General features: G+C 67.4%; 53 protein-coding genes. 25 read left to right on the forward strand and 28 right to left on the reverse strand.

Going from position 1 to position 55,190, the window contains the following annotated elements; genetic code table 11:
• Positions 1–520: 520 nt before the first annotated feature.
• The 4 genes from GBG68_RS12415 to GBG68_RS12430 are packed head-to-tail and all read right to left on the reverse strand — an operon-like array spanning position 521 to position 3,104.
• A complete protein-coding gene (locus GBG68_RS12415; protein WP_152147826.1) occupies positions 521–1,213 on the reverse strand; it encodes an HAD family hydrolase in 693 nt (230 codons plus the stop codon).
• Between the two features lies 1 nt (position 1,214).
• Positions 1,215–1,931, reverse strand: coding sequence for a DNA polymerase III subunit epsilon (gene dnaQ, locus GBG68_RS12420; RefSeq protein WP_152147828.1), 717 nt, complete (start codon positions 1,929–1,931; stop codon positions 1,215–1,217).
• A gap of 17 nt (positions 1,932–1,948) precedes the next feature.
• Positions 1,949–2,392, reverse strand: coding sequence for a ribonuclease HI (rnhA, locus tag GBG68_RS12425; RefSeq protein WP_152147830.1), 444 nt, complete (start codon positions 2,390–2,392; stop codon positions 1,949–1,951).
• A complete protein-coding gene (locus tag GBG68_RS12430) occupies positions 2,346–3,104 on the reverse strand; it encodes a class I SAM-dependent methyltransferase (protein ID WP_193222330.1) in 759 nt (252 codons plus the stop codon). The genes rnhA and GBG68_RS12430 overlap by 47 nt, the downstream gene beginning before the upstream one ends.
• 140 nt (positions 3,105–3,244) lie before the next feature.
• Between GBG68_RS12430 and gloB the strand changes: the two genes are divergently transcribed.
• Both gloB and GBG68_RS12440 read left to right on the forward strand, forming a co-directional pair.
• On the forward strand, positions 3,245–4,009 hold the full coding sequence (gloB, locus tag GBG68_RS12435; RefSeq protein ID WP_152147835.1) for a hydroxyacylglutathione hydrolase: 765 nt from the start codon (positions 3,245–3,247) through the stop codon (positions 4,007–4,009).
• Positions 4,010–4,056: 47 nt separating this feature from the next.
• A complete protein-coding gene (locus GBG68_RS12440) occupies positions 4,057–5,652 on the forward strand; it encodes a LysM peptidoglycan-binding domain-containing protein (protein WP_152147837.1) in 1,596 nt (531 codons plus the stop codon).
• Between the two features lie 76 nt (positions 5,653–5,728).
• Here the strand turns inward: GBG68_RS12440 and minE are convergent, their stop codons facing one another.
• The 6 genes from minE to ilvB form a co-directional block, all read right to left on the reverse strand.
• Positions 5,729–5,998 (reverse strand): cell division topological specificity factor MinE, encoded by a 270-nt coding sequence (gene minE / locus GBG68_RS12445; RefSeq protein WP_152147839.1) that lies wholly within the window; start codon positions 5,996–5,998, stop codon positions 5,729–5,731.
• 4 nt (positions 5,999–6,002) lie between these two features.
• On the reverse strand, positions 6,003–6,812 hold the full coding sequence (gene minD / locus GBG68_RS12450; RefSeq protein WP_152147841.1) for a septum site-determining protein MinD: 810 nt from the start codon (positions 6,810–6,812) through the stop codon (positions 6,003–6,005).
• 16 nt (positions 6,813–6,828) lie between these two features.
• Complete coding sequence (minC, locus tag GBG68_RS12455; protein ID WP_152147843.1) at positions 6,829–7,548, reverse strand: septum site-determining protein MinC; 720 nt, start codon at positions 7,546–7,548, stop codon at positions 6,829–6,831.
• Between the two features lie 147 nt (positions 7,549–7,695).
• Positions 7,696–9,561: a molecular chaperone HtpG gene (htpG, locus tag GBG68_RS12460; protein ID WP_152147845.1), complete on the reverse strand. Its 1,866-nt coding sequence runs from the start codon at positions 9,559–9,561 to the stop codon at positions 7,696–7,698.
• 12 nt (positions 9,562–9,573) lie between these two features.
• A complete protein-coding gene (locus GBG68_RS12465; RefSeq protein ID WP_152147847.1) occupies positions 9,574–10,044 on the reverse strand; it encodes a methylated-DNA--[protein]-cysteine S-methyltransferase in 471 nt (156 codons plus the stop codon).
• A gap of 472 nt (positions 10,045–10,516) precedes the next feature.
• Positions 10,517–12,361, reverse strand: a complete 1,845-nt coding sequence (gene ilvB / locus GBG68_RS12470) for a biosynthetic-type acetolactate synthase large subunit (protein WP_152147849.1) — start codon at positions 12,359–12,361, stop codon at positions 10,517–10,519.
• A 110-nt stretch (positions 12,362–12,471) separates the two neighbouring features.
• On the opposite strand from ilvB, the gene GBG68_RS14200 reads away from it, so the two are divergent.
• From GBG68_RS14200 to GBG68_RS12480, 3 genes are all read left to right on the forward strand, one after another.
• Positions 12,472–12,630: a hypothetical protein gene (locus GBG68_RS14200; protein WP_193222331.1), complete on the forward strand. Its 159-nt coding sequence runs from the start codon at positions 12,472–12,474 to the stop codon at positions 12,628–12,630.
• Between the two features lie 88 nt (positions 12,631–12,718).
• Complete coding sequence (gene serB / locus GBG68_RS12475) at positions 12,719–13,930, forward strand: phosphoserine phosphatase SerB (protein WP_152147851.1); 1,212 nt, start codon at positions 12,719–12,721, stop codon at positions 13,928–13,930.
• 72 nt (positions 13,931–14,002) lie between these two features.
• Positions 14,003–17,902 carry a BTAD domain-containing putative transcriptional regulator gene (locus tag GBG68_RS12480; RefSeq protein WP_152147853.1) on the forward strand — a complete coding sequence of 1,300 codons (3,900 nt, stop codon included), beginning with the start codon at positions 14,003–14,005 and terminating at the stop codon, positions 17,900–17,902.
• Between the two features lie 21 nt (positions 17,903–17,923).
• On the opposite strand, the gene GBG68_RS12485 is transcribed toward GBG68_RS12480, so the two are convergent.
• The 6 genes from GBG68_RS12485 to ffh form a co-directional block, all read right to left on the reverse strand.
• Positions 17,924–18,724, reverse strand: a complete 801-nt coding sequence (locus GBG68_RS12485; protein ID WP_193222332.1) for an alpha/beta fold hydrolase — start codon at positions 18,722–18,724, stop codon at positions 17,924–17,926.
• A 138-nt stretch (positions 18,725–18,862) separates the two neighbouring features.
• Complete coding sequence (rplS, locus tag GBG68_RS12490; RefSeq protein WP_152147857.1) at positions 18,863–19,216, reverse strand: 50S ribosomal protein L19; 354 nt, start codon at positions 19,214–19,216, stop codon at positions 18,863–18,865.
• A gap of 5 nt (positions 19,217–19,221) precedes the next feature.
• A complete protein-coding gene (gene trmD, locus GBG68_RS12495) occupies positions 19,222–19,989 on the reverse strand; it encodes a tRNA (guanosine(37)-N1)-methyltransferase TrmD (RefSeq protein WP_152147859.1) in 768 nt (255 codons plus the stop codon).
• Positions 19,989–20,495, reverse strand: coding sequence for a ribosome maturation factor RimM (rimM, locus tag GBG68_RS12500; RefSeq protein ID WP_152147861.1), 507 nt, complete (start codon positions 20,493–20,495; stop codon positions 19,989–19,991). Before rimM ends, trmD begins: the two co-directional genes overlap by 1 nt.
• 16 nt (positions 20,496–20,511) lie before the next feature.
• Positions 20,512–20,781 (reverse strand): 30S ribosomal protein S16, encoded by a 270-nt coding sequence (gene rpsP / locus GBG68_RS12505; protein WP_152147863.1) that lies wholly within the window; start codon positions 20,779–20,781, stop codon positions 20,512–20,514.
• A gap of 110 nt (positions 20,782–20,891) precedes the next feature.
• The gene (gene ffh, locus GBG68_RS12510) at positions 20,892–22,256 is read right to left on the reverse strand and encodes a signal recognition particle protein (protein ID WP_152147864.1); all 1,365 of its coding nucleotides are present in this window, start codon (positions 22,254–22,256) and stop codon (positions 20,892–20,894) included.
• Between the two features lie 144 nt (positions 22,257–22,400).
• Here ffh and GBG68_RS12515 point away from each other — a divergent pair, with 144 nt between their 5' ends.
• Both GBG68_RS12515 and GBG68_RS12520 read left to right on the forward strand, forming a co-directional pair.
• Positions 22,401–23,195, forward strand: a complete 795-nt coding sequence (locus tag GBG68_RS12515; RefSeq protein WP_152147866.1) for an inner membrane protein YpjD — start codon at positions 22,401–22,403, stop codon at positions 23,193–23,195.
• Between the two features lie 40 nt (positions 23,196–23,235).
• The gene (locus GBG68_RS12520; RefSeq protein WP_152147868.1) at positions 23,236–24,504 is read left to right on the forward strand and encodes an HlyC/CorC family transporter; all 1,269 of its coding nucleotides are present in this window, start codon (positions 23,236–23,238) and stop codon (positions 24,502–24,504) included.
• Between the two features lie 16 nt (positions 24,505–24,520).
• Here the strand turns inward: GBG68_RS12520 and cysS are convergent, their stop codons facing one another.
• Positions 24,521–25,912: a cysteine--tRNA ligase gene (gene cysS / locus GBG68_RS12525; protein ID WP_152147870.1), complete on the reverse strand. Its 1,392-nt coding sequence runs from the start codon at positions 25,910–25,912 to the stop codon at positions 24,521–24,523.
• A 139-nt stretch (positions 25,913–26,051) separates the two neighbouring features.
• Here cysS and GBG68_RS12530 point away from each other — a divergent pair, with 139 nt between their 5' ends.
• Positions 26,052–26,777 (forward strand): UDP-2,3-diacylglucosamine diphosphatase, encoded by a 726-nt coding sequence (locus GBG68_RS12530; RefSeq protein ID WP_319020501.1) that lies wholly within the window; start codon positions 26,052–26,054, stop codon positions 26,775–26,777.
• A 5-nt stretch (positions 26,778–26,782) separates the two neighbouring features.
• Here the strand turns inward: GBG68_RS12530 and GBG68_RS12535 are convergent, their stop codons facing one another.
• A complete protein-coding gene (locus tag GBG68_RS12535; RefSeq protein ID WP_152147872.1) occupies positions 26,783–27,058 on the reverse strand; it encodes an Lrp/AsnC family transcriptional regulator in 276 nt (91 codons plus the stop codon).
• Positions 27,059–27,310: 252 nt separating this feature from the next.
• Here GBG68_RS12535 and rlmKL point away from each other — a divergent pair, with 252 nt between their 5' ends.
• The 3 genes from rlmKL (at position 27,311) to GBG68_RS12550 (ending at position 30,980) form a co-directional block, all read left to right on the forward strand.
• Positions 27,311–29,434: a bifunctional 23S rRNA (guanine(2069)-N(7))-methyltransferase RlmK/23S rRNA (guanine(2445)-N(2))-methyltransferase RlmL gene (gene rlmKL / locus GBG68_RS12540; RefSeq protein WP_152147874.1), complete on the forward strand. Its 2,124-nt coding sequence runs from the start codon at positions 27,311–27,313 to the stop codon at positions 29,432–29,434.
• 263 nt (positions 29,435–29,697) lie between these two features.
• Positions 29,698–30,090: a DUF4398 domain-containing protein gene (locus tag GBG68_RS12545; protein WP_152147875.1), complete on the forward strand. Its 393-nt coding sequence runs from the start codon at positions 29,698–29,700 to the stop codon at positions 30,088–30,090.
• The gene (locus GBG68_RS12550) at positions 30,087–30,980 is read left to right on the forward strand and encodes an OmpA family protein (protein WP_152147877.1); all 894 of its coding nucleotides are present in this window, start codon (positions 30,087–30,089) and stop codon (positions 30,978–30,980) included. The genes GBG68_RS12545 and GBG68_RS12550 overlap by 4 nt, the downstream gene beginning before the upstream one ends.
• A 208-nt stretch (positions 30,981–31,188) precedes the next feature.
• Here GBG68_RS12550 and arfB read toward each other — a convergent pair whose 3' ends face one another.
• The 6 genes from arfB to pncC all read right to left on the reverse strand — a co-directional run bounded on the left by arfB (position 31,189) and on the right by pncC (position 34,799).
• Positions 31,189–31,605 carry an alternative ribosome rescue aminoacyl-tRNA hydrolase ArfB gene (gene arfB / locus GBG68_RS12555; protein WP_319020502.1) on the reverse strand — a complete coding sequence of 139 codons (417 nt, stop codon included), beginning with the start codon at positions 31,603–31,605 and terminating at the stop codon, positions 31,189–31,191.
• Positions 31,605–32,087: a YajQ family cyclic di-GMP-binding protein gene (locus GBG68_RS12560; protein WP_152147881.1), complete on the reverse strand. Its 483-nt coding sequence runs from the start codon at positions 32,085–32,087 to the stop codon at positions 31,605–31,607. Before GBG68_RS12560 ends, arfB begins: the two co-directional genes overlap by 1 nt.
• Positions 32,088–32,110: 23 nt before the next feature.
• Positions 32,111–32,572, reverse strand: a complete 462-nt coding sequence (locus GBG68_RS12565; RefSeq protein ID WP_152147883.1) for an RrF2 family transcriptional regulator — start codon at positions 32,570–32,572, stop codon at positions 32,111–32,113.
• A 20-nt stretch (positions 32,573–32,592) separates the two neighbouring features.
• Entirely contained in the window at positions 32,593–33,780 is a 1,188-nt protein-coding gene (locus GBG68_RS12570) for an NnrS family protein (protein WP_152147884.1), read from the reverse strand.
• On the reverse strand, positions 33,773–34,174 hold the full coding sequence (locus tag GBG68_RS12575) for a YbaN family protein (protein WP_152147886.1): 402 nt from the start codon (positions 34,172–34,174) through the stop codon (positions 33,773–33,775). The genes GBG68_RS12570 and GBG68_RS12575 overlap by 8 nt, the downstream gene beginning before the upstream one ends.
• Before the next feature lie 127 nt (positions 34,175–34,301).
• The gene (gene pncC / locus GBG68_RS12580) at positions 34,302–34,799 is read right to left on the reverse strand and encodes a nicotinamide-nucleotide amidase (protein WP_226801795.1); all 498 of its coding nucleotides are present in this window, start codon (positions 34,797–34,799) and stop codon (positions 34,302–34,304) included.
• 304 nt (positions 34,800–35,103) lie between these two features.
• Here pncC and GBG68_RS12585 point away from each other — a divergent pair, with 304 nt between their 5' ends.
• Positions 35,104–35,559, forward strand: coding sequence for a methyltransferase family protein (locus GBG68_RS12585; RefSeq protein WP_152147889.1), 456 nt, complete (start codon positions 35,104–35,106; stop codon positions 35,557–35,559).
• A gap of 65 nt (positions 35,560–35,624) precedes the next feature.
• Positions 35,625–38,174 (forward strand): DNA mismatch repair protein MutS, encoded by a 2,550-nt coding sequence (gene mutS / locus GBG68_RS12590; protein WP_226801796.1) that lies wholly within the window; start codon positions 35,625–35,627, stop codon positions 38,172–38,174.
• Positions 38,175–38,304: 130 nt separating this feature from the next.
• Here the strand turns inward: mutS and GBG68_RS12595 are convergent, their stop codons facing one another.
• Positions 38,305–38,481, reverse strand: a complete 177-nt coding sequence (locus tag GBG68_RS12595; protein ID WP_152147891.1) for an acetyltransferase — start codon at positions 38,479–38,481, stop codon at positions 38,305–38,307.
• Between the two features lie 116 nt (positions 38,482–38,597).
• Here GBG68_RS12595 and fdxA point away from each other — a divergent pair, with 116 nt between their 5' ends.
• Positions 38,598–38,921, forward strand: coding sequence for a ferredoxin FdxA (gene fdxA, locus GBG68_RS12600; protein WP_152147893.1), 324 nt, complete (start codon positions 38,598–38,600; stop codon positions 38,919–38,921).
• Between the two features lie 84 nt (positions 38,922–39,005).
• On the opposite strand, the gene GBG68_RS12605 is transcribed toward fdxA, so the two are convergent.
• The 3 genes from GBG68_RS12605 to GBG68_RS12615 are packed head-to-tail and all read right to left on the reverse strand — an operon-like array spanning position 39,006 to position 41,445.
• Positions 39,006–39,734, reverse strand: a complete 729-nt coding sequence (locus GBG68_RS12605) for a DsbC family protein (RefSeq protein WP_152147895.1) — start codon at positions 39,732–39,734, stop codon at positions 39,006–39,008.
• A 24-nt stretch (positions 39,735–39,758) separates the two neighbouring features.
• Positions 39,759–40,661, reverse strand: coding sequence for a site-specific tyrosine recombinase XerD (gene xerD / locus GBG68_RS12610; RefSeq protein ID WP_152147925.1), 903 nt, complete (start codon positions 40,659–40,661; stop codon positions 39,759–39,761).
• 25 nt (positions 40,662–40,686) lie between these two features.
• Positions 40,687–41,445 carry a slipin family protein gene (locus GBG68_RS12615; protein WP_152147897.1) on the reverse strand — a complete coding sequence of 253 codons (759 nt, stop codon included), beginning with the start codon at positions 41,443–41,445 and terminating at the stop codon, positions 40,687–40,689.
• A gap of 97 nt (positions 41,446–41,542) precedes the next feature.
• Here GBG68_RS12615 and rlmM point away from each other — a divergent pair, with 97 nt between their 5' ends.
• From rlmM to GBG68_RS12670, 11 genes are all read left to right on the forward strand, one after another.
• Positions 41,543–42,616, forward strand: a complete 1,074-nt coding sequence (gene rlmM / locus GBG68_RS12620) for a 23S rRNA (cytidine(2498)-2'-O)-methyltransferase RlmM (protein ID WP_152147899.1) — start codon at positions 41,543–41,545, stop codon at positions 42,614–42,616.
• 255 nt (positions 42,617–42,871) lie between these two features.
• On the forward strand, positions 42,872–43,996 hold the full coding sequence (tssA, locus tag GBG68_RS12625) for a type VI secretion system protein TssA (protein ID WP_152147901.1): 1,125 nt from the start codon (positions 42,872–42,874) through the stop codon (positions 43,994–43,996).
• 30 nt (positions 43,997–44,026) lie between these two features.
• Entirely contained in the window at positions 44,027–44,545 is a 519-nt protein-coding gene (gene tssB, locus GBG68_RS12630) for a type VI secretion system contractile sheath small subunit (protein WP_152147903.1), read from the forward strand.
• Positions 44,538–46,007: a type VI secretion system contractile sheath large subunit gene (tssC, locus tag GBG68_RS12635; RefSeq protein WP_152147905.1), complete on the forward strand. Its 1,470-nt coding sequence runs from the start codon at positions 44,538–44,540 to the stop codon at positions 46,005–46,007. Before tssB ends, tssC (GBG68_RS12635) begins: the two co-directional genes overlap by 8 nt.
• Positions 46,000–47,496 carry a type VI secretion system contractile sheath large subunit gene (tssC, locus tag GBG68_RS12640; protein ID WP_193222333.1) on the forward strand — a complete coding sequence of 499 codons (1,497 nt, stop codon included), beginning with the start codon at positions 46,000–46,002 and terminating at the stop codon, positions 47,494–47,496. The genes tssC (GBG68_RS12635) and tssC (GBG68_RS12640) overlap by 8 nt, the downstream gene beginning before the upstream one ends.
• Complete coding sequence (gene tssE, locus GBG68_RS12645) at positions 47,493–47,984, forward strand: type VI secretion system baseplate subunit TssE (RefSeq protein ID WP_152147909.1); 492 nt, start codon at positions 47,493–47,495, stop codon at positions 47,982–47,984. Before tssC (GBG68_RS12640) ends, tssE begins: the two co-directional genes overlap by 4 nt.
• Positions 47,977–49,803, forward strand: coding sequence for a type VI secretion system baseplate subunit TssF (gene tssF, locus GBG68_RS12650; RefSeq protein ID WP_152147911.1), 1,827 nt, complete (start codon positions 47,977–47,979; stop codon positions 49,801–49,803). The genes tssE and tssF overlap by 8 nt, the downstream gene beginning before the upstream one ends.
• A complete protein-coding gene (gene tssG / locus GBG68_RS12655) occupies positions 49,767–50,780 on the forward strand; it encodes a type VI secretion system baseplate subunit TssG (RefSeq protein WP_152147914.1) in 1,014 nt (337 codons plus the stop codon). Before tssF ends, tssG begins: the two co-directional genes overlap by 37 nt.
• Before the next feature lie 6 nt (positions 50,781–50,786).
• Entirely contained in the window at positions 50,787–53,426 is a 2,640-nt protein-coding gene (gene tssH / locus GBG68_RS12660) for a type VI secretion system ATPase TssH (RefSeq protein WP_152147916.1), read from the forward strand.
• 76 nt (positions 53,427–53,502) lie between these two features.
• Positions 53,503–53,991 (forward strand): Hcp family type VI secretion system effector, encoded by a 489-nt coding sequence (locus GBG68_RS12665; protein ID WP_152147918.1) that lies wholly within the window; start codon positions 53,503–53,505, stop codon positions 53,989–53,991.
• Between the two features lie 153 nt (positions 53,992–54,144).
• Positions 54,145–54,912, forward strand: a complete 768-nt coding sequence (locus GBG68_RS12670) for a GNAT family N-acetyltransferase (RefSeq protein WP_152147919.1) — start codon at positions 54,145–54,147, stop codon at positions 54,910–54,912.
• Positions 54,913–55,190: the final 278 nt, after the last annotated feature.

Here is a 55,190-nt window from a genome sequence, read left to right on the forward strand (position 1 = left end):
ATCAGCGAGCAGCTTGTCTGAGCGTAGCGAGTTTGCTGCTCGCCCCCTTCCGGCGAGAAGCGCAGGGGAGCGCCGGGCGCAGCCCGGTGCCAAATCGTGGGCCGCCGCCGGCCGTACCCGCCCCAGGGTCTGCGCCAAGATGGCCCGCGCCAAGAGGGGCCGCGCTTACGCTTTGCGACATGGCACCGATACGAGGGTATCTGTCCCGGCTTTCGGGATGGAGCTTGCGCCGACAGATTGGGTTGCGGGTCGGGTGCGGCCTGGGGCGGCCGTCGATGCAGCCGAGCATCGCAGCCGGAAAGGGAAAAAGCGGGTTGCCTGTTTGAGCGTAGCGAGTTTGCAACCCGCCCCTTTCCGGCGAGAAGCGCAGGGAAGCCCGGCGTAGCCGGGCCAAATCGTGGGCCGCCCCAGGCCGCACCCGACCCGGAACCCGCACCAGTGCTACAAGCCTCGTCATAGGGCCCGCTCTCTAAGACGCCACTTTCCCGCTAAAGCGCGACGGCAAACGGCTTCACAAAGCTCAGGGCTCCCCCGCAAGCCACTCGCCGAATTCCGCCAGGCTTCTCACCTCCACATGGGGCACCGGCTCCAGATCCCGGGGCCAGTCTCGCCCCTCCTGGTTCAACCACACCGCCCGCATGCCGTAGCCCGCCGCGCCGATGACATCGCTTTCCGGCTCGTCACCGATATGCACCATCTGGCTCGCCGGCACCCCCGCCCGGTGGCAGGCAGCCTCGAAGATCAGCCGATCAGGCTTGGCGGCGCCCACATCGATGGCGGCCACCACGAAATCGAAGTAATGCCCCAGGCCCAGGCGATGAACATTGGCATTGCCGTTGGTCATCACCCCCAGGCGGTAACGCCCGCGCAGGCTGTCCAGCAGGGGTTTGGCTTCGGGATAGAGCGTGATCTCGTGGCGCGCTTGCAGGAAGGCCTCGAAGGCGCCCTCCACCAGAGCCTCTCCGTAGCCGCAGGCCCGGGCCACCTCGCGATAGACCGCCTTGCGCAGCTCGCTCACATGATGGCGCAGCTCGGGCCGGCTCCGAAGTAGCTCCTGACGGATGGCGGTGAGCTGCTCGGGACTGTAGCGGGCGGCCGCATCCGGGTAATGAGTCCGCAGCCACTCGTGCCCGCGGGCCTCGGCGCGGGGCAACACCCCCTCCAGGCCCCACAGGGTGTGATCCAGATCGAAACTCACCGCGCGCAAATGCATCTCAGGCCTGCTCCGATTCCCTGCGCCACAGGCAAGATCCGCCCTGCTCCAGGCGATCCAGCCAGGCCTCGTGAGCCTGGCGTTCCTCATCCCCCGCCTGTAGTACTTTCAGCGCTGGGCGGTCGGCCGGCAGCCGCTGTATGCGCCCGGCCTGTCCGCCATCGGCGCCGGCGTCCTCACCGCCCAGCGACAGACTCACCTGGCCACCGGTCATGCCCAGGTAGACATCCGCCAGGATCTCGGCGTCCAACAGCGCGCCATGCAGGGTGCGGTGGGCGTTGTCGATGCCGTAGCGCTTGCACAGCGCATCCAGGGTATTGCGCTGACCGGGGTGCAGGCGCCGGGCCATGACCAGGGTATCGACGATGCCGCAAATGGCCTTGATCGGCTCGGCGTTCGGGCGCCACCGCCGCAGCTCGTGATCGAGGAAGCCCACATCGAAGGGGGCGTTGTGAATCACCAGCTCCGCCCCACGCACGAAGGTGAGGAATTCCTCCACCACATCGGCGAAACGGGGCTTGTCGGCGAGGAACTCGTTGGTGATGCCGTGCACCTCGATGGCGCCGGCATCGATCTCCCGGTCGGGCTGCAGGTAAACGTGGAAGTTGCGCCCGGTGAGGCGGCGACGCTCCAGTTCCACGCAACCGATCTCGATGATGCGATGCCCCTGGGAGGCCTCCAGGCCGGTGGTTTCGGTATCCAGTACGATCTGTCTCATGGCGCGCTCATACTCCGTCAGGCGGTGCTCAGCTCGTCTATGCCACGATTGGCCAACTGATCCGCCCGCTCGTTCTCGGCGTGACCGCTGTGGCCCTTCACCCACCGCCAATCGATCTCGTGGCGGGCACAGGCCTCATCCAGCCGACGCCACAGGTCCTCGTTCTTCACCGGTTTCTTGGCCGCCGTCTTCCAGCCCCGGCGTTTCCAGTTGACCAGCCACTCGGTGATACCCTTGCGCACGTACTGGGAGTCGGTGGTGAGTATCACCTGACAGGGCCGGCGCAGGGACTCCAGCGCCTGAATGGCCGCCATCAGCTCCATGCGGTTGTTGGTGGTCTGCGACTCGCCGCCGAACAGTTCCTTTTCCACGTCACCGTATCGCAACAGGGCGCCCCATCCGCCGGGGCCGGGGTTACCGCGGCAGGCGCCGTCGGTGTAGATTTCCACTCGCTGAGCCATGCAAGGCGCTCCGTGGGACCGGCTGCGCCAGTCCGGGTACCAGTTTGGGTTTTTTCCACTTGGGGCGGAGCACGGTAACACCCCGCAGCCGTTTTTGCGCGCTGCAAAGATACGCCCCCCCCGCCCAGGGCAGCAGCCGCGGGCCATACCGGTCCAGCACCCGCAGCCAGTGCTGCAGCCGCGGGTTCTGCCAGGGCGGACGGAACAACAGGCGCTCGGTGGCGAGCGGGGTGAGCCCCAGCAATGAGAACCAGTCCTGCAGGCGCCGCACGGACACGTGCTGAGCGGCCGCCGGCAGATCCTCCCCCTGTACCCAGTAACGGGACAGGCCCCAGAGGCTCCAGGGATTGAAGCCCAACACCAGCAGGCGCCCCTCCGGTGCCAGGATGCGGTTCACTTCACGCAGCAGTTGATGGGGCTGGGGGTTGTAATCCAGTTCGTGCACCAGGATCACCGCATCCAGACTGGATGTCTGGAACGGCAGTTCGTCCTGGTCCACCAACAGATCCCCCACGCCTCCCTGCGGGCCCACTCCACGGTAAAGCCGACGGAGCGCGTCATCGGCCAGCAGCGGGCGGCCGGCGCCCAGGTGCCCCAGTTGCAGCACCCGCTGCAGGTAGACCCCGCGCAGGGCTTCGCGCACCGCCGCCTGCTCCTGATCCAGAAGCAGCCGGCCCAGCGGTGTATGAAACCAATCATGCAGCGCTTGCATCGCTCGCGGTACCTGCGGTTTGGAGCTGCGGCCAGCATAGCCCGCACCCCGGCCCGATACTACCGGAGGCTTTGTCCGCCCCCATAAAGCCGTTAGCATTGGGTCATTCGTGCGCCACGCAGCCAGGAGCACCGCTTGCCATGTTACGCATAGAGCCCATACCCGCCTTCTCGGACAACTATATCTGGGCCCTGCATGACGGAGAAAAGGCCGCGGTGGTGGATCCCGGCGATGCCGCGCCGGTGATGCGCTGGCTGAACGAGCGGGGCGTAGAGCTCAGCGCGATACTCATCACCCATCATCATCCAGACCATGTGGGCGGCATCGCCGAGCTGCTCGCGCAGGGTGCGGTCCCCGTGTATGGCCCTGGCGCCGAGAACATCCCCGGGCGGAGCATCGCCCTGGCCGAGGGCGACAAGGTGGCCCTGCTAGCCCCCGAGATCAGCCTGCAGGTTCTGGAGGTGCCCGGCCACACCCTGGGGCATATCGCCTACTACGCCGAAGGCATGCTGTTCTGCGGCGATACCCTCTTCGCCGGTGGCTGTGGGCGCCTGTTCGAAGGCAGCCCGGAGCAGATGCACGCCTCTCTGCAAAAGCTGGCGGCCCTGCCCGCCTCCACTCGGGTCTACTGCGCCCATGAGTACACCCTGGCGAATCTGCGCTTCGCGCTGAAGGTGGAACCAGAGAACCCGGCACTGCAACAACGCCTGGCGCACGTGCAGGCCCAGCGGGAGCGCGACGAAATCACCCTGCCGAGCACCCTGGGCGTGGAATTGCAGACCAACCCCTTCCTGCGGGTGACGGAGGCGGCTGTGATCCGGCGCGCGGGAGAGCAGGCCGGTCATGGTTTATCATCGCCGGCGCAGGTTTTCGCCGCCGTGCGGGCCTGGAAGGACAGGGGCTGACGCGGCCCTGACACGATAAACATCATAAGGAATCAAGGAGAACGCCCATGGGCGCCACCCGCCTGTGCCTGCTCCTCGCGCTGGGCCTGAGCCTGAGCGCCTGCGGCCTGATACCGCAGCAGCCCACCACTGAACCGGGGCCCACCCCGAGCCCGCGGGCCGCCCACGACACGCCGCAGGAACCGCCCCTGGTACAGGCCAGCGCGGAGGACGCGCTCACCGTCGCCGCCACGCCTCCGCCGCCACCCGCACCGGTGGACCTTTGGGAGCGCATGCGCCGCGGTTTCGAGCTGCCGGAGCTGAGCCATCCGCGCATCGCGCAGGAACTGCGCGCCTTCAGCGGCAAACAGGGCTACTTCGACCGGGTGGCCGAGCGCGCCGAGCCCTATCTGTATTTCATCCTCGAGGAGCTGGAAGCGCGGGACATGCCCCTGGACCTGGCTCTGTTGCCGATCGTCGAAAGCGCCTTTCGGCCCTTTGCCTATTCCCCGGGTCGGGCGGCGGGGCTGTGGCAGTTCATACCCGCCACCGGGCGACACTACGGATTGAAGCAGACCTGGTGGTACGACGGACGCCGGGATGTGATCGCCTCCACCCGGGCGGCGTTGAATTATCTGGACCATCTGCACGGCCTGTTCGGCGACTGGGCCCTGGCCCTGGCCGCCTATAACGCCGGCCAGGGTACGGTGCGCGGCGCCATCCGGCGTAACGCCGCCGCCGGCAAGCCCACCGACTACTTCAGCCTGCCCCTGCCCCGGGAAACCCGTGCCTATGTGCCGCGGCTGCTGGCACTGCGTGAAATCGTCCGCAATCCCGCCGCCCACGACCTGAGCCTGCATTCCCTGCCGGACGAGCCCTATATCGAAGTGGTGGAGATCGATGGGCAGATCGATCTGGCGCTGGCCGCGGAGATGGCGCAGCTCAGCCTGGAGGAAATCTACCGGCTCAACCCGGGCTTCAACCGCTGGGCCACCGACCCGGAAGGCCCCCATTATCTGGTGCTGCCGGCGGAGCATGCCGATCGTTTCCGTCAGGCCTGGGCCGAACAGCCCGCCGAGGGGCGCGTGCAGTGGACCCGCCACCGGGTAAACCCGGGCGAGACGCTGAGCCACATTGCCCGGCAGTACCGGACCACCAGTACCGTGCTCCGGCAGGCGAACCAGCTCAATGGCCACATCATCCGTGCCGGCGCCTATCTGCTCGTGCCCACCGCCCGCCAGGGCGCCGATAGCTACGTGCTCAGCGCCAGCCAGCGCCGGGTACGCTTGCAGCAGGCGGATCGCGCCGGGCAGCGCATGGAAGTCCTGGTTCGTCGAGGGGACAGCTTCTGGAAAATCGCCCGTCAGCATGGCGTGAGCGTGGACCGGCTGGCCGCCTGGAACGGCCTCTCACCCCGGGACACCCTGCGCCCGGGCCAGCGGCTGGTACTTTGGAAGAAGGGCGGATCGAGCGCCGGCGGCCCGGCCTCCCGCACCCAGCGCATACATTACACGGTGCGCTCGGGGGATTCGCTGTATCTGATCGCGCGAAAGTTCAGTGTCAGCGTCAAGCAGCTGCGCAGCTGGAACGCGCTCAACGGGAAGTACCTGCAGCCCGGCCAGCGGCTGGTGCTGCACGTGGATGTGACCCGACAGGGGGGCTAGGCGAGGTAGGCGCCACCCTGGCACCGTATCCGATTAGGGGAGCGGACTTTGGCCGCTCCCGCAGCAGAAGGCGCTCTCAGCGCGCCTTCTTCAGTTCCTCTTCCGGAAGCATGATGTTCAGCTCCAGCACCTCGCAATCGCCGTCCTTGTCGATCTGCATCTTCACCGCATCGCGACCCACCTGCACATACTTGCGGATCACCTCCAGCAACTCCTCCTGGAGCATGGGCAGGTAATCCGGTCCGCCCCGGGTGGAGCGTTCGTGGGCGACGATGATCTGCAAGCGTTCCTTGGCGACACTGGCGCTGCGCTGCTTCTGGCTGCGGAAATAATTGAAGAAACTCATGGCTTCAGCCTCCGAAGATGCGCCCGAGCAGGCCTTTCCTGGCCGCGGTGAGAAAGCGATGGGGGCGATCCTCACCGAGGAAGCGGGCCACGGCGTCATCGTAGGCCTGGCCGGCATCGCTCTGCTGCTCCAGAATCACCGGCACACCAGCGTTGGACGCATTGAGCACGGCCTGGGATTCGGGAATCACGCCCAGCAGCGGGATGGCCAGGATCTCCTGTACATCGTCCACGCTCAGCATCTCGCCGCGATCCACCCGCTCGGGGGAGTAACGGGTCAACAGCAGGTGCTCCCGCACCGGCTCCTCGCCGTTCTCGGCCCGGCGTGTCTTGCTCTGCAGTATCCCCAGGATGCGGTCTGAATCTCGCACCGAGGAGACTTCCGGGTTGGTGACCACAATGGCCTCGTCGGCGAGATAGGCGGCATGCATGGCGCCCCGCTCGATGCCCGCCGGCGAGTCGCAGACGATGTAATCAAACTCCTTGGACAGTTCCTTGATCACTTGCTCAACCCCTTCCAGGGTGAGCGCGTCCTTGTCCCGGGTCTGGGAGGCGGGCAGGATGAACAGCCCGTCCACGCGCTTGTCCTTGATCAGGGCCTGATTGAGGTTGGCATCGCCGCTGATGACGTTGACGAAGTCATACACCACCCGGCGCTCGCACCCCATGATCAGGTCCAGATTGCGCAGGCCCACGTCGAAATCGATGACCACGGTGCGATGGCCGGCCTTGGCCAGCCCGGTGGCGATAGCCGCGCTGCTGGTGGTCTTGCCCACCCCGCCCTTGCCCGAGGTAATGACGATGATTCGTGCCACTGCTTGATCCCTCCTGTCAGCCCTGCAGGGCCTGTATGCGCAGTTCCTCGCCGTGCAGGGAAATCTGCACCGCGCGGCCACGTTCCTGTTCGCTGATGTGTTCGCTGATCTGATAACTGCCGGCCACCGAGACCAGCTCGGCCTCCAGGCTCTGGCAGAAGATGCGCGCCGTCGTATCGCCCCGCACGCCGGCGAGCGCCCGGCCGCGCAAGGGCCCGTAGACATGAATATGCCCATCGGCCAGCACTTCGGCGCCGGCCTGCACCGGGGCGAGCACGACCAGATCTCGCCCCTTGGCGTAGACCTGCTGGCCGGAACGCACCGGCTGGGCGACCACCATTGCCGCGCCCGGCTGCTCGGCGGGCGCCGGCGCAGCGGCGGGTTCGGGCGCACGGGGCGCTGCGGCCCCGTCCAGGCGTGGGAAAATACCCACGCCGGCTTCCCGAGCGGCGGCCTCCACCGCCGGGTTCCCGCCCCTGACCCCCATGGGTACCAATTCTCGCTGGCGCAGAGCCGTCAGCAGCTTGCCGAGGGCCTCGGCGGGCATGGCCGCCTCCAGGTCAAGGATCACCGGCAGGCCACGGAAGAACCCCGGGGCGGTGGCCAGCTTCTCATCGAGCTGGACGAGCAAGGGCTCCAACTCCGCCTGCAACACCCGCAGCACGGACACCGTCAGCATGCGCCCTTTCAGTTCGAAGGCGGGCTGGGCGGCGTTGGCGTGTGGACTGGCGGCCATAAATCTCTGTTCTTTTATTGCGGAGAGCACGGCACGGGGCCGTAAACACGCACCCCCTCCACAACGGGAGGGGGTGCCGGGCCCTTTATAGCCTGCGGGCCGGGGCCTGATCAAGGGTCCTATGCCGCATTGCGGCAAATCGGCTCGTCAACCGGCGCTGAGCAGGCTGTTCATACGCCGTACGAAGCCCGCGGGATCTTCCAGCGCGCCCCCTTCGGCGAGCTGCGCCTGCTCGAACAGCAGCAGCGCCCAGTCCTCGAAAGCCTCCACCTGCTCCGGTTCCCGCAGGCGCTGAATCAAGGCGTGCTGCGGGTTCAGCTCCAGGCTGGGCTTCGCCATGGGCATGTCGTGGCCGGCGGCCTTGAACAGCTTCTGCATCCCGAGGCCCATATCGTGCTCGCTGACCACCAGGCAGGCCGGCGATTCGGTGAGCCGGCGGCTCAGGCGCACGGCCTCTACCCGCTCGCCCAGCGCCTCGCCGAGCTTGTCCAGCAGAGGCTGGAATTCCCCGGCCTGCTGCTCGGCCTGCTTCTTCTCCTCCTCGCCCAGCTCGTCCAGATCCAGATCGCCCTTGGCCACCGACTGCAGGCTCTTGCCCTGGTACTCATGCAGGTGGGCCACCAGCCACTCGTCCACCGGCTCGCTGAGCAACAGCACCTCGATGCCCTGCTTGCGAAACACTTCCAGGTGCGGGCTGTGGGCGGCCGCCTTGAAGCCGTCCGCATTGACGTAATAGATGTGCTTCTGCCCTTCCTTCATACGCGCGATGTACGCATCCAGAGAGACGGTCTCGGCGGGCTCGCCGCTGTGGGTGGACGCAAAGCGCAGCAGTTTCGCAATGCGCTCGCGGTTGGCCGGGTCCTCCGCCGGGCCTTCCTTGAGCACCCGCCCGAAGCCTTCCCAGAACGCGGCGTACTCCTCGGGCTCCTTGTCGGCCATGCGCTCGAGCAGGTCCAGCACCCGCTTGACCGAGGCGCCGCGGATCTTGTCCAGCACCCGGTTGTGCTGCAGCAACTCGCGGGAGACGTTCAGGGGCAGGTCATCGGAGTCCACCACCCCGCGCACGAAACGCAGGTAACCGGGCATCAGCTGCTCGGTGTCATCCATGATGAACACCCGGCGTACATAGAGCTTGATGCCGTGACGACGCTCCCGGTCGAACAGATCGAAGGGGGCGCGCCGGGGCAGATACAGCAGCGAGGTGTAGCTGAGATTGCCCTCTACCTTGTTGTGCACCCAACGCAGCGGCGCTTCGAAATCATGGGCGACGTGCTTGTAGAACTCCTGGTATTCCTCGTCGCTGATCTCGTTCTTGGGGCGCATCCACAGCGCCGAGGCGCTGTTGGCCGCCTCCTCCTTGCCCTCTTCATCGGCAAGGAGCACCGGGATGGCGATATGATCCGAGTAGGTGCGGATGATGTGGCGCAGCCGGTGCGGCTCCAGGAACTCGTCCTGTTCGGCATTCAGGTGCAGGATCACCTCGGTGCCACGGTGCGAACGCTCGACGTTCTCTACCGTGAAACCGCCCTGCCCATCGGACTCCCAGCGCACCCCCTGTTCTGCGGGAAGCCCCGCCTTGCGGGTCAGCACCGTCACCCGGTCGGCGACGATGAAGGCGGAGTAGAAACCCACCCCGAACTGGCCGATCAGCTGGGCGTCCTTCGCCTGATCACCGGAGAGTTGCTCCAGAAAACGCCGGGTGCCGGAATGGGCGATGGTGCCCAGATTCTCCACCACCTCGTCGCGACTCATGCCGATGCCGTTATCGCGGATGTGCAGGGTGCGGGCTTCCTTGTCCACCCGCAGCCGGATGGCCAGCTCCGACTCGCCCTCGTACAGGGCCTCGTTCTGCAGCGCCTCGAAACGCAGCTTGTCCGCCGCGTCCGAGGCATTGGAGACCAGCTCCCGAAGAAAGATCTCGCTGTTGCTGTACAGCGAGTGGATCATCAGCTTCAGCAGTTGCTGAACCTCGGTCTGGAATTCCAGGTTTTCCTTTTCCGCGTGCACACTCATGAAATCACTCCCTCAATGTACTTGATAACCTTCATGGGCCAGCAGCCAACGCTTGATGACCAGCGCCTCGCCGCCGCCCTCGCCGGTGAAACCACCCAGGCCCGTGCGCGCCACCACCCGATGGCAGGGCACCAACACGGGCACCGGATTACGGGCACAGGCGCCGCCTATCGCCCGGGGCCCACTGCCCAGCAGCCGGGCCAGCGCTCCGTACTCGCGCACCTCGCCGGGCGGTATCGCGCACAGCGCTTCCCGCACCCGTTGTTGATGCGCCGTCGTCGCCGGCGCCAGCGGCAGCTGAAAGCCTGCCCCCGGCTCCTCGAACCAGCGCGCCAACTGCCGGGCAAGTTCACGCCCCAACTCACTGCGCGGCCCGGACACGGGTTCCCCGCAGCGCAGGATCACCCGCGATACCTGCCCGGCATCACAAACGATCCCTAGCCTGCCCACGGGGCTGTTCAGGCAGAAGACATCACGGCTCATGACACGGCACTCCCGCCATTGCTGAGGCGGAAAATTATAGGTTCTTCGTGGATTAGCGGGAACTCCCCTGCTTCGCCTGGCCGGACAGCGCGAGAGCAGGCGCAGGGGTGTCGGTGCCCGCCGCTCGATTGAGCGACTGAAGAGAGAGGCGCCCTGTTCCCCTTTTCACGGCATTGACCCTGACACCGTGGCGCGTCCGCGGCTTGGGGGTGACTGTCGCACCGACACATGGGCTTCCGTGGTGGCGGCGATTCGGAACGGGCGTCGATGCAGCGCAACGCCCAGGGGCCGGGCGGAAACCGGCGGAGTGCTTAGTGAGCGGATTCGCTGGCGTCGCGAGTTCGCCCAGCGCCGCCACGACCAAGGAGCAAAGGGCGACCCCCGGGCGCTGCCCGGGGGCCAATCGAGGGGCGGGGATTCGCCACCGAACCCCGGCCGAGCACCCCGACCGGCAACGGCGCCAAGGCGAAGCCTAGAAAGCGCTGCTCTGATCCAGCCGCACTTTCTCTCGCTCGGCGCCCTCATCCCGGGAGGCGATATGATCGCCGGTGACCATCTGCTTGTAGGTCATCCCGGGGCCGACCATCGGGTATACCCCGGCATCCGCGTCGATCATCACTTCCAGGAACGCCGGCCCCTTGGCTTCCACGAAGTCCTTCAGCGCCGAAACCAGCTCCGCCTTGTCACTGACGCGTCGCACGAAGGGGAAGCCGTCGCTCTCCGCCGCCTTGACGAAGTCCTTGCGGTGCAAGGACTTGTCGGAGCCCGAGAACCGGTCCTCGAAGTAGAGTTTCTGCCACTGACGCACCATGCCGTCGCCCAGGTTGTTCAGCAACAGCACCTTCACCGGCAGGTCATAGGTGGTCACCGTCTCCATCTCGCCCAGGTTCATGCGGATGGAACCGTCGCCGTCCACATCGATGACGATCTTGTCCGGGCAGGCGAAGGCCGCACCGATGGCCGCCGGCAGACCGAAGCCCATGGTGCCCATGGAGCCGGAGGTCAGCCACAGCCGCGGCTCGCGGAAATCGAAGTACTGAGCCGCCCACATCTGGTGCTGGCCCACACCGGTGGCGATGATGGCGCGCCCGTCGGTGAGCTTGTTCAGCTCCTCGATCACGTAATGGGGCTGAATCAGGTCGCTCTCCCGGTCGTAGTTCCAGGCATGGCGCTGCTTGAGCGCGCGCACGTGTTCCACCCAGGGCGCGTGCTCAATGTCGATGCGCTGTTCGCGGCCGTAGTCGATGAGCTGGCGCAGGCTACGCCCGGCCTCGCCCACATGGGCCCAGTCCACCATCTTCACCTTGCCGATCTCGGCCGCGTCGATGTCGATGTGAGCCACGTGCTCGGCCAGCGGGGCAAACTGCTCGGCACGAGCGGCGACCCGGTCATCGAAGCGCGCGCCCACCGCGATCAGGAAATCACAGTCCTCCACCGCATAATTGGCGAAGGCCGCGCCGTGCATGCCCAGCATATGCAGCGACAAGTCGCTGGTGGTGTCCACCGCGCCCAGGCCCATCAGCGTGGTCACCACGGGAATCTGCCAGGTCTCGGAGAACTCCCGCAGCTCCCGCGCCGCCTCACCGCTGATCACACCGCCGCCGGCGTAGATCAGTGGCCGGCTGGAGCGCTGCAGCATATCGAAGAACTGGCGGCACTTGCGCTCGGAAAGCTTGGCGGCGCGCAGGGATTCCATGCGCTGGCGGTAGCCGCGAATCTCCAGCAGGCCCTCGCCCTGGTACTCGCCGATCCAGTTCTGCACGTCCTTGGGCAGATCCACCACCACCGGCCCCGGCCGACCGCTGCGCGCGACTTCGAAGGCGGTGCGGATGGTCGCCTCCAGCTTGCTCGGATCGGTAACCAGGAAGACGTGCTTGGCGCAGCTGCCCATGATGTTGACGATAGGCGCTTCCTGGAAGGCGTCGGTCCCCATGGCCGACGTGCCCACCTGGCCGGTCAGGGCCACCACGGGAATGGAATCGGCCATGCAGTCACGGATGGGGGTGACCGTATTGGTGGCGCCGGGCCCGGAGGTCACCATGAACACGCCCACCTTGCCGCTGGCCCGGGCATATCCCGCCGCCATGAAGCCCGCGCCCTGCTCGTTGGCGGGCACGATGAGCTTGACCTGCTCCTCGGGCTGCTCGCCCTTGCCTTCGTTGTAGCGGAAAATGGCGTCGTAGGTCGGGAGGATCGCGCCGCCGCTGTAGCCGAATACGGTATCTACACCCTCATCGGCCAGAACCTGGATGATGACGTCGGCGCCGCTCATGCGGGTACCGGCCAAGGGGTGTTTACGCGCGATCTCGTTGCTCATGACTGTCTCGATACTGTTGAGGCGCCGCGGTGCCGGCGCTGTTCCGTGAACCGGACATGATACGGGTGGCCGGGAAAGGGGCACAAGGGAGGAGCGGATGAAATCCCGGCATGACCGCCGCAAGCAGGGAAAAGGTTGGGGCCGACGGCGAGTCGCTGCAGATGGCGGAGGAGAGCATCAACACAGAGTCCCGAAAATCCGCCGACCCCAATCTGGCGCCGTATTCCGGCAAATACGGCCTTGTTCGTATTGCAGTGCAGCAAAGATAACCGCTGACCGCTCCCAGCGCAAGCACGCTCGCGCCCGATGTCATACAATGGCGCCACTTTCAGCCAGCACCCCAAAGGGATCCAGTCGATGAGCGAAGTCATCCTCGTCAACGTCTCCGGCCAGGACAAGCCCGGACTCACCTCCTCTCTCATGTCCATCCTGGCCGAGTACAACGTGGACGTGCTGGACATAGGCCAGGCCATGATCCATGACACGCTTTCGCTGGGCATGCTGCTGGCCATCCCCGACCAGGACAAGCTCTCGCCGGTGCTGAAGGACGTACTCTTCCATGTGCATCACATGGGCATGCACGTGCGGTTCACGCCCATCTCCACTGAACACTACGAGGACTGGGTCCGCGGCCAGGGCAAGCCGCGCTACATCATCACCCTGCTGGGCCGGCGGATCACCGCCGAGCAGATGGCACGGGTCGCCCGGGTCATCAGCGATAATGCGCTGAACATCGAGGACATCCTGCGCCTGTCCGGGCGCCGCTCGCTGAACGGCGACGAGGCCCCGCGCGCCTGTGTGGAGCTGACGGTACGCGGCCAGCCCCTGGACCTGGACGAGATGAAGGAAGCCTTTCTGGAAGTCTCCGGCGAGCTGGACATCGACATCAGCTTCCAGGAGGACACGGTTTACCGGCGTAATCGCCGCCTGGTGGCCTTCGACATGGACTCCACCCTGATCCAGCAGGAAGTGATCGACGAACTGGCCGAGTTCGCCGGGGTGGGCGCCGAGGTCAAGGCCGTCACCGAACTGGCCATGCAGGGGGAACTGGATTTTCGCGAGAGTCTGCGCCGCCGCGTTGCCCTGCTCGAAGGCCTGGACGCCTCGGTACTGGCGCACGTGGCCGAGCGCCTGCAGCTCACCGAAGGCGCCGAGCGCCTGATCACCACCCTGAAGGCTTTCGGCTACAAGACGGCGCTGATCTCCGGCGGTTTCACCTATTTCGGCCAGTACCTGCAGCGCAAGCTGGGCATCGATTACGTCCACGCCAACGAGCTGGAGATCGTCGATGGCAAGCTCACCGGGCAGGTAACCGGCACCATAGTGGACGGCCCGCGCAAGGCCGAACTGGTGCGCGAGATCGCCGCCCGGGAATGCCTTAACCTGGACCAGGTGGTGGCCGTGGGCGACGGCGCCAACGATCTGCCCATGCTGCGGATTGCGGGCCTCGGCATCGCCTTCCGCGCCAAGCCGGTAGTCCAGCGCAACGCCCGCCAGTCCATCTCCACTCTGGGGCTGGACGGCATTCTGTACCTGATGGGGATAAAGGACACCGACACCCCGGCCTGAGAACCTGCGGCCCGCCGACCACTGCCGCACAGCACAATGACAAGCTAGTCAGTAGCTGCGACTCTTTAGGGCATGTCGCGCCTGTCCCTGTATTTGTTCGGCGGTTTTCGCGCCCTGGTCGATGAGCGAGCGCTCAGCGGTATCTACGACCATGTGCGCGCCCTGCTCGCCTACCTGGCCGTGGAACCGAACAAGGGCCACCGACGGGAGGTGCTCGCCGAGCTGCTCTGGCCCTACGAGAGCGAAGAGGTCGCTCGACGCAATCTGCGCCAGGCCCTGTCGCGCCTGCGCACGGCGCTGGACGACCGGGAGCGCCCTCAGCCGCTGCTGGAAGTGGATCGCAACAGCATCCGCTTCAACCCCGACGGCGATTGCTTCGTGGACGTGCTCGCCTTTCAGGCCTGCGCGGCGGGCAACAGCGCCTCGTCGCGCGATCTGCCCTGGCTGGAGAAAGCCGCCAGCCTCTACCAGGGGCACTTCCTCGATGGCTTTCACCTGCCCGACAACCCCGATTTCGAGCAATGGCAGGAAGCTCGCGCCGAGCAATTCCGCCTGCACGCCCTCTCGCAATTGAGCGCGCTGGCGGAACACCGGGAATCCATGGGCGAGCTCGCCGCGGCCATGGAGGTCTGCCGCCAGCAACTCGCGCTGGAGCCCTGGCACGAGCCGGCTCACGCCCAACTGATGCGGCTGCTGGCCCGCAGCGGCCAGCGCCATGCCGCGCTGGCGCAGTACCAGCAGTGCGTGGAACAACTGGCCGAGGAGCTGGGTGCGGAGCCCGAACCCAGCACCCAACGCCTGCACCAGCAGATTGCCGGCGGCGATTTCCGCCGAGAGCCGATGGAGAGCCGCCGCAGCGCCGAAGCGGCCGGGCGCCGCCAGGTGACGGTGCTCTATTGCGCGCTCAGCGAACCACCGGCCATGGATCCGGAGGACTTCGTCGAGATCGTGCGCGCCTTCAAGAAACGCTGTGATGAAGTCGCCCAGCGCTTCCAGGCCCATCAGGCGGACAGCCACGGCGGCGCGCGCATCCTGTTCTTCGGCTTCCCCCACGCTCAGGGCGACGACGCCCGCCGCGCCCTCTACGCCGCGCTGCGCCTGCAGGAGGAAGTCCGCCAACTCGCCGAGCGCCAGCGCTGCGAGTTGCAACTACGCACCGGCGCCCACACCGGCCTGATGGTGACCGCCGAAGCGGAGGCCGACCTGCCGGCGGATCTCATCGGCACGCCCCTGAACGCGGCCATGCAGCTGCGCTTCCTGGCCGAGGCGAACGAGATCCTGGTGAGCGCCGACACCGAACGCCTGGTGCGCGCCCATTTCCGCCTCCATCGCCGGCAACTGCCACCAGCCGAGGAAATCCGCGCCGCCCTGCCCGGCTTCCGCCTAGAGGCGGCGATCAGCCCGGACCTGGACGAGCGCGGCGACTTCTACGCCGATCAGGGCAACTTCATCGGCCGAGAAAAAGAGCTCGCGCAACTGCTGGGGCTTTGGGATAACACCCGCCGAGGACAGGGCCAGGTGCTGCTGCTCGAGGGGGATAGCGGCATTGGCAAGTCCCGGCTGCTGCAGGCATTCCGCCAGCGTATCGCTGAGCAGCCCCATCACCTGAGGCTGTTGCGCTGCTTCCCCGACTACCAGAGCAGCGCCCTGCACCCGGTCATCGAATTGCTCAACCAGATCTGTGGTTTCAAGGCCCGCGACAGCCAGCGACAGCGTCGGGAGAAACTCGCCGAAGCCCTCCAACGCCTGGACCTGTATGACGACACCGCGCTGCGCACCCTCGGCGATCTGTTGCAACTCCATCCGGACGCGGAAGCCGCCGGCGAGCAGGGCCTGCATCATCAGCAGCAGACCCTGAACCTCCTGGCACAGCTGCAACGCCACAGTAGCCGCCAGAAACCGCTGCTGTGGATCGTCGAGGATCTGCATTGGGCGGACCCCTCCACCCTGGAGCTGATCAAGCAACTGGCCGCCGCCAGCAAGGACCACGCCATACTGATGATCCTCACCGCGCGCCCCGGACACAGCCCGTCCTGGCTCAAGTCCGGCCACTGCCGGCGGCTGATCCTGGACCCCTTGCCGACCCAGGAGGTCCGGCGACTGGTGGCCGCACTCGCTCGGCACAAGGACCTGCCCGAACTGGTGGTGGACGAGATCGTCACCCGCACCGACGGCGTGCCGCTGTTCGTGGAGGAGCTCACCAAGACCCTGCTGGAATCGGACCTGCTGCGCGAGACCCATCACCGCTTCGAGCTGAGCGGCCCTTCTCCCAGCGTCGCCCTGCCCTTCACCCTGCAAGACTCCCTCATGGCGCGCCTGGACCGCCTGGGCACCGCCAAGGGGGTGGCCCAGTGGGGCGCGGTGCTGGGGCGCGAATTCCCCCACGCCCTGCTCGCGGAAGTCGTCGACATGGACGAAACCGCGCTGGAGCTGGAGCTGAATCGGCTGCTGGAAGCGGAACTGCTGTACCTGCGCGAGGACACCGGCGAGCGCATCTACGGCTTCCGCCACGCGCTGATCCAGGAAGTGGCCTATGAATCCCTGCTGCGCCGGCACCGCCAGGTCATGCACCAATTGGCCGCGGAAGCACTGGAGGATCAGTCCCGCGCCGATCGTGCCCCGCCGCCGGAGTGGCTGGCGCACCACTACACCGAGGCAGCGCTGTTCGAGCAAGCCGTGGATTACTGGCTGCGGGCCGGCCACCAGGCCGCGGCACTGTACGCCTATAACGAGGCAGTCAGCCATCTGCGTCGAGGCCTCGCCCTGCTGGAGCGCCTCCCGGAGGACGGCGACCGGACGCGGCGGGAGTTCGACCTGCGCATCGCGCTGGGCGTCCCGTTGATGCTCTGCGCCGGCCCGGTGCCGGAGATCGAACAAAGCTATGCGCGCGCCCTGGAGCTGAGCGAATCCCTGGGCGATGAACAGGAGCTCTTCCCCGCCCGGCGCGGGCTCTACACCTACTACGCGGGCCAGGGGGACTACCACACCGCAGAACAACTGGCACGCCAGCTGCTGGAGGACGCCGGCACGGCGCCCGAACAGCTCATCGAGGCCCAGCGTACCCTGGGTACCACGCTATTGCTGCGGGGCCGTCTGGGGGATGCCGCCGAACGCCTGCAAGGCGCCCTCACCCTCTATGATCCGGCCGCCCATGGCGGCCTTTCCCAGCATTACGGAATAGACCCGGGCCTTGCCGCCTTTTCGCTCTTGGCAATCATCGACTGGCTGCACGGCGCACCGGAAGTGGCGCGCCAGCGCACGGCCGAGGCGCTGCGCATGGCCCGGGAGGCAGCCCACCCCTCCACCCTGGGCTGGTGCCTGAACATCGCCCTGATCATCAGCGAGCTGGACGAGAACCCCACCCACACCCTGGAATTGGCCGAAGAACTGGGATACCTGGCGGACAAGCATCTGATACCGCTGTGGAACAGCTGGGGGGCTATCATGCGGGACAAGGCGAAAGCGGAGCTGACAGAGCAACCCGCCAGCCTGGATAGACTCAACGAAGCCTTCGCCGAGTACGACCGCCTCGGCGCCGCCATGGGACGCCCCTACGCCCTGGCCCTGTGGGCGGACACCTGTTTGCGGGCCGGCCGCACCGCCCAGGGGTTGGAAATCGTCGACAAGGCGCTGGCCTGGGTGGAACGCCACGATGCGCGCCTGCATGAAGCGGAGCTGCACCGCCTGAAGGGCGCGCTGCTGCTGGCCGGGGGGCAATCATCGCACACCGAGGCCGGCCTGCAGGCCCTGGGCCGCGCGATGAGCATCGCCCGGGCACAGGGGGCTTCGGCCTTTGAACTGCGGGCCACGGTGTCGCTGGCCGAGCATCTACGCGCCTGGGGCGCGGAGGAAGAGGCGGAACGGCTCACCGGCGAACTGTTGGCCCGTCTGAAGCGGCAGAACGCCGACTGGCAGCGCCGGAACTGGAAGGAATGGGAAGCGGCACAGGCCCTGCTGGCGGCTCATTCCTGAACCGCCAGCAAGGCCACCGACTCAGATACCCTTGGCCCGGAACCACTCGTGCAGCTTCTCGGCGCACTGCTCCCAGCCCGGCTCCAGCATGAACATATGCCCATGCCCCTGTAGCTCGATCAGGTCAGCGCCCTGCTGCTGGGCAATCTCCCGCTCCATGGCAATCACCGAGGTATGATCGTCAGTGCCGCTGATGACGAGGCGCGGGATGCTCGAACCGGTCAGGTCCGCGGACACTTCGCCCTTGAGCACTTCCACACCGGCCACCGCCGATTCCGGCACCATCTTGTCGAACACCGCCCGCTGACGCTCGGCTTCCACCCGGTTCAGCACCGCGCTCTTGCTCACCTTGAAGCCGGGCTTCAGGGGCTTCTTGCGAATCATCGCGGGCAGGGATTTGAAGATGTGCAGTAGAAACCAGATGTTGAACGGCGGATTCTGGAACTTCACCCCCGCCACCGGCGCCGAACTGGCCATAACCAGCGCCTTCAAGGGCGTGTCCGTGGCCACCATCTGGGCGATGGCACCGCCCATGGAGTGGCCGATCAATACCGGCTCGCCGCCCAGCTCGGCAATCACGCCGCGCACATCGGCGGCATAGTCGTTCAGGCTCAGGGCGCCCAGATTATCGAGCTCGGGATTGGGCGGGTGACCGCGCAGGTTCATGGCGTAGCAGTCATAACCAAGCCCGGCGAAATGGTGCAGAAAGGTTTCCCAGTTCCAGGAGCCCGCGCTGGCGCCGTGCACGAAAAGCAGCTTCTGGCCGTCGCCCGGCGCATGATCCACCAGCAGGCCGTTGATCTTCTTTTGTTCCAAAGCCATGGTTCCCCTCGAAGCGAATGCGGCTCGCGTGAGCCTGTTTATTGTGTATGGCATCAATAGCAGAGTTTGCCCCGGCGGAAAACGACCGGGCAAAAAAAAGGCGGCCGCCGCCGCCTTTTCCCGCAAGGCCCGTGGGCCTTACACCTTTTCCTTGATGCGGGCGGACTTGCCGCTGCGCTCACGCAGGTAATAGAGCTTGGCGCGGCGCACATCGCCACGACGCTTCACGGTGATGCTCTCGATCAGCGGGCTGTGCGTCTGGAACACACGCTCCACACCCTCGCCATGGGAGACCTTGCGCACGGTGAAGGAGGAGTTCAGGCCGCGGTTACGCTTGGCGATCACCACACCTTCGAAAGCCTGCAGACGCTCGCGGCTACCCTCACGGACCCGCACCTGCACCACCACGGTGTCACCGGCGCCGAACTCCGGCACCTCATGCTTGCTGGCTTCCAACTGCTCTTTCTCGAGCTGCTCGATAATGTTGCTCATAGCTCCTACCCTTCCCGTTCTCCCGGGCCCTCTCGGGCGCGGCGTTCCGTAATGAATTCATCGAGCAAACGCCGATCGCTGTCGGTCAACGTCTCTCGCCGTATCAACTCCGGCCTGCGCTGCCAGGTCCGCCCCAGCTGCTGTTGGCGCCGCCAGCGCGCAATGGCCTGGTGATCCCCGCTGAGCAGCACCTGCGGTACCGATCGCTCCAACACCTGCTCCGGCCGGGTGTAGTGCGGGCAATCCAGCAGGCCGTCCGTGAAGGAGTCCTGCGCGGCAGACTGATCGTGGCCCAGCACACCCGGCAGCAGCCGGCTGACCGCATCGATCATCACCATCGCACCCAGCTCGCCACCGCTGAGCACGTAATCGCCAATGGACCATTCCTCGTCCACCCGCGATTCGATCAAACGCTCGTCGACGCCCTCGTAGCGGCCGCAGACCAACAACAATCTCGCCCGCCCCGCCAGTTCCTCGCAGGCTGCCTGGTCCAGGCGTCGCCCCTGGGGGCTGAGGTAGGCGACCCGCACCGGCTCGGGGCTCGCCGCCCGGGCCGCGTCAATGGCGTCGGCCAGCGGCTGGTACTTCATCACCATGCCGGGCCCGCCGCCGTAGGGCCGGTCATCCACCGTACGGTGCCGGTCCAGGGTATAGTCCCGCGGGTTCCAGCAGACCAGCTCCAACAAGCCCGCCTCGCAGGCCCTGCCGGTCACGCCGTGGCGCCCCACCGTTTCCACCAGTTCGGGAAACAGGGTCAGCACATCGACGCGCATCAGAACTCCGGGTCCCAGTCCACCTCCAGGCGGCCCGCTTGCAGGTCCACCCGCTTCACCACCTGATCGAGCAGGAAAGGGATCAGGCGCTCCCGCTCCCCTCGCACCACCAGCACGTCGTTGGCGCCGGTCTCGATGAGGTGGTCGACCCGACCCAGATCCTGACCATCCACGGTCAGCACCCGCAGACCTTCCAGATCGGTCCAGTAGTACTCGTCGGCGGCCGCTGCCGGCAGCTGCTCGCGGGGAACACGAATGTCGACGCCCATGTACAGGCGTGCCTGTTCGCGATCGTCCACGCCCTGGAGCTTGACCACCAGGGTCTTGCCCTGCGGGCGGCCCTGCTCAAGTTCAATGCGCTGCTCTTCACCGCGCAACTGGATCCACCACTGCGGGTAGTCCAGCAGATTCTCGCGCGGGTCGGTGTAGGAATGCACCTTCACCCAGCCGCGCACGCCGTAAAGGCCGGAAATACGGCCCAGGGTCAGCCAGCGCCGATCCTCCACGCTGCCCTACCGTCGCTTACGCGGCGGCTTCGTTCTCCGCGCCGGCGGCCTGCGCCTGCTTGATCAGCTGGGCGACGCGCTCACTGGGCTGCGCACCCTGGCCGATCCAGTAGTTCACGCGCTCCAGGTCCAGCTTCAGCGGCACGTCCTGGCCACTGGCCACGGCGTTGAAGTAACCCAGGCGCTCGATGAAGCGGCCGTCGCGGGCGTTGCGGCTGTCCGTCACCACCACCTGATAGAACGGGCGCTTCTTCGAACCACCACGAGCCAGTCGAATCGTTACCATGCGATCAAATACCCCTTGAGGAAACCTGCCTGTATGCCAAACCGGCAGCCGGGCTGATGAAACCGCGCATTGTACTGGTTTGACGGTGAATGTGAAGACTCGTCAAGCGTCTAGAAGCCCATACCCGGGGGCAGGCCGCCGCCGCCGCCCATCTGGCGCATCATTTTTTTCATGCCGCCCTTCTTGAATTGCTTCATCATCTTCTGCATCTGCTTGAATTGCTTCAGCAAACGGTTGACGTCCTGAACCTGCACCCCGGAACCGGCGGCGATGCGGCGCTTGCGCGAGCCATTGATGACGTCCGGGCGCTGGCGCTCTTTCGGAGTCATGGAGTTGACGATGGCGATGAGCCGGCCCACCTGCTTGTCGTTGACCTGGGATTTCACCTCATCGGGCAGCTTCCCCATGCCGGGCAACTTGTCCAGCAGCCCGCCCATGCCGCCAAGCTTGCCGATCTGCTGCATCTGATCGCGGAAATCTTCCAGATCGAAGCCCTTGCCCTTCTTCATCTTCTGGGCGAGCTTCTCGGCCTGCTGGCGATCGACCTTGCTCTCCACCTCCTCGACCAGGCTGAGCACATCGCCCATGCCGAGGATGCGCGAGGCCACCCGGTCCGGGTGGAAGGGCTCAAGCGCGGTGCTGCGCTCACCCACGCCCAGGAACTTGATGGGCTTGCCGGTGACATGGCGAATGGAGAGCGCCGCGCCGCCGCGGGCGTCACCGTCGGTCTTGGTGAGGATCACGCCGGTAAGCGGCAGGGCTTCGTCGAAGGCCTTGGCGGTGTTCACCGCGTCCTGGCCGGTCATGCTGTCCACCACGAACAGCGTCTCCACCGGCTCCACCGCGGCATTGAGGCGGCGGGCCTCCTCCATCAGCACCTCGTCCACATGCAGGCGCCCGGCGGTATCCACCAGCAGCACGTCGATAAAACGGGTACGGGCATGCTCCAGAGCCGCCTCGGCGATGGCCACCGGGTCCTGATCCGCGGTGCTGGGGAAGAACTCCACCCCCACCTCGGTGGCCAGTGTCTGGAGCTGGTCAATGGCGGCCGGGCGGTAGACGTCACAGCTCACCACCATGACCTTCTTCTTCTCGCGCTCCTTCAGCCAGCGGGCGAGCTTGCCCACGCTGGTGGTCTTGCCCGAGCCCTGCAGGCCGGCCATCATCACCACCGCGGGCGGCCGGGTGGCGAGGTTCAAGGCGTCGTTGGCCTCGCCCATCACCCGCACCAGCTCGTCGCGGACGATCTTCACCAGCGCCTGGCCGGGCGTGAGGCTCTTCCTCACCTCCTCGCCCAGCGCCCGCTCGCGCACCTGGGCGACGAATTCACGCACCACCGGCAGCGCCACATCGGCTTCCAACAGGGCCATGCGCACTTCGCGCAGGGTATCCTTGATGTTGTCCTCGGTGAGACGGGCCTGACCACGCAGGCTCTTGACTATGCCGTCCAGGCGATCGCTGAGATTGTCGAACATGAAGGCGACTCGCTCGCTAGATGTACTCGAAAGACCCGGCAGTATAACGAAGCCGGCGGCCCGCTGCTGCACAGCCCCGCTTCAATAGCGCGAAGCCCTGTGCGATGATCCGAACGTGCCTCAGCTGGCCATCATCGGGATCGGATGCCACACGTACTCATCAGTATTATCGTGCTCAACCTCTATCTGGCCAGCGGCAGCGGTTTAGCCTGGTTCGTTGCCCGGCGTGGGCCCCGGGCCCGCGCCATCAGCCTGGGGCTGGGGCTCGCGGCGGTGCTGGGCCACCTGACGGTGGCCTATCTGCTGGCCTCGCAAGGCGAGGGGCTGCGGCTGGGCTTTTTCGACGCCGCCTCGCTGGTGGCGGCGATCATGGCCGCGGTGGTGCTGCTCACGGCGCTGCGCGCACCCAGTGAAAACCTGGGGATATTCGTCATGCCCCTGGCGGCGCTCACGCTGCTCGCCAGCCTGCTCCCCGGCGGCGGCGCGGGGCGCCCCATCGCCGATGGGCTGGCCGCCCATGTGCTCTGCTCGGTGCTTGCCTACGGCGTGCTCGCCATCGCCGCCTTGCAGGCGCTGATGCTCGCGTGGCAGGAACACCGTTTGCGTCACAAGCACCCGGGTGGGCTGGCGCGCCTGCTGCCGCCCCTGCAAGTCATGGAGCAGCTGCTGTTCCAGCTGCTGCACCTGGGTTTTGTGCTGCTCAGCCTGTCGCTGCTCACGGGCTTCGTGTTTCTGGAGGACATGTTCGCCCAGCACGTGGCCCACAAGACCGTGCTCTCCATCGTCGCCTGGCTGCTGTTTGGCATTCTGCTGTGGGGCCGGCGCCGCTTCGGCTGGCGCGGCCGGCTGGCGGCACGCTGGACGATCGGCGGCTTCATTGCCTTGATGCTCGCCTACTTCGGCAGCAAGCTGGTCTTGCAGTACCTGCTCGGCCACTGATTCACTCCGCGATTTCCAGCCACCCAGAGACCCGACACTCTTGCAGGACATTCCTTTAAGCATTCTTTTCGCCGCGCTGGGCGCTTTGCTGCTGCTGTCAGCCGCCTTTTCCGGTTCGGAAACGGCATTGATGACGCTGAACCGCTACCGGCTCAAGCATCTGGTCAAGCAGGGCCACAGGGGGGCGCGCGTGGCAAATGCCCTGCTGGAGCGGCCCGATCGGCTGATCGGCGTGATCCTGCTGGGCAATAATTTCGTCAATGTAGCCGCCTCCTCCCTGGCGACGATCATCGCCATGAGGCTGGGTGGCGAGGGTGCCATCGCCATTGCCGCGGGCATCCTCACCCTGGCCATCCTGGTGTTCTCCGAGGTCACCCCCAAGACCCTGGCCGCCTTGCACCCGGAGCGCCTCGCCTTTCCGGCCAGTTACGTACTCGCCCTGCTGCTGCGGGTGCTCTATCCGCTGGTGTGGGCAGTCAACGGCGTGGCCAACGGTTTGCTGCGGCTGGTCGGAGTGCGCGCCGACGAGATTGCCGGCCAGGCACTCAGCCGCGAGGAACTGCGCACTGTGGTGAACGAGGCCGGCGCACTGATCCCTCGCCGCCATCAGGCCATGCTCATCAATCTGCTGGACCTGGAGGAGGTCACGGTGGAGGACATCATGGTGCCGCGCAACGAGATCGTCGGCATCGACCTGACCGACGACTGGGGCAAGATCCTGGAGCAGCTGAGCACCAGCCAGCATACCCGCCTGCCTGTCTACAACGGCACCATCGATCAGGTTCAGGGGCTGATTCACGCCCGGCGGATCATGCGGGTGCTGGCGGAAGGCGAACTGACCCGCGAGCACCTGCTGGCGGGCCTGCGGGAGCCCTATTTCATTCCCGAGAACACCCCGCTGCACACCCAGCTATTGAACTTCCAACGGGAGCGTCGGCGCATTGGCCTGGTGGTGGATGAATACGGTGACATCCTCGGGCTGGTGACCCTGGAGGACATCCTCGAGGAGGTGGTGGGGGAATTCACCACCGACCCGGCGGCGGCCAACAAGGACATCGAGCGCCAGCCCGATGGCAGCCACCTGGTGGAGGGCAGCGCCTCGCTGCGAGAGCTGGGCCGGGTGCTGAAATGGGAACTGCCCACCGACGGTCCGAAGACCTTGAACGGCCTGATCCTGGAGCACATGGAGAACATCCCCGAACCGGGCACCAGCCTGATGCTCTACGGCCGCCCGGTGACCATCGTCCAGCTCAAGGGCAACAAGGTGAAGACCGCCCTGGTCATGCCGCCCTGGGGCAGGAAACCCTAGCGCGGCTGACGCGGGCTCAGGCTCGGCGCCAGGTGGTGCCGCCGGCGCCGTCCTCGATCGTCACCCCCTGGGCCTGCAGCTGGTCGCGAATCCGGTCAGCGGTGGCGAAATCCCGATCCTGGCGCGCCTGGGTGCGTTCGGCCAGCAGCGCCTCGATGCGGGCATCATCCAGTCCGTCCTCGCCGGGCCCCACCGCCTCGCCGCGCAGATACTGCTCCGGATCCTCCTGCAGCAAGCCCAGCCGACCCCCAAGGCCACGCAATAGCGCACCCAGCGAAGCCGCCCGCGCAGGGTCCTGCTCGCGCTGGCGGTTGATCTCCCGGGCCAGCTCGAAGAGCACCGCGAGGGCGCCCGGGGTGTTGAAGTCATCATCCATTGCGGCCTGGAAGCGCGCGGCGAATTCGCTCTGCGCCGGGGACTCGGCATCGGGCAGACCGCGCAAGGCCAAATACAGCCGCTCCACGGCGTGCCCCGCACCGTCCAGTTCCTGATCGCTGTAGTTCAGCGGCCCGCGGTAATGGCTGGCGAGCAGGAAATAGCGCACCTGCTCGGCCCGATAGCGGGCCAGGATGTCGCGCACGGTGAAGAAGTTGCCCAGGGACTTGGACATCTTCTCTTCATTGATGCGCACATGGCCGTTGTGCATCCAGTAATTGGCGTAATGGCAGCCGGTGGCCGCCTCGCTCTGGGCGATCTCGTTCTCGTGATGCGGGAACTGCAGATCCAGCCCGCCGCCGTGTATGTCGAAGCTCGCCCCCAGGCTCTCGGTGGACATGGCCGAACACTCGATATGCCAGCCGGGGCGGCCGCGCCCCCAAGGCGAATCCCAGGCGGGCTCATCCGGGCGCGCCGCCTTCCACAGGGCAAAGTCCACCGGGTCGCGCTTCGCCTCGCCCACTTCCACCCGGGAGCCGGCACGCAGCTCCGCCACCCGCTTGCCGGAGAGCCGCCCGTAGCGCTCGAAACGGCTCACCGAGTAATAGACATCGCCGTTGCCCGCCTCGTAGGCGTAGCCCTTGTCGATGAGCACGGTAATCATGTCGATGATCGCCGGCATCGCCCGGGTCGCCCGGGGCTCCTGGTCCGGGGGCAGCACGCCCAGCGCGGCGGCATCCTCGTGCATGGCGGCGATGAAGCGGGCGGTGAGGGTGTCCATGTCCACGCCCAGCTCCGCGGCGCGGCGGATGATCTTGTCATCCACATCGGTGATGTTGCGCACGTACTCCACCTGGTAACCGCTGGCCCGCAGATGCCGCACCACCATGTCGAACACCACCATGGCCCGCGCGTGCCCCAGATGGCAGTAGTCGTAGACGGTCATGCCGCAGACGTACATGCGCACCTTGCCTGGCTCCAGGGGGGTGAAGCGTTCCTTGGTATTGCTGAGGCTGTTGTAGATCTGCAGCATCCGGGTTGTTTCCAGTGGCTCTCGGGGCGGCGACATAGTAGCGAAAAGGCGCCCGGGCCGCTAACCCGCGCGGCGTTCACAGCGATCGCCGGTCGCGGTACAGTGCCGACGCTGTACCTGAGCCACAGGGGAAGAAACGGTGAGCCTGCCCAGTTATTTCATATCCGATCTGCATCTGGACCGGTCACGACCGGCCATCACCGACTTGTTCCTGCGCTTTCTGGGGACAGCCGCGGAGGAATGCGAGGCGCTGTACATCCTCGGCGACCTGTTCGAGGCCTGGATCGGCGACGATGCGGTGGGCCCCGAGGAGCCGGTGATCGCCGGCCTCGCCGCTTTCTCCGCCCGCCGCCCGCTGTACTTTCTGCACGGCAACCGGGATTTCCTCATCGGCGAGCGCTTCGCCGCGCTGACCGGCGCGCAGCTGCTGCCGGACCCCTGCGTGCACCGGCTCTACGGGCGCGACGTGCTGCTGATGCACGGCGACCTGCTCTGCACCGATGACCACGAGTACCAGGCGCTGCGGGTGCAACTACGCGATCCGCGCTGGCAGCAGGCCTTCCTCGCCCGAAGCATCGAGGAGCGCATCGCCTTCGCCCGGGATGCCCGGGAGAAGAGCAGCGCGCGCAACAGCCGCACCGAGGAATACCTGATGGACGTCAACCAGGGCACCGTGGAGCGGACACTGCGCGAGCACGGCGTGGACCGCCTGATCCACGGCCACACCCATCGGCCCGCCGTGCATGAGTTCACGCTGGACGGCGCCGTGGCACAACGCATCGTGTTGGGTGACTGGTACGAACAGGGCAGCCTGCTGGTCTACGGCCCCGAGGGCTTCGAACTGCGTCAGCTGCCCCTGCCCTGAGCGGCTTACAGGCCGATGGCGAACATTCTCTCCAGATCGTGCTGGGACTGGGTGCGGAAGGCGATGAGGGTTTCCGTGTCGGCGATGCCCGGCATGGGCTGCAGATGCTCGGTCACCAGCTCGGCCAGCTTCTCGTTGGAGGCGACCCGCAGGATCACCACCAGATCATAGCGACCGCCCACGGAATAGACCTCGGAGACACCGTTCACCTCCACCAGCGCCTCGGCCACTTCGTTGACCTTGCCGCGTTCGGCATTGAGCAGGATGATCGCGGTAACCATGACAGGCTCCTTAGGGTAGGGTTCAGTTGGTTCAGTTTATCAGCCATGCGCCGGCATTCACCGTCGCCGTATGGCCGACCCATGCCAGAGCAGGGTATCAGCAGCGCCCCGGCTCGGCCTGCTTGACGAACAGCTCGGCGGCCAGGCCGGGAATCGGCCAGGGCACCGGAATCGAATACGTCATGCGTCCCCACAATGGCGGGGCCGAGGTTTTCATCAAACCTTTCGGCGCACTCGGGTACAATCCGCGCCATGCAATATTTCGCCACCTGTGCCCGCGGCCTGGAACCCCTGCTCGCGGAGGAACTCGCCGAGCTGGGCGCCCAGGAAATCCGTCAGCGCCCCGCCGGGGTCGCCTTCCAGGCCCAGCTGCCCAGCGCCTATCGCGTCTGCCTGTGGACCCGCCTGGCGAGCCGGGTGCTGCTGCAACTGACCGAGTTCGTCGCCACCGACGGCGACGCCCTGTACCAAGGGGCGCTGACGCTGCCCTGGAACGAGCACATGAGCGCCACGCAGCGTTTCGCCGTGGAAGCCACCGGCCGCTCCCGCGGCATCAATAATAGCCATTATGCGGCGCTGCGCATCAAGGATGCGGTGGTGGACCATTTTCGCGAACGCGACGGCCAGCGCCCCTCGGTGGATACGGCCACACCGCAGATACGGCTGCACTGCCACATTCACCGGGAACGGGCGGCCATCAGCCTGGACCTCTCGGGCGCCAGCCTGCACCGCCGGGGCTACCGGCTGCAGGGTGCCCGCGCGCCGCTGAAGGAAACCCTGGCCGCCGCCATCCTGCTCCGTGCCCGCTGGCCGGCCTTCGCCGCCCAGGGCCGGCCCCTGCTGGACCCCATGTGCGGCTCCGCCACCCTGCCCATAGAGGCCGCCCTGATGGCGGCCGATATCGCGCCGGGGCTGCTGCGCGAGGCCTTCGGCCTGGAACACTGGCAGGGGCACCGCCCCACGGTGTGGAATGAGCTGCTGGACGAAGCCCGTGCACGGCGCGAAGCCGGGCTCCACAGCCTGCCCCGCATCAGCGGCTACGATGCCGACGCCAGCGCGGTACGCACCGCGCTGGAGAACGTGGAGCGCGCCGGCCTGCGCGGTCATGTGCACATCGAGAAACGCGAACTGGACGACCTGCAGCCCCCCGCCGGCGAGCCCGGCCTGGTGGTGGTCAACCCGCCCTATGGCGAGCGCATCGGCCAGCAGACGCAACTGGTGCCGCTCTATGCCCGCCTCGGGCAACGCTTTCGCGAAGCCCTGCCCGGCTGGGAGGCGGCGGTGCTGCAACCCCAGGACGACAGCCTGCGCCTGGGTCTCAAGCCCCATCACCGCTACAAGCTCTTCAACGGCGCCCTGCCCTGCGAACTGGGCCTGTTCGCGCTGGCCACGGAGAAGGAAACCGAAACCGCGCCGGAATTCGCCAACCGCCTGCGCAAGAACCTGCGCCACCTGGCGCGCTGGGCAAGGCGCGAAGAGGTCAGTTGCTACCGGGTCTACGACGCCGACATGCCGGAGTACGCCCTGGCGGTGGACCTGTACGTGGATGAGCAACAGCGGCGCTGGGCCCATGTGCAGGAATATCAGGCGCCGCCCAGTGTCGAAGCCCACAGGGCCGCCCGGCGCCTGCGCGGGGCGCTGGCCGCCCTGCCGGAAGCTCTCGACGTGGAGCCGCAGCGAGTGGCCTTCAAGCTGCGCCGGCGTCAGAAGGGCAGTAGCCAGTACCAGCGCCTGGGCGAGCGGGGGGAGTACCTCACCGTGCGTGAAGGCCCGGCCCGGCTGCGGGTGAACCTGCACGACTACCTGGACACGGGCCTGTTCCTGGATCATCGTCCGGTGCGCCTGGACCTGGGGCGCCGGGCCCGGGGCAAGCGGTTCTTGAACCTGTTCTGCTATACCGGTGCCGCCACGGTGCACGCCGGCCTGGGCGGCGCGCTGGAGACAACCAGCGTGGACCTGTCCAGCCGCTACCTGGACTGGGCCGAGGACAACCTCACCCTCAACGGCCTGGGCGGCTCGCGTCATCGTCTGATCCAGACCGATTGCCTGCAGTGGCTGGAAGACGGCGAGGACCGGGGCCGCTACGACCTGATCTTCCTGGACCCGCCCAGCTTCTCCAACTCCAAGCGCATGGCGCAGGAACTGGACGTGCAGCGCGATCATGCGTGGCTGATCCGCCACACGGTGGAACTGCTCCGCCCCGGCGGGCTGCTGATCTTCTCCACCAACCGCCGCGGCTTCCGCCTGGACGACGGTGCCCTGGAAGGGCTGGAGATTCACGACGTGACCAAGGCCAGTATTCCGCCCGACTTCACCCGTCGCCCCGGCATACACCAATGCTTCGAGATCCGGCGCGCCCAGGGCGATACTGATTGAGCCCCCGGGCCGCTGAGGCAGCCAGGGACGCCTCGACAAGGTGGCGACCGCCGCGAATCGCCGCCACTCTTTGCCAAGGGGAGCAACGCCGGCGAGGTGCGGCTGCTTACCGCCCGAAGGCACCGCAGGCGGACACGCCCCCGCCCGGCGCCCCAACACCTTTCCAAAGCCCCGCCACGCCCCCACCTCGAGAAAAACGGCCCCGGCAGTCGCCTACGGGCGCCTGCGGCCATCACGGCACGCATTGCCTCAGGGAGGTTCCCATGCGCCGTCTGCCCACACACCGTCTGTCCGGCAAGCATCTACTCATGCTCCCGGCAACCCTCGGCCTGCTTGCCGCCTGTGCCTCCACCCCGCCGCCGACCGGTGAGCTCGCCCAGGCGGACAGCGCCGTGGAACGGGCCGAGCAGGCGGGCGCGGTGGAATACGCCCCCCTCGCCCTGCGTGAAGCCCGCAACAAGCTGCGCACGGCGCGGGACGCCATGACCGAGAAGAAACACACCCGTGCCCGCCGGCTGGCCGAACAAGCCACCGCCGATGCCGAGTACGCCGAAGCCGAGGCCCGGGCGGAGCATACGGAGGCACTGGCGGCCGAGAACCTGAGCAGCCTGGACACGCTGCGTGACGAACTGCAACGCCGGGAGGATCGCTCATGACAGCCCTGCATCCGCGCCTTGTCCTGCTGGTGGTGCTGATCGTTGCCCTGCTCGGCGCCTGCGCCGGCGTTCCCGAACGCAGCGACGCCCTGCGCCAGGCCGAGCAGGCCGTGGCCTTGGCCGAAGGCAATCCCGCCGTCAGCCGCCATGCCCCGGTGGAACTGGCCCGGGCACAGGAAACCCTGCAGCAGGCCGAGCAGGCCCGCCAAGCCGATGCCGATACGAACGAAATAGACCACTTGGCGTATCTGGCTCGCCGACAGGCCCAAACCGCCGAAGCCGTGGCGCGGGAGGCCGCCGCGGCTGAAACAGCCGTGCGAACCGCGGAACAGCGCCGCCGGCTGATTACCGAGAACCGCGAGCAGGAAGCCGCGCTCGCCCGCGCGGAGGCGCGCCGCCAGCGCGAAATGGCGGAACGCGCGCAAGCGGAGCTGCGCGATGCCCGCGCCCGCCTACAGGACATGGCGCCCCGTCAGACCGACCGCGGGCTGGTGCTGACCCTGGGCTCTTTCCTCTTCGCCACCGACAGCGCCGAGCTGCGCCCCTCCGCCGCCGCCTCCTTGGACAAGCTCGCCACCTTCCTGCGGGAGCATCCTCGCCAGCGAGCCATCATCGAGGGCCACACCGACGCCACAGGCCCGGATCAGTACAACCTGGAGCTCTCCCAACGCCGGGCCCGAGCGGTGGTGCGCGCGCTGAGTCAGCGCGGCATAGATCCGCATCGGCTGCGCGCCATCGGCTACGGCAAGGATCACCCGGTGGCGGACAACAGCTCCGTTGAAGGGCGTAGCCAGAACCGGCGCGTGGAATTGGTGCTGAGCGAAGAACCTACGATGCGCGATACCCGCGCCGGCGCCCCGCGGGGTGGGCAAACCGGGCCCAGGGGCTGAGCGCCGGGAGAATACCGGAAGCCGACGAAGGGCCACGACACCCTTTGTGGAAGGCACTTGGCGCTGTCCCAGCAAGGGAGGCGGCCGTGTATCTGCCGATGCCCGCGGCTGACCGGGAAATCGGCAAACCTGTCCGCCCCCCCTCGCCGCCGCCCCCAGGGAAAGGCGCGCGAAGTGTCGACGAACAGGCGGTTGGGCCCGGCGCTGGCTAGTCCAGGGAAGGCTTGCCCCGCGCCGCCTTGGTGCGCTGGCGCTGCTTCTTGGCGTCCAGCCGGCGACGCTTGGCCGCGGCGCCGGGTCGGGTGGGAATGCGCGCCTTGGGCCGCTGGCTGGCCTCCCGCACCAGGTCCATCAGCCGCTGGCGAGCATCTTCCCGGTTCTGCTCACGGCTGCGAAAACGGTGCGCCTCGATCAGCAGATCGCCGTCACGGGTCATGCGCCGGCCGGCGAGACGCACCAGACGGCGGCGCAGGGGTTCTGGCAGGGAACGGTTGCGGAAGACGTTGAAGCGCAGCTGCACCGCGGTGGCCGTGGTATTCACGTGCTGACCGCCGGGCCCGGGCGAGCGCAGGAATTGCTCCTGCAACTCGCCTTCGTCGATGGCAATGCCGGGGGCGATCTGCATCAGTCGCGGAAATTGTTGAACTGCAGCGGCAACTCCAGCTCTTCCCCGCGCAGCAGCGCCATCACCGCTTGCAGGTCGTCCCGCTTCTTGCCGGTCACCCTCAGCTTGTCGCCCTGGATCTGGCTCTGGACCTTGAGCTTGCTCTGCTTGATCAGCTTGCTGATCTTCTTGCCCATGTCCTGATCGATGCCCTGCCTCAGCGATACCGACTGGCGGGCCTGCTTGCCGCTCTGCTCCGGCTCGCCGGGTTCCACCGCGGCGACATCCACCCCGCGCCTGGCGAGCTTGGCGTAGAGCACGTCCATCATCTGCTGGAGCTGGAATTCGGACTCGCTCACCAGGGTGATGCGCTCGCCTTCCAGGCTGAAGCTGGAATCGGTGCCCTTGAAATCGAATCGGGTGCTGACTTCGCGGTTGGCCTGATCCACCGCGTTGCTCACCTCGTGCATGTCCACTTCGGAAACCACGTCAAAGGAAGGCATGTTCGCTCCACTCGGCTGCTGACTCAGGCCGGCGGCAAGGTCTTTGCCCCCGGCGGCACGAACAACAGGATACGGGCAAGCTCCGCGCGGGGCGAGAGCAGGTCCTGCAGGGTATAGTTGTCGAGCACGCCCAGGAAGGCGGCCAGCGCCTCGCCGAGAATCCCCTTGAGTCGGCAACTGGCGTCGATGCGGCAGTCGTTGCCTGCCTGGAAACATTCCACCAGCATCAGGTCTTCTTCGGTGCTGCGCACCAGCACCCCGAGGTTCACGTCCTCCGGCGCCTGGCGCAGCCGGAAGCCGCCGCCCTTGCCGCGCACGGTCTCCACATAACCCAGCTTGTTCAGCTGGTGCACCACCTTCATCAGATGGTTGCGGGAGATGCCGTAGCGCTCCGCCACTTCCTGGATGGTGGAGAGTTCCTCGCCCTTGAGCCCCACGTACATCAGCACGCGCAGGCAGTAATCGGTATAGCGTGTCAGTCGCACCCGCGGCTCCTTACTCGTTATCAGCCTGGCCGACCGTCTGGCCGAGGCCGGGTCAATATGGGCCAGTACAACAGTACAAACAGGCTGAAGGCACCCGCCCACAGCACGGCGGACAGATTCACCAGCAGACTATATTGTCCACCCGCGTTCACCGCCCCCAGGCTTCTGAGCACCGCCGCCGCCAGCACGCAGACATAGGTGAGCACCGCACCGCGCATCAAGCGCAGCGGCCGCCCGGTGTGACCCAGGCAAACCCGGGTGATCACGCCGATGATGAGGGTGCCGATGGCCCCCGCGCCCAACACATGAAACCACAGGCTGGGCGTGATTGCCTGCATGAAGGGCTGAAGGCCCTTGATCGACAAGGCCGCCACGATCCAGACATAGGCCAGGTGCAGGATCCACAGCAACGGTTGCGCCGCGCTCAGCCAGCCTCGCCAGGCGAACAGACGCAGCCCGTTGAGCGCCGCCGCCACCAGGGCCAACACACCGACCATCGCCGCCGGCGCGGCGAACAACTCCAGGGGCACGATCAGGGCGGTGCTGACGATCACCGCGTGGTCCAGCCGCCGCGGGCGTCGCACCTGCTCCGGCGCCCCGCCCTGCATGCGCAGCCAGTTGGCGGTGAAGGCCGGAGTGATCCGCCCGGCGATCACCACCATCATCAGCGTGATCAGGTTCAGCCCCAGCACCATGCCGGTACGGGCCGTCATCGCCACGCCGTTGAACTCGGCGTGCATGAGCAGGTTCGCCAGCGCCAGCAGGCCGATGATGCCGGCGAGAAACAGGTTCCGCCTGTTCCCATAGCGGCGCAGCACCTGTGCGGTATGCAGCCCCAGCACGGCAAGGAAAGCCAGATCCAGCAAGGCCACCAGCAGCGCCGGCAGCCAGCCGCTCAGCCACATGGCGATACGCCCCAGCAACCACAGGCCCACCAGTGCCTGCAGCCGCCGCCCGGTGAGCGGCGGCGCGCCGGTCCAATTGCACATGGCGGTGAGCAGAAAGCCGGCGATGGCCGCGCCCACCATGCCGAAGAGCATTTCATGGGCGTGCCAGAGGCTGGGCTGCATGCTCAGTGGCAGGCGTGCAAAGCCGAAGAACTGGGCGATCCAGACCAACACCACCAGGGCGGCATAGGCGCCCAGCAGCAGGAAGAAAGGCCGGAACGGATGAGCGAACAGAACACGGGGCCGGGCCTGCTCAGACATGCGAGCCACCTCCGGAATTTGCAAAGGATGAGGATGCGCGGCCACGCCGCGCCGCACCCGACGACGGGCGACTCAGCACGTACACCGCCACACCGAGCAGCAGCGCGCTCAGCAGGAGACGAAGGGGCAGCGAGGGCAGCACCACCCACAGCCAGCCGGCACTGAGGCCCAGCCCCAGGGCGGCGAGCAGCTTGGCCCGGCGCGGAACAGCCCGGTGCCGCTGCCAGTCGCGCAGCAGCGGCCCGAATCGGGGATGGCGGTGCAGCCGCCGATGCAGACGGGGCGAACCGCGCATGGCGCAGGCCGCCGCCAGCAACACGAAAGGCGTGGTGGGCAGCACGGGCAACAGCAGCCCAGCGCCGCCCAGCAACAGGCACGCGTGGGCCAGCGCCAACCAGCCTCTGCGTTGCCATGTTCCTGCGCTCCTGCCGTTCACCGAGAGCCTCCGGCCTCACCCCGCAAATGAACATTTATTCTGTATGCATGTTAGAAAACAAGCAAGCGCTCCATGCCCGCGCACCTCAGTCCCGGGCGTACTCCAACAAGCCCTTGAGCGCTTCCGCGACGGCTTTGCGACGCACAGCCTCTCGGTCACCGCTGAACTGTCGGCGCAGGGCCCACAGATCACCGTCCGCCAACGCCCAGGCAAACCAGACCGTGCCCACCGGCTTGTCCTCGCAACCACCCCCCGGCCCGGCCACGCCGCTGATGGCGACACTGAGCTCCACCTCCGCGCGGGTCTGCGCTCCGCGGGCCATTTCCCGCACCACCGCCTCGCTCACTGCGCCATGGGCTTCCAGCGTCGCCGGGGCCACGCCCAGCATGTCCTGCTTGGCCGCGTTGGAGTAGCTCACGTAGCCGCGCTCGAACCAGGCCGAACTGCCCGCCACATCGGTAAGCACCTTGGCCACCCAGCCACCCGTGCAGGATTCCGCCGTCGCGCAGCGCCAGCCCGCCCGACGCAACTGCCGCCCCAGATCCAGCGCCAGCAGGTCCAGGCCCGTATCCTTCTCGCTCACGCTTCCCTCCTTCGTTGGCGGAACACCTGATCGGCAAATCGCGCTTACGCGCGGTAAGCCAGTCCACACTCCCGTTGAAACCCTTTTACCCCCTTGTGCCGCGCCTCGCCATAGCGCGCCCATGCCCGGGGGTCACCGACCAGCCACGCGGTCACCGCGCCGCAGAGGCCAAGGAAATCGGGGCGACGAATGCCGAAGGGCCTCTCATCGGCAGGCATGGGAAGTTCCTTTATTATTCGGGTTGGCCGAAAGATATCGAGGCTCGAAGGAGGCTGTCGAGCCAACACCTGCAGGGAGACCCCGCATGCTGTCACTGAAAGCCCCCCCCGCGCTGTTGCTGCTGATCGCCGGCGCGCTGATCCTGGGGCTGGATAGCCTATGGCCGGCCTTGAGTACGCCCTTCCCCGGCCACAGGTTGCTCGCGCTGGCCGCGGCGCTGAGTGCCTCGCTGCTTGTCGCGGCCGGCGGCCTGGCATTTCGCCGGGCCCGCACCACGGTGAACCCCATGAACCCGACACAGGCCCGTGCGCTGGTCACCGCCGGTGTTTACCGCTACACGCGCAATCCCATGTATCTGGGCTTCGTCCTGCTGCTGGTGGGCTGGGCGCTGTATCTTGCAAACCTGCCCGCCCTGCTGGTGGTGGTCGGGTTCATCGGCTACATGAACCGCTACCAGATCCACCCCGAGGAACGGACGCTCGCCCGGCTTTTCGGCGCCGCCTACCGCGAATACTGTCAGCGGGTCCGTCGCTGGCTGTAGAGTGCTGCGCCCTTTGCTATCCTCCCCCGCCTGCCTCACCACAGCGGAGTAGCCGAGAGCGATTCATGGCTAAGGACAAGCAACAGGCCCACACCCCCATGATGCAGCAATTCCTGCGCATCAAGGCCGAGCACCCGGACACCCTGCTGTTCTACCGCATGGGCGACTTCTACGAGTTGTTCTATGACGATGCCACCCGCGCGGCCCGGCTGCTGGACATCACCCTGACCACCCGCGGCCAGTCCGCCGGCGAGCCCATTCCCATGGCCGGCGTGCCGGTGCACGCCTACGAGAATTATCTCGCCCGCCTGCTGCGCCTGGGCGAGTCGGTGGCCATCTGCGAGCAGATCGGCGACCCGGCCACCAGCAAGGGTCCGGTGGAGCGCAAGGTGGTGCGCATCGTCACCCCGGGCACGCTCACTGACGAGGCCCTGCTGGAGGAGCGGCGCAGCAATCTGCTGGTGGCGCTGGCCGAGGACAAGGGCCTGTACGGCCTCGCCGCGCTGGAACTCTCCAGCGGGCGCTTCACCCTGCTGGAGGTGGAAGGCCGCGACGGCCTGCTGGCGGAACTGGAACGACTGCGCCCGGCGGAGCTGCTGGTGGACGAATCCCTCACCCTGCCCCCGGCGCTGGACGAGCAGGCCGGGCTCAGCCGCCGCCCCCCCTGGCACTTCGACCCAGAGAGCTGCGAGCGGCTGCTCTGTCGCCAGTTCGGCACCCAGGACCTGGCCGGCTTCGGCTGCCAGCACCTGGGTCAGGCGGTGCGCGCCGCCGGCGCCCTGCTGCAGTACGTGGCCGATACCCAGCGCAGTGCCCTGCCTCATATCCAGGGCATACAGGTGGAGCTGCGCGAGGACGGCATCATCATCGATGCGGCCAGCCGGCGGAACCTGGAGATCGAGTTCAATCTGCATGGCGGCACCGAGCACACCCTGGCCTGGGTGCTGGACAGCACCGTCTGCGCCATGGGCAGCCGGCTGCTGCGCCGCTGGCTGAATCGCCCGCTGCGGGACCGGGCCACCTTGAACGCTCGCTACGACGCGCTGGATGAACTCATCCAGACCCGCGCCCTGGATCCGCTGCGCGATACCCTGCGGGGCCTGGCGGACATGGAGCGGATTCTGGCCCGCATCGCCCTGGGCTCCGCTCGGCCGCGGGATCTCACTGGCCTGCGCGACGCCCTGGGCCGCCTGCCGGCTATCGCCCAATTGCTGGAAGGCCTGGCCGCGCCCCGTCTACGCACCCTGCTCCAGGAAATGGGCGAGCAGCCGGAAACCCTCGCGCTGCTGCAGCGAGCCGTGATCGAACAACCCCCCGTGCTGATCCGCGATGGCGGCGTGATCGCGCCGGGTTTCGATGCCCAGCTCGACGAACTTCGCAACCTCTCCCGCAACGCCGACCAGTTCCTGATCGATCTCGAGCAACGCGAGCGCGAGGCCACCGGCATCGACAAGCTGAAGGTGGCCTATAACCGGGTCCACGGCTATTACATCGAGATCAGCAAGAGCCACACCGAGCGGGTGCCGGCGCACTACATCCGTCGCCAGACCCTGAAGGGCGTGGAGCGCTACATCGTCCCCGAGCTCAAGGCCTTCGAAGACAAGGTGCTGTCCGCGCGGGAGCGGGCGCTGGCCCGCGAAAAGGCGCTGTACGAGCAGCTGCTGCAGGATCTGGGCCGCGAGGTCCCCACCCTGCAGCGCTGTGCCGCGGCGCTGGCCGAGTTCGACGTGCTGGCGGCCCTGGCCGAGCGAGCGCTGGCGCTGGATTACGCGCGCCCGGAGCTGGTGGACAAGCCCGGCCTGCGCATCGAGGAGGGCCGCCACCCCGTGGTGGAGCGGGTGCTGACCGGGCCCTTCATCCCCAACGATCTGAACCTGGACAACCGCCGGCGGATGCTCATGATCACCGGGCCGAACATGGGCGGTAAATCCACCTACATGCGTCAGGTGGCACTGATCACCCTGCTCGCCCATGTGGGCAGCTTCGTGCCCGCGCGCCGGGCGGTGATGGGCCCGGTGGACCGAATCTACACCCGCATCGGCGCCTCGGACGATCTGGCCGGTGGTCGCTCCACCTTCATGGTGGAGATGACCGAAACCGCCAATATCCTCAACAACGCCACCCGGGAGAGTCTGATCCTGCTCGATGAGATCGGCCGGGGCACCAGCACCTTCGACGGGCTTTCCCTGGCCTGGGCCGCCGCCGCCCATCTGGCCGAGCATGTGGGTGCCTTCACCCTGTTCGCCACCCATTACTTCGAGCTCACCGCCCTGCCCGATCACTACGCCGGCGTGGTCAACGCCCACCTGGACGCGGTGGAGCACGGCGAGGACATCGTCTTTATGCACGCGGTGAAACAGGGCCCGGCCAACCAGAGCTACGGCCTGCAGGTGGCGCGGCTCGCCGGCGTGCCCGAGCGGGTCATCCGTGCCGCCCGGCACAAGTTGCAGCAACTGGAGCAGGAAGCGGCCAACCAGAGCAGCCAGCCGGACCAGCTTGCGCTGTTCAGCACACCGCTGGACCCGGCGGTGGAGTACCTGGACCGGCTGGAGCCGGATGAGCTGAGCCCCCGCCAAGCCCTGGACGCCTTGTACGAGATGAAGAAGCTGCGCTGAGGGGCGGCGACGCGGCCCTCAGCCCACCTGCTGAAACGGCCCAAGGTCGCGTAGGCCTTTCAGGGCAGCCCCGATGCGCGGCCATGGGTCGCCCCGGCAGGCCGGATCCCTGCGCGCCTTGGTGCCCGGCTCATTCGTGCCGCAGCGGCTCGGCCAGATCCAGCGTCCTGATCGCCTGCACCGCCAACTCCCAGCGGCCCTCCTGGCACAATCCGGCGATGCCGCCCTCTTCGTAGGCCTCCAGCGCCGCCCGCAGGCACGCGCGGCGCACCGCCTCCGCCAATTCCCGCCGTTCCGCGTCGTTCATCGAATATTCCCTACGCTTTGTGGCGTGACTTCCCCCGCCGCGTCCGTACAATAGCCGCCAATTCGAGCGCCGGCACAGCGGGCGCCTGTGGCCATTAGACCGACGTGGAGCGGACCATGACCTTTGTCGTTGTCGAGAACTGCATCAAGTGCAAGTACACCGATTGCGTGGAAGTCTGCCCCGTGGACTGTTTCCACGAGGGGCCCAACTTCCTGGTGATCGACCCGGACGAATGCATCGACTGCACCCTGTGCGAGCCCGAGTGCCCCGCCGAGGCCATCTACTCGGAAGACGATGTGCCGGAGGGCCAGGAACACTTCCTGGAGCTTAACGCGGAATTGGCACAGTTGTGGCCGGTCATCACCGAACAGAAGGACCCGCCCGCGGACGCCGCCGACTGGGACGGCAAACCGGACAAGCTGCAGTATCTGGAGCGCTGAGGCGGCTCCGACAGACAACAGAAAGGCGGCTCGCGAGCCGCCTTTTTCGTGGTCGTGGCCATCACCCGCCTGGGTGTGGTGTCGCTAAAGGTCCAGGGCACGTTTCAGGGTGGCGAAATCCCGGTAACCCGCTTCCACCCGGCCATCCTCCAGGATGATGGTGGGGGTGGCGGTAATGCCCAGATCTCGCGCGAGGCGCAAGTGCTTGGTCACCGGGTCGTCGCACTCGCGCTGCTCGTTGCGCTTGCCCTGCTTGGCAGCGGTTAGCGCCGCCCGCGGGTCATCGGCGCACCAGGCGTTCACCGCCTTGACGTATGAACCGGAACCGACACCGGCGCGGGGCATCAACAGGTAGCGCACACGCACACCCTCGGCGAGCATCTGCTCTATATCCGCGTGCATCTTGCGGCAATACGGACAGTCTATGTCGGTAAACACGGTGATCTGGGTGCTCACCTCGCCGCCAGGCTCGTAGATGATCATCTGCGATTCGTCCACCGACTCTTCGAGCTTCGCCAGGCGCAGCTCGCCCCGGCGCTCATCGGACACGGAGCGGCCGCTGCCCAGCTCGATGATGTTCCCTTGCACCAGGTACTTGCCGTCTCCGCTGAGGTAAGCCACCTGGCCGCCGATCACCACCTCGTAGATACCCGGCAGCGGAGTCTCCCCCACAGCGTCGATCTCGATACGCGGCTCCACCTCGGCCACCGCGGCGCGGATGCGCTCGGCCACCGCCGGATCCGCATCGGCGGCCAGCGCCCCCAAGGCAGTGAGCCCCAGGGCGGCCGCAAGGACAGTACGCAAGATTGTCATAACGGTTTTCTTCTCCTCCGGCGCTCAGCCCCGCGGGTGGTGCCGAGCATGTAAGTCCTGCAGGCGCTGACGCGCCACATGGGTATAGATCTGTGTGGTGGACAAGTCCGTGTGTCCGAGCAGCAACTGTACCACGCGCAAATCCGCGCCGTGATTCAGCAAGTGAGTGGCAAAACTGTGCCGCAGGGTGTGGGGCGAGAGCCTGGCCTTGATGCCCGCGCGCCGGGCGTAGAGCTTGATGCGATACCAGAAGGCCTGGCGGGTGATGCCCTCGCCGCGACGGCTGACGAACAACGCCTCGGTAAGCTGCCCGCCCAGCAGGGCCGGGCGGGATTCCGTCAGATAGCGCTGCAGCCAGTCCAGCGCTTCCTCGCCCAGGGGCACCAGGCGCTCCTTGTCGCCCTTGCCCCGGGCCCGCACCACGCCCTGGCGCGGGTTGAGCTGGTCGCGGCTGAGCCCCACCAGCTCGGACACCCGCAGCCCACTGGCATAGAGCAGTTCCAGCATGGCCTTGTCCCGCAGCTCCAGGGTGTCTTCCACCACCGGCGCCGCCAGCAAAGCCTCCACCTGCGCCTCGCTGAGCGCGGCCGGCAGCGGCCGACCCAGGCGCGGCGCATCAATGCGGGCGCTGGGGTCTTCCTGCATCGCGCCCCGTGCCACCTGCCAGCGATAGAAGCGCCGCAGGCTGGAGAGCAAGCGTGCCGTGGAACGGGGCTTGGCGCCGCCCTGCACCCGCTCGGCCATGAAGCCGAGCAGCTGATCGCGCCGCGCGCCGAGCAAGCCCGAGCCCTGCTTGCCCAACCAATCCGACAGCGCCGCCAGATCCGCCCGGTAGGCGGCCAGAGTGTGCGGGCTCAAGCCGTGCTCCAGCCACAGTCCGTCCAGAAAGGCCTCCAGCACCGCCTGCTCGTCGGCGGCAAGCTCTATGCGCGCCGGGCGCCCCACGCCGCACTCAGCCCTTGTCGGCGCCGCCGAGCAGCCCCTTCAACTGGTTCATCATGTCGATGGGTACCGGGAAGACGATGGTGGAATTCTGCTCCCCGGCAATGGCCCCCAGGGTCTGCAGATAACGCAGCTGCATGGCACCGGAGTTGCGCGCCATCACGTCGGCGGCCTGGGCGAGTTTCTCGGAAGCCTGCAATTCGCCCTCGGCGTGAATCACCTTGGCCCGACGCTCGCGTTCCGCCTCGGCCTGGCGGGCGATGGCGCGGATCATGCTCTCGTCGATGTCCACATGCTTGATCTCCACATTGGAGACCTTGATGCCCCAGGCATCGGTCTGCTCGTCCAGAATGGCCTGAATATCGGTATTGAGCTTCTCCCGCTCGGCCAGCATTTCGTCCAGATCATGCTGCCCCAGCACCGAGCGCAGCGTGGTCTGGGCGAGTTGACTGGTGGCGGAGTAATAATCCTCCACCTGCAGGATGGAGTGCTCCGCGTCCACGACGCGGAAGTACAGCACGGCGTTGACCTTCACCGAGACGTTGTCTTTGGAGATCACGTCCTGGCTGGGCACGTCCATGACGATGGTGCGCATGTCGACCTTCACCATCTGCTGGATCATGGGGATCACCAGGCGCAGGCCCGCGCCCTTGGTGCCGGTGTAGCGGCCCAGGGTAAACACCACGCCCCGTTCGTACTCGTTGAGCACCCGGAACGAGGCGATGATGATGGCGGCAATGATGCCGATAATGACCAGAATCGGGATCATGAGAGTGTCCGCTCCTTGTGATGCATGCTTCGCAGCCTCCGAGCATAGACCCCCGCCCCCACCTGATCCAGCTTCCCGATGCCGTACAATGCACGGCATGAATCCATCCGACACCGATACCACCCTGCTGCTGCAGTGCCGCCCGGGCCTGGAGCATGACACGGCCGCGGAAGTCACCGAGCGCGCCGCCGAGGCCGACCTGCCCGGCTATTGCCGCACCCGCGATGGTGAAGGCTGGTTGCAGTTCCACCCCGCCTTGCCGGCGCAACCGCGGGCGCTGGGCCAGGCCCTGCCCTGGCGCGAGCTGGTCTTCGCCCGCCAGTGCTTCGTCAGCCAATGCACCTTCGAAGCGCTGCCGGCGCAAAACCGGGCCGATCCGCTCGCCCAGGCCGCCGCCGGCCTGCTGCGCCAGTACGACGCGCTGTACCTGGAGCACCCGGATACCAACGAGGGCAAGAGCCTGTCGGGCTTCCTGCGCAAGTTCCGCCGTCCGCTGGAAGCCGCCCTGCTCAAGGCCGGGCTGCGACCGCGCCGAGGTGCGCCCAATCTGCATCTGTTCTTCCTGGACTCCGGCCGGGTGTACCTGGGCAGCAGCGCGCCGGGCCAGGCCGCGCCCTGGCCGCTGGGCATACCGCGGCTGCGCATGCCCGGCGGCGCGCCCAGTCGCTCCACGCTGAAGCTGGACGAGGCCATCCAGCTGTTCCTCGGCGAGGACGCGGGCCGGTTGATGGCACCGGGCATGCGCGCCGTGGATCTGGGCGCGGCCCCTGGCGGCTGGACCTGGCAGCTGGTGCGGCGCGGCCTGCATGTGACCGCCATCGATAACGGCCCCGTGGATGCCGCGCTCATGGCCGACGGCCTGGTGGAGCACCTGCGCAGCGACGGCTTCCGCTACCGCCCACCCCGTCCGGTGGACTGGCTGGTCTGCGATATGGTCGAGCAGCCCTCGCGCATCGCCGAGCTGATGGGCCAGTGGCTGGCCCGGGGGGATGCCCGTGCCGCCATCTTCAACCTCAAACTGCCCATGAAGAAACGCTGGGCCGCGGTACAGGATGCGCAGGCGCGGCTGCACAGGCAGCTGGAGCGCGGTGGCCGCCGGGCGCAGCTATGCGCCAAGCAGCTCTACCATGACCGGGAGGAAATCACGGTCTATGCGCGGGCCGTGGATTAGCCGGGGTTTACTGAAAACCGGCACAGGGCGGCACATGGCCCAGGGCTGTCAGCCTTGTTGGCGGCCAAGGCCGCGACCCTTCCAGAGCCTCGAACGCCCCCGGGAACCAATCAACGCTTCCCGGGCTTGACTTGGCCGTCACATTAGGGCTCGAATAGATAAAGGCGGCGCGACCAGGACGGTCCACACAAGCGCCAGCCACCAACAATCAGAACCAGGGCGACAGGAAGCTTGCCCGCAGGCCAGAAGGGACTCATGGCACATCCAGCTGCACCGCAGCCGGCACCCGCATGCGCAGCGCATGTTCTGCCGGACATCAACCCGCTCATCGCCCCCTTGTCGGCGGACGCCCCCACCGGCGCGGATCCGCGTGAGGACGCATCGGCCCAATCCCCCTACCAGCGCCTGCGGGACCTGCGCGGCGAAGCGCGCAACCGTGAGCGCCAGGCACTCGCCGAGGGCGAGCCGGCCTTCATCCAGCCCCGTGACTGGCAAACGCTGATCGCGCCGGCGCTGGGAATCCTCGGCAACCAGGCGAAGGATCTGGAGGTCTGCGCCTGGCTGATCGAGGCCATGACCCGTTGCCACGGCTATGCCGGCTTCGCCTGGGCCTATGAGCTGGCCGGCGGCCTGATCCGAAACCACGGTGAAGCCCTGCACCCGCGCCCCGACGAGGACGAAGGCAAGGCGGGGCAGCTGGCCGCCCTCGCCGGGCTCAATGGTCTGGGGAGTGAGGGCGCGCTGATCGCGCCGCTCAAGGCCGTGCACTTCACCGAGGGCCACAGCCCCGCCCCCTATTCCGCCTGGCAGTGCGAGCAGGCCTTCGAACTGGAACGGGTCAAGGACCCGGCCCGGCGGGAGTCGCGCAGCCAGCGCGGCCACACCAGCCGCGCCCAGATCGACCAGGCGGTGAGCGAGACCCATCCGGCGTTCTTCCGCGGCCTGCACCGTGAACTGCAACGCGCCCTGGCAGCCTATCAAGAATTTCGCACCGTGGTGGATCGATACTGCCCCGAGGACCCGCTGCCGGCCTCCCGCATAGAGGACACCCTCAAGGGCGGCCTGCAGACCCTGCGTTATCTGGCCGGCGAGCGCCTGAACAGCCCGGCGGACGAAGCGCAGGAGCCGGATTCCGAGCCCTCACTCACCGCAGCGGCCACAGCGCCCGACACCCGGGTCACCGATCGCCAGAGCGCCCTGGCCCGTCTGCGCGAGAGCGCCGCCTGGTTCCGCCGCTGCGAGCCCCACTCACCGGTGTCCTACGCCATCGAGCAGGCCGTCTACTGGAGCGAGCTGCCGCTGCCCGAGTTGCTCGCCGAGCTCATTCCCGACGAGGGGGCGCGAAAGAAGTACCGCACCCTCACCGGCATACGCACCTGATTTCACCCACAGCAAGGCAAGGAAGCACACATGGCCGGCATACACGACAAGCTCAAGCGGGTGCGCAAGCCCCGCGTCCACATCAGCTACGAGGTCGAGACCGAAGGGGCGATGGTGGAGAAGGAACTGCCCTTCGTCATGGGCGTGATGGGGGATTTCTCCGGCGACGCCGCCGCCCCGCTCAAACCCCTCAAGGATCGCCGCTTCGTCCAGATCGACCGGGACAACTTCGACCAGGTGCTGGCCAGCATGAGCCCGGGGCTGAACCTGAAGGTGCCCAACACCCTCAAGGGCGACGACAGCGAGTTCGCCGTCAGCCTCAAGTTCGAATCCCTCGCGGACTTCGAACCCGCCGCCGTGGTGGAGCAGGTCGAGCCCCTGCGCCGGCTGCTGGAAGCGCGCAACCGCCTGCGCGATCTGGCCACCAAGACCGACCGCTCCGAGGAACTGGAAGCCATCATCGAGCGGGTGCTTACCAACCAGGCCGATCTGAGCGAACTGGCCGCCGCCATGGACAAGGACACGGACAAGGAGCAGGACGATGCCTGAAGCAGCAGCGGCCGAACAACACGCACAGCCAGCGCAGCCCAGCCTGTTGGACCAGGCGGTGCGCGCCACCCGCCAAACCGACGCCGGCGAGGCCCGCCGACTGCTGCGCACCCTCACCGACCAGGCGCTGCAGGGCACGGTCAGCTGGGAGCGGAACCTCAGCGTCACCTTCCGCAAGGCCATCGCCGCGCTGGATGAGGCGATCAGCGAGCAACTTCGCGAGATCATGCATCAGCCCGCCTTCCAGCGCCTGGAGGGCTCCTGGCGCGGCCTGAACCATCTGGTGATGAACAGCGAAACCGGCACCTCGCTGAAGATCCGGGTGCTCAATGCCAGCAAGAAGGAGGTGGCGAAGGATCTCTCCCGGGCGGTGGAATTCGACCAGAGCCAGACCTTCAAGAAGCTCTACGAGACCGAGTTCGGCTCCCCCGGCGGCGAGCCCTACGGCGCGCTGGTGGGCGATTACGAGTTCGGCAACCACCCGGATGATCTGGAGCTACTGGGCAATATTTCCCAAGTGGCCGCCGCCGCCTTCTGCCCCTTCCTCTCCGCCGCCGACCCGGCCCTGTTCGGCTTCAGCGACTGGCGCGAACTCTCCCGCCCCCGGGATCTGGCGAAGATCTTCGACTCCGCCGAGTACATCAAGTGGCGCGCCTTCCGCGAATCGGAAGATTCCCGCTTCGTCACCCTCACCCTGCCCCGGGTGCTGAGCCGCCTGCCCTACGGCGCCGAGACCCGCCCGGTGGAGGCCTTCGACTTCGAGGAGCTGGAGCCCGCCCGTCTCCCGGGAAACGCCGACTACAGCTGGATGAACGCCGCCTACATGCTGGCCGGCCGACTCACCCAGGCCTTCGCCCGCTACGGCTGGTGCACCGCCATTCGCGGCGCCGAGGGCGGCGGCCGGGTGGACGGCCTGCCGGTGCATCTGACCACCACCGACGATGGCGACATCGCCGTGCAATGCCCCACCGAGATCGCCATCACCGACCGGCGCGAGGCGGAACTGAGCGGCCTGGGCTTCATGCCCCTGTCCCACTACAAGAATACCGATTACGCGGTGTTCTTCGGCGGCCAGAGCGCGCAGAAACCGAAAACCTACGACCGTCCCGAAGCCACCGCCAACGCCGCCATCTCCGCACGCCTGCCCTACGTCATGGCCACCGCCCGCATCGCCCACTACCTGAAGGTCATGGCCCGGGACAAGGTAGGCAGCTTCATGGAGGCCGAGGACATGGAGGCCTGGCTCAACCGCTGGATCAACAACTACGTCAACGCCAGCGAACAGAGCGGCCAGGACATGCGCGCCAAGTACCCCCTGCGGGAAGCGAAGATCCAGGTCCGGCCCATTCCCGGCAAGCCCGGCTGCTACAACGCGGTGGCCTGGTTACGCCCCTGGCTGCAGCTCGAGGAGTTGAGCAGTTCCCTGCGCATGGTTGCGCGCATTCCGGAAATCGGTGGCTGAACCGGTGCACACCGCCCTGCGAGAATCCCGGGCCCTGCACCAGCCGCCCGCCGCCGACAGCGAGGCGCCTCTCGCCCTCGTTCCCCGGCGACGGGCGGCCGGCGCGCCGCGGCAGGCGCGCATCGCGCGCCTGCTCACCGGACTGGACCGGCTGCTAGGCCGGCAACTGGATGCCATCCTGCACCAGCCCCGCTTTCAGCAACTGGAAGCCTCCTGGCGGGGCCTGCGTCGCCTGGTGGACACCGAGGCGACCAGCGAGCGGCGCGGCACGGTGAAGATCAAGCTGCTGGACTGCAGCTGGGCGGAGCTGGCCCGGGATCTCTCCCGGGCCATCGAATTCGATCAAAGCCACATCTTCCGTCGCCTCTACAGCGATGAATTCGACACGCCCGGCGGTGAGCCCTTCGGCGTGCTGCTGGGCGACTATCAGCTATGCCACCGCCCCCGCCCAGGCGTGCGCAGCGCCGACACCACGGTGATGGCGGAACTCGCCCGGGTGGCCACCGCCGCCCTTTGTCCTTTCATCGCCGGCGCCGATGCCCGTCTGCTCGGGCTGGACGCCTGGTCGGAGCTGCCCCAGCCCCCCGCCCCGGACGCGCTGTTCCAGCAGGACGCCTACCGCCCCTGGCGGGCCCTGCGCCGCGACGAGCACAGCCGCTTCATCGGCCTGGTGCTGCCCCGCATCCTCATGCGCGCGCCCTGGCGTGACGATGGCAGCCGTCGCGACGGTTTCCGTTACCGCGAGGCGAGTGAGACCCACAATGCGCATTGCTGGGGCAACGCCGCCTACGCCTTCGGGGCGGTGCTGATCCGCGCCTTCGTACACAGCGGCTGGTTCGCCGATATCCGCGGCGCCGAACAGCCCCACGGCGCAGGCGGCGTGGTGGCTGATCTGCCCCGGCTGCCCTTCGAAGGCGACCGCCGCGGCATCGCCCCACGCCTGGCCACCGAACTGATCCTGGACGATCGCAGCGAACGGGAGCTCAGCGAGAGCGGTCTGATCGCCCTGTGCGCCCAGCCCGGCGGCCACCGGGCCGTGTTCCAGGGCAACAGTTCACTGCACAGCCCAGCGACTTTCGGCGCCGGAATCGCCACCAGCAACGCCCGCCTCTCGGCCATGATCCAGTACATGCTCTGTGTGTCGCGCTTCGGGCATTACCTGAAGCTCATCGGCCGCGACAAGATCGGCAGCTTCAGCAACGCCACCGACTGCCAGCGCCTGCTGCAAAACTGGCTGAACCGCTACACCACCGCCGGCGACAACGCTTCCGCCGCGCTGAAGGCCAAGTACCCGCTTGCCGCCAGCCGCGTGGAACTGCGGGAGCAGGCCGCAAGACCCGGCCACTACCACTGCGTGATCCACCTCCAGCCCCATTTCCAGCTCGACCAGCTGGTCTCCAGCATCCGCCTGGTCACCGAGCTGAACGTGGGTCACCCGCAACACGGCGGCCCGACAGCGGCGAGCCCCGCCGCAGGGAAACAGCCATGAGCCCCACAGACCGCCCCCGGGGCCCGCAGGCCTCATTGCTCGATCGGCTCTGCGCCGAGCAGACCGAGAACCTGTCCCCGCCCGATGCCGCCCAGAGCCTGGCCGCCTGTCGCGAGGCGCTGCGCCGGGATCTTGAGAACCTGCTCAACACCCGCCGCCCTCACCCGGTGGCGCCCTCGTCCCACGCCGAACTGCAGCATTCGCTGCTGGGCTACGGGCTGCCGGACTTCGGCAGCGTGCGCCTGGGCAACCACGAGGAACGGGAGCGCTTTCGCCAGGCCGTGCAAGACCTGATCGAGCGCTGCGAGAGCCGCCTGCGCGACGTGCGGGTACTCATAGACCCGGTGGGCGAGGAGCACGAGCGGACTCTGTATCTGAAGATCAGCGCCCTGCTGCTGGCCGAACCCGAGCCCCTGCGGCTGCGCTTCGACTCCCGGCTGCGCGGCCCCGACCAGGACATAAACCTGCGAGAACCGGCCCATGGATGACGCCCTGCTCTCCTACTACAACCGGGAACTGGCCTACCTCCGCCGGCAGGGCGCCGAGTTCGCGCAGCAGCATCCGCGGATCGCCGGCCATCTGCGCCTGGACGCTCATCGAGTAGAAGATCCCCACGTCAGCCGTCTGATCGAATCCTTCGCGCTGCTCAGCGCCCGCCTGCGCCACGAGCTGGACGCCGGCTTCCCTGAGCTCACCGAAGGCCTGCTGGACGTGCTCCACCCGGAAAGCCAGTTGCCCCTGCCGTCGCTGGCCATCGTCCGGCTGGAACCTGAAGTGGAAAACTCCGAAACCCACCACCTGGCGGCGGGCACACGCTTCTATACCGACGACCATCCCGCGGCCCGCTGCGAATTCCGCAGCTGCTACCCGGTGGACCTGCCCCCGCTGCGGGTCACCGCGGCGCACTGTCAGGGCCTGCCCTGCCGCGCGCCCAGCCCGCCATCACCCCAGGGCGCCCGCGCCAGCCTTGCCGTGCTGCGGCTTCGCCTGCAGAGCCTGGGCGACACCGTCCTGGCCGACAGCGCGCCGCGCCGGCTGCGTTTCTTCATCCATGGCCAGGCTCAGCTCGGCCTGCGTCTGCACGAATACCTGCTCAGCCGCGTCACCTCCGTGGCGCTGGCTCGGCACCCGGACGACCCGGATGCGCTGTTCCTGCCACCGGATTGCCTCAGCCCCGTGGGCTACAGCGACGTGGAAGCCATACTGCCCCTGGACGGCCGCGCGTCGGACGCCCAGCGCCTGCTCACCGAGTTCTTCGCCTGGCCGGAGAAATTCCTGTTCGTGGATCTGAATCTGCCCACCGACGCCTGGGCGGGATTGGCGCAGCGGGCTGAGCTCTACATCCATCTGGATGACGCCCATGAGGAGCTGTTGCAGGGCGTGGACGCCGACACGCTGCAGCTGGGCTGCACCCCCATCGTCAATCTGTTCGAGGCGGATCTGGAGCCCCTGCCCGCCGCGGAACTGGGTTTCGAAGCGCGCCTGAGCGTGGACGGCGGCCAGCAACGCTGGGCGGACATCCATCGCCTGCTGAGCCTGCATGCCTATGACCGGGACAGCCGGCGGCTGGAACTGCTGCCCTGTTACGGCGCCCACCACGGCAGCGAAAACGACGCCGCACCGGTGTACTGGCAGCTTCGACGAGAATTGAGCGAGTACTACGCCGGCACACCCAGTGCGGGCTGCGAACACCACCTGCGGCTGGTGGACCGGGAGGGACGCCTGCACGATCCGGACCCACACTGGGTCATCGGCGGCCAGGCCCTGTGCAGCAATCGCGACCTGCCGGCCAAGCTGCCCTTCGGCGGTGGCCAGCCCGCGCTGGATTTTCTCGAACAGGCCGCGCCCCTGCGCGTGCGCTGCCTCACACCACCCGGCCCGGCCCTGCGCCCGCCGCTGGATGGCGCCAGCCGCCGGCAGCTACTGGGCCGGCTGGCGCTGCAGAACTTCACCGGCCCGGGCGGGCTGGACACCCTGTGCCAGACCCTCGCATTGCATGATCGTCGCGACAGCGCCGAAACCCGCGCGCTGATACGCGGCATCACCGCGCTGGAGGCCCGCACCGGCAGCACCCGGGTGCGCCATCAGGGCCACAGCGCCATCTGTCAGGGCATCCATTTGCGCCTGTGGGTGGAACAGGGTCAATACAGCGGCGCGGGCCTGTATCTGTTCAGCGCGGTGCTGAGCGAATTCTTCGCCCGGCACTGCTCCATCAATACCTACGTGCAACTGAGCGTGCACGACGAGCACACGCGGGAGGCGCTCAGCGAATGGCCGGTGCGCAGCGGCACGCAGACACTGATCTGAGCCCACCTCCGGGGGAATTCTTCCAGTTGCTGCGCCGCCTGCAGGCGCGCGGCCGGGCCCTGCACGGCTGCCGCCCGCTGGGCGAGGACGGCCCGCCGCACCGGGAGGCGGTGCAGCTGCGGGTGCACAACAGCGCCGCCTTCCCCGCCCGCGCCGTGGAGCACCTGCAGGGCGACGGCCAACGCCGCACAATATGGGTCAATCTGCTGGGGCTCACCGGCCCCGGCGGCGTGCTTCCCCGCCACTACAGCACCCGGGTGGTGCAGGGTCTGCGTCAGCGGGAACGGGCCCTGGCGGATTTCCTGGACCTGTTCAACCACCGCCTGCTCAGCCTCTATTACCGCGTCTGGGCGCGGTACCGGCTGCCCATCGTCCTGGAGGGCGCCGAGCGCCCGGGCTCCGACCCCTTCAGCCGCACCCTGGGCGCCGTGGCAGGTGTGCCACCCGGCAGGTACAGCGCCCCACGTCTCCACTACAGCGGGCATTACAGCCAGCACACCCGTTGCGCGGCGGGGCTGGAGCGAATGCTGAACGACCTGCTGCGCCTGCCCGTCACGGTGCGCGGCTACGCCGGCCGCTGGCTACCCATTCCGGCCGCGGACCGACTGCGCCTGGGCCGGGCCAATCACTGCCTGGGAGACGGTCTGCTGGCGGGCCGGCGCAGCTGGGACCTTCAGGGCACGGTGGACATACACCTGGGCCCGCTGAGCCATGCCGACTACGAAGCCCTGCTGCCCGGCAGCCCGCGCCACAAGCTGATGCGCGAGCTGATCGACAGTTACCTGCCCGCCCAGCTGCAGGTACGGCTGCACTGGCGAATCCGCGACCAACGGCACGCGGCACGCGGTCTCGCCCGACGCCCGCGGCTGGGCCTCAACGGCTGGCTGCACGGACGCCATGGCCACGACCTTGTCGCCCGCGCCCGCCTGCCCCGCAGTGCCGCCCCGCCCATCGCCACCCCACCGGAAGGACCCTGAGCCGATATGGAACTGGAGCAACTGATCGAGCGCCTGGACGCCCCGGGCCACAGCCTGTTCGAACAGGCCGTGGCACTGGCCGCCAACCACCGCCACGCCCAGGTGGAACCGGCCCATTGGCTGCACGCCGGCCTAAGGGAGCGCGAGGGCGAACTGAACACCCTTTGCCGACAAGCCGGCGTTGACCCCGCGCGGGCACGCCAGGAAGTGGAGGCGACCCTCGATCGGCTACGGGCTGTGGAGCATGGCTTTCCCCGCATAGCCCCGGAACTCGGCCGCGCCCTTTTCGAAGGCTGGCTGCTGGCCTGCAGCGAATTCGACAGTCTGCGAATACGCCCGGCGCATCTGCTGCTCGCCCTGCGTGAAAACCCCGCCCTGCGCCCGCGGCTCGCCACGCTGTCGCCCAGCCTGAACGCACTGGCCAGCGATGCGCTGCGCGCGCACTGCCGGCCCGCGCCCGATCAGGCCGCTGAGAGCGCACCGGAAAAGGCCCACCGGAACGAGGCGCGCGCGGCGCTGGAGCGCTACACCGTGAACCTCACCGCCCGGGCCGCCACCGGCGCCATAGACCCGGTGCCGGGCCGCGATGAGGAGATCCGCCAGATCATCGATGTGCTCTGCCGGCGCCGACAGAACAACCCCATTCTCACCGGCGAGGCGGGCGTGGGGAAAACCGCCGTGGTGGAGGGCCTGGCCCTGCGCATCGCCGCCGGCCAGGTGCCCGAGGCGCTGGCCGGGGTGAGCCTGCGCAGCCTGGACCTGGGCCTGCTGCAGGCCGGCGCCGGGGTCAAGGGCGAGTTCGAGCAGCGCCTCAAGCACATCATCAGCGCCGTACAGGACGCCGTACCGCCGGTGATCCTGTTCATCGACGAGGCGCACACCCTCATCGGCGCGGGCAATACCGCCGGCGGCAACGACGCGGCCAATCTGCTCAAGCCCGCCCTGGCCCGCGGTGAGCTGCGCACCATCGCTGCCACCACCTGGAGCGAGTACAAACAATACGTGGAAAGCGACGCCGCCCTCAGCCGCCGCTTCCAGCTCGTGAAGGTAGAGGAACCGGACGATGCGCGCGCCCTGCTGATGCTGCGCAGCCTCGCCCCCCGTCTGGAGCAGCATCATCAGGTGCCCGTCCTGGAAGAGGCCCTGCACGCCGCCGTGCGCCTGTCCCGGCGTTACATCAGCGGGCGGCTGCTGCCGGACAAGGGCGTGAGCCTGCTGGACACCGCCTGCGCCCGGGCGGCACTGAGCCGCGACAACCCGACGCCCGCACTGCTCAGCTGCCGAGCCCGCCTCTCCGATGCCCGAGCCGAGCGCCAGCGCCTGCAAGGGGAACAGGACGAGACCGGCGCGCACCAGCCGCGGCTGACGGAACTGAGCCGGCTGATCGACACCCTGGAGCACGAGCACCGGAGGCTGGAGCAGGCTTGGCAAAAGGCGCGAGAGCTGCTGCGCAGGGTCGGCGAGCTGCGTTGCGAACTGGAGCAGGACCCGACGAACGACGCGGCGCACCGTACCCAGCTGCGCCTCGCCCGCGCGGAACTGGCCGCGCTGCAGGGCGAGCAGTCCCGGCTCTTCGACTGTGTGGACGAGGCCCTGGTCGCCCGGGTGGTGGCGGACTGGACCGGCATTCCCGTAGGCCGGATGCAGGCCGAGCAGATACAGGGTGTGCTGGATTTACAGCAGGCACTTCGCCGGCGGGTGCGCGGCCAGGACGAAGCTCTCACCCGAATCAGCGAAGCCATGCAGACGGCGCGGGCGAAGCTCGCCGATCCCCGCCGCCCGCTGGGGGTGTTCATGCTGTTGGGGCCGAGCGGGGTGGGCAAGACCGAAACCGCGTTGGCCTTGGCCGAGCAGCTCTACGGCTCCGAGCGCGCACTGACGGTGATCAACATGTCCGAGTTCAAGGAAGAGCACAAGGTCTCGCTGCTGATGGGCTCGCCGCCGGGCTACGTGGGTTACGGCGAAGGTGGCCTGCTCACCGAGGCGGTGCGCCGCCGCCCCTACGGCGTGGTGTTGCTGGACGAGATGGAAAAGGCTCACCCGGGCGTACAGGATATTTTCTACCAGGTCTTCGACAAGGGCATGTTGCGCGACGGCGAGGGGCGCGACGTGGATTTCCGCAACACGGTGATTCTGCTCACCAGCAACAGCGCCGGCGAAGAAATCCGCCAGTTGTGCGAGAGCGCCGACCAACGGCCCACGCCGGAGGCCCTGCTGGATGCCATAGCCCCCGTCCTGCGCCGCAGCTACCGCCCCGCCTTTCTCGGACGGCTACACCTCATCCCCTACCAACCCTTGGCGGCCGAGCAGCTGCGGGACATCGCCCGCCTGCAACTCGCCGCCATACAGGCGCGGGTACGCGAGGCCTGGCGGGTGCCGCTGGATTACAGCGACGCGCTGATCGGCTATCTCAGCGAGCGCTGCCACAGCGGTGATACCGGGGCGCGACAGATCACGGCGCTCCTCAACCGGGAATTACTGCCGCGGCTCTCCCGCCACCTGCTGCGCCGCGCCGCCGTCGGGGAGACCCCGGGCGCGCTGCGGCTCGATTACCGGGCGGGGAAGCTGCTGGTGGAAGCAGAAACCAGTGTCGGAGGGGCTTCAAACTCGGGCTCGGCAACGCAACCCGACACGGCCCCGGCCTGAACCGTACCGATTTCCATCGCCGCGGGCCGCCTGAGCCCGCATTCGTTACCACGACATCTGAAAAGGGAAAGCAACGATGTCCATCTTCATGAACTACGACGGCATCAAGGGTGAATGCGCGGACAGCAACCACGAGGAATGGCTGGATCTGGAAAGCATCCAGTGGGGCGTGGACCGGCGCATCACCTCCGCCACCTCCACCCAGAACGACCGGGAATCGGCCAATGCCGAGATCAGCGATCTGATCGTCACCCGCCGCATGGACAGCGCCACGCCGAACATCTTCATGGAAACCTGCTGTGGCACCGGCAAGGATGTGGTGATCCACCTTACCAAGACCGGCTCGGGCTCCGGCACCGACACCTACATGGAGTACACCCTGAAGAACGCGCTGATGAGCCACTACTCGGTCAACGCCAACAGCCAGGAAACCGGCCGCCCCTCCGAGCAGATCACCATCAGCTTCGTCGACCTGGAGGTGAAATACACGCCCCATGACGAGGACGGCAATGCGCTGGCCGCCGTGGCCGTGGGCTTTGACACCGCCACCAACAACAAACGCTGATCGCATGCCCCGGGGCGGCCTGCCGCCCCGGGAGCATCACGACAAGCGCCCAGCCCGCCGTCAAACAAGCTTCATCCGCCTGTCACCAAAGCGACATGCGCCCACCGTACCGTGTGCCTCAACACAAGAGAGCGAAAGACACGGAGAGCGGCAATGGCGATCAACACCAACCAAGGCAAGCGCCACCTGGTGGCGGGCCTGGCGAAGACCCCCCACGAGATCCGCGAAGCACAGAAACTGCGCTACCAGGTCTTCGTCCAGGAGATGGGCGCCATGCTGCACGCCCGGGAGCCGGGCCTGGACCAGGACGCCTACGACGAGCACTGCGAGCATCTGATCGTGCGCGACATGGCCAGCGGCGCGGTGGTGGGCTACACCCGCATACTCGACGAAGACCGTGCCCGGCGCGCCGGCGGTTTCTACTCCCACGGCGAGTTCGAGCTGGGCAATGTGTTGCGCCTGCCCGGGCGCTTCATGGAGATCGGCCGCACCTGCGTGCATCCGGACTACCGCACCGGGGCCACCATTGCCGTGCTCTGGAGTGCGCTGGCCCGCCACATCAGCGAAGGCGACTTCGACTACGTCATGGGCTGCGCCAGCATCCAGATGCGCGATCGCGGCGCCTTGGCCCAGGCCATCATGGAGCGGCTGCGCGACCAGTACATGGTCGAGCGCGACCGCCGGGTACTGCCGCGCCTGCCGCTGCCCGTCGCCGCCCACACCGCCACCGAGGTGCGCCTGCCCCCGCTGCTCAAGGCCTATCTGTCACTGGGCGCGCGCGTCTGCGGCGAGCCTTGCTGGGACCCGGCGTTCCAGGTGGCGGACCTGTTCGTACTCTTCGACCTGAAGGCCCTGAACGAGCGCTATGCCCGCCGCTTCCTCATCCCACAGCGCAGCGGCCCGCGCCGCAAGGTCGCCTGAACAACAGCAACAACACGTTCCCCTCGAAGCTGGCCGGAGCCTTCCCAGGACTCCGGCTTTTTTTTGGTTCTTCGCGGGTTGGCGGGAAAACCAACAGATCTCTCGATGGTGGTGATAGGCGGGTCGGCAAGCTTGGCGCGGACCCTCTTGGCGCGGACCCTGGGGCGGGTACGGCCGGCGGCGGCCCACGATTTGGCACCGGGCTGCGCCCGGCGCTCCCCTGCGCTTCTCGCCGGAAGGGGGCGAGCAGCAAACTCGCTACGCTCAAACAAGCTGCT

The sequence above is a fragment of the Alkalilimnicola sp. S0819 genome (assembly GCF_009295635.1).
Classification (GTDB): Bacteria; Pseudomonadota; Gammaproteobacteria; order Nitrococcales; family WHIW01; genus S0819.

What these genes read in the sequence shown, in the direction of transcription:
- serB (WP_152147851.1), top strand. Translation starts at nt 12,719, where the DNA reads ATGAGCGAAGTCATCCTCGTCAACGTCTCCGGCCAGGACAAGCCCGGA.
- fdxA (WP_152147893.1), top strand. Translation starts at nt 38,598, where the DNA reads ATGACCTTTGTCGTTGTCGAGAACTGCATCAAGTGCAAGTACACCGAT.
- mutS (WP_226801796.1), top strand. Translation starts at nt 35,625, where the DNA reads ATGGCTAAGGACAAGCAACAGGCCCACACCCCCATGATGCAGCAATTC.
- gloB (WP_152147835.1), top strand. Translation starts at nt 3,245, where the DNA reads ATGTTACGCATAGAGCCCATACCCGCCTTCTCGGACAACTATATCTGG.
- GBG68_RS12415 (WP_152147826.1), bottom strand. Translation starts at nt 1,213, where the DNA reads ATGCATTTGCGCGCGGTGAGTTTCGATCTGGATCACACCCTGTGGGGC.
- GBG68_RS12545 (WP_152147875.1), top strand. Translation starts at nt 29,698, where the DNA reads ATGCGCCGTCTGCCCACACACCGTCTGTCCGGCAAGCATCTACTCATG.
- dnaQ (WP_152147828.1), bottom strand. Translation starts at nt 1,931, where the DNA reads ATGAGACAGATCGTACTGGATACCGAAACCACCGGCCTGGAGGCCTCC.
- minC (WP_152147843.1), bottom strand. Translation starts at nt 7,548, where the DNA reads ATGGCCGCCAGTCCACACGCCAACGCCGCCCAGCCCGCCTTCGAACTG.
- GBG68_RS12480 (WP_152147853.1), top strand. Translation starts at nt 14,003, where the DNA reads ATGTCGCGCCTGTCCCTGTATTTGTTCGGCGGTTTTCGCGCCCTGGTC.
- minE (WP_152147839.1), bottom strand. Translation starts at nt 5,998, where the DNA reads ATGAGTTTCTTCAATTATTTCCGCAGCCAGAAGCAGCGCAGCGCCAGT.
- tssF (WP_152147911.1), top strand. Translation starts at nt 47,977, where the DNA reads ATGGATGACGCCCTGCTCTCCTACTACAACCGGGAACTGGCCTACCTC.
- ilvB (WP_152147849.1), bottom strand. Translation starts at nt 12,361, where the DNA reads ATGAGCAACGAGATCGCGCGTAAACACCCCTTGGCCGGTACCCGCATG.
- GBG68_RS12560 (WP_152147881.1), bottom strand. Translation starts at nt 32,087, where the DNA reads ATGCCTTCCTTTGACGTGGTTTCCGAAGTGGACATGCACGAGGTGAGC.
- GBG68_RS14200 (WP_193222331.1), top strand. Translation starts at nt 12,472, where the DNA reads ATGACCGCCGCAAGCAGGGAAAAGGTTGGGGCCGACGGCGAGTCGCTG.
- cysS (WP_152147870.1), bottom strand. Translation starts at nt 25,912, where the DNA reads ATGCTGCAGATCTACAACAGCCTCAGCAATACCAAGGAACGCTTCACC.
- GBG68_RS12440 (WP_152147837.1), top strand. Translation starts at nt 4,057, where the DNA reads ATGGGCGCCACCCGCCTGTGCCTGCTCCTCGCGCTGGGCCTGAGCCTG.
- GBG68_RS12665 (WP_152147918.1), top strand. Translation starts at nt 53,503, where the DNA reads ATGTCCATCTTCATGAACTACGACGGCATCAAGGGTGAATGCGCGGAC.
- arfB (WP_319020502.1), bottom strand. Translation starts at nt 31,605, where the DNA reads ATGCAGATCGCCCCCGGCATTGCCATCGACGAAGGCGAGTTGCAGGAG.
- ffh (WP_152147864.1), bottom strand. Translation starts at nt 22,256, where the DNA reads ATGTTCGACAATCTCAGCGATCGCCTGGACGGCATAGTCAAGAGCCTG.
- tssB (WP_152147903.1), top strand. Translation starts at nt 44,027, where the DNA reads ATGGCCGGCATACACGACAAGCTCAAGCGGGTGCGCAAGCCCCGCGTC.
- GBG68_RS12465 (WP_152147847.1), bottom strand. Translation starts at nt 10,044, where the DNA reads ATGAGCCGTGATGTCTTCTGCCTGAACAGCCCCGTGGGCAGGCTAGGG.
- GBG68_RS12485 (WP_193222332.1), bottom strand. Translation starts at nt 18,724, where the DNA reads ATGGCTTTGGAACAAAAGAAGATCAACGGCCTGCTGGTGGATCATGCG.
- GBG68_RS12605 (WP_152147895.1), bottom strand. Translation starts at nt 39,734, where the DNA reads ATGACAATCTTGCGTACTGTCCTTGCGGCCGCCCTGGGGCTCACTGCC.
- tssA (WP_152147901.1), top strand. Translation starts at nt 42,872, where the DNA reads ATGGCACATCCAGCTGCACCGCAGCCGGCACCCGCATGCGCAGCGCAT.
- GBG68_RS12570 (WP_152147884.1), bottom strand. Translation starts at nt 33,780, where the DNA reads ATGTCTGAGCAGGCCCGGCCCCGTGTTCTGTTCGCTCATCCGTTCCGG.
- GBG68_RS12550 (WP_152147877.1), top strand. Translation starts at nt 30,087, where the DNA reads ATGACAGCCCTGCATCCGCGCCTTGTCCTGCTGGTGGTGCTGATCGTT.
- htpG (WP_152147845.1), bottom strand. Translation starts at nt 9,561, where the DNA reads ATGAGTGTGCACGCGGAAAAGGAAAACCTGGAATTCCAGACCGAGGTT.
- GBG68_RS12670 (WP_152147919.1), top strand. Translation starts at nt 54,145, where the DNA reads ATGGCGATCAACACCAACCAAGGCAAGCGCCACCTGGTGGCGGGCCTG.
- GBG68_RS12535 (WP_152147872.1), bottom strand. Translation starts at nt 27,058, where the DNA reads ATGGTTACCGCGATCATCCTGCTCAATGCCGAACGCGGCAAGGTCAAC.
- rplS (WP_152147857.1), bottom strand. Translation starts at nt 19,216, where the DNA reads ATGAGCAACATTATCGAGCAGCTCGAGAAAGAGCAGTTGGAAGCCAGC.
- rpsP (WP_152147863.1), bottom strand. Translation starts at nt 20,781, where the DNA reads ATGGTAACGATTCGACTGGCTCGTGGTGGTTCGAAGAAGCGCCCGTTC.
- tssH (WP_152147916.1), top strand. Translation starts at nt 50,787, where the DNA reads ATGGAACTGGAGCAACTGATCGAGCGCCTGGACGCCCCGGGCCACAGC.
- rlmKL (WP_152147874.1), top strand. Translation starts at nt 27,311, where the DNA reads ATGCAATATTTCGCCACCTGTGCCCGCGGCCTGGAACCCCTGCTCGCG.
- tssG (WP_152147914.1), top strand. Translation starts at nt 49,767, where the DNA reads ATGGCCGGTGCGCAGCGGCACGCAGACACTGATCTGAGCCCACCTCCG.
- tssE (WP_152147909.1), top strand. Translation starts at nt 47,493, where the DNA reads ATGAGCCCCACAGACCGCCCCCGGGGCCCGCAGGCCTCATTGCTCGAT.
- trmD (WP_152147859.1), bottom strand. Translation starts at nt 19,989, where the DNA reads ATGCGCGTCGATGTGCTGACCCTGTTTCCCGAACTGGTGGAAACGGTG.
- rnhA (WP_152147830.1), bottom strand. Translation starts at nt 2,392, where the DNA reads ATGGCTCAGCGAGTGGAAATCTACACCGACGGCGCCTGCCGCGGTAAC.
- tssC (WP_152147905.1), top strand. Translation starts at nt 44,538, where the DNA reads ATGCCTGAAGCAGCAGCGGCCGAACAACACGCACAGCCAGCGCAGCCC.
- GBG68_RS12430 (WP_193222330.1), bottom strand. Translation starts at nt 3,104, where the DNA reads ATGCAAGCGCTGCATGATTGGTTTCATACACCGCTGGGCCGGCTGCTT.
- GBG68_RS12595 (WP_152147891.1), bottom strand. Translation starts at nt 38,481, where the DNA reads ATGAACGACGCGGAACGGCGGGAATTGGCGGAGGCGGTGCGCCGCGCG.
- GBG68_RS12585 (WP_152147889.1), top strand. Translation starts at nt 35,104, where the DNA reads ATGCTGTCACTGAAAGCCCCCCCCGCGCTGTTGCTGCTGATCGCCGGC.
- GBG68_RS12515 (WP_152147866.1), top strand. Translation starts at nt 22,401, where the DNA reads ATGCCACACGTACTCATCAGTATTATCGTGCTCAACCTCTATCTGGCC.
- GBG68_RS12615 (WP_152147897.1), bottom strand. Translation starts at nt 41,445, where the DNA reads ATGATCCCGATTCTGGTCATTATCGGCATCATTGCCGCCATCATCATC.
- rlmM (WP_152147899.1), top strand. Translation starts at nt 41,543, where the DNA reads ATGAATCCATCCGACACCGATACCACCCTGCTGCTGCAGTGCCGCCCG.